The organism is Sphingomonas ginsenosidimutans (assembly GCF_002374835.1).
Taxonomy (GTDB): Bacteria; Pseudomonadota; Alphaproteobacteria; order Sphingomonadales; family Sphingomonadaceae; genus Sphingomonas; species Sphingomonas ginsenosidimutans.
Genome location: NZ_NWVD01000001.1, coordinates 1 through 57,671, shown reverse-complemented (window position 1 = coordinate 57,671; position 57,671 = coordinate 1). Strand labels below are relative to the sequence as shown.

Annotated in this window: 46 protein-coding genes and 1 pseudogene (1 of these 47 running past the window's edge); 19 read left to right on the top strand and 28 right to left on the bottom strand. The window is 69.3% G+C overall.

The window, feature by feature from the left end; genetic code table 11:
- On the bottom strand, positions 1-1,782 hold the 5' portion of the coding sequence (locus COA17_RS00240; RefSeq protein ID WP_096609404.1) for an efflux RND transporter permease subunit. The gene continues 1,428 nt to the left of window position 1, outside the view; only the first 1,782 of its 3,210 coding nucleotides appear in the window; it begins with the start codon at positions 1,780-1,782; its stop codon lies beyond the left edge, outside the window.
- Between the two features lie 12 nt (positions 1,783-1,794).
- Positions 1,795-2,964: an efflux RND transporter periplasmic adaptor subunit gene (locus COA17_RS00235; RefSeq protein ID WP_066488565.1), complete on the bottom strand. Its 1,170-nt coding sequence runs from the start codon at positions 2,962-2,964 to the stop codon at positions 1,795-1,797.
- 141 nt (positions 2,965-3,105) lie between these two features.
- Here COA17_RS00235 and COA17_RS00230 point away from each other — a divergent pair, with 141 nt between their 5' ends.
- A complete protein-coding gene (locus COA17_RS00230; RefSeq protein ID WP_176484740.1) occupies positions 3,106-3,855 on the top strand; it encodes an SIMPL domain-containing protein in 750 nt (249 codons plus the stop codon).
- 118 nt (positions 3,856-3,973) lie between these two features.
- Here COA17_RS00230 and COA17_RS00225 read toward each other — a convergent pair whose 3' ends face one another.
- From COA17_RS00225 to COA17_RS00215, 3 genes are all read right to left on the bottom strand, one after another.
- A complete protein-coding gene (locus COA17_RS00225) occupies positions 3,974-4,231 on the bottom strand; it encodes a GlsB/YeaQ/YmgE family stress response membrane protein (protein WP_066488563.1) in 258 nt (85 codons plus the stop codon).
- A 92-nt stretch (positions 4,232-4,323) separates the two neighbouring features.
- On the bottom strand, positions 4,324-4,623 hold the full coding sequence (sciP, locus tag COA17_RS00220; RefSeq protein WP_066488560.1) for a CtrA inhibitor SciP: 300 nt from the start codon (positions 4,621-4,623) through the stop codon (positions 4,324-4,326).
- Between the two features lie 103 nt (positions 4,624-4,726).
- Positions 4,727-4,906, bottom strand: coding sequence for a hypothetical protein (locus COA17_RS00215; protein WP_066488558.1), 180 nt, complete (start codon positions 4,904-4,906; stop codon positions 4,727-4,729).
- Positions 4,907-5,040: 134 nt separating this feature from the next.
- Here COA17_RS00215 and mnmA point away from each other — a divergent pair, with 134 nt between their 5' ends.
- The gene (gene mnmA / locus COA17_RS00210) at positions 5,041-6,138 is read left to right on the top strand and encodes a tRNA 2-thiouridine(34) synthase MnmA (RefSeq protein WP_096610643.1); all 1,098 of its coding nucleotides are present in this window, start codon (positions 5,041-5,043) and stop codon (positions 6,136-6,138) included.
- Between the two features lie 102 nt (positions 6,139-6,240).
- Here the strand turns inward: mnmA and COA17_RS00205 are convergent, their stop codons facing one another.
- From COA17_RS00205 to ku, 3 genes are all read right to left on the bottom strand, one after another.
- Complete coding sequence (locus COA17_RS00205; protein WP_096609402.1) at positions 6,241-6,456, bottom strand: hypothetical protein; 216 nt, start codon at positions 6,454-6,456, stop codon at positions 6,241-6,243.
- Between the two features lie 81 nt (positions 6,457-6,537).
- A complete protein-coding gene (gene ligD / locus COA17_RS00200) occupies positions 6,538-8,967 on the bottom strand; it encodes a DNA ligase D (RefSeq protein ID WP_096609400.1) in 2,430 nt (809 codons plus the stop codon).
- Between the two features lie 6 nt (positions 8,968-8,973).
- Positions 8,974-9,864: a non-homologous end joining protein Ku gene (gene ku / locus COA17_RS00195; RefSeq protein ID WP_096609398.1), complete on the bottom strand. Its 891-nt coding sequence runs from the start codon at positions 9,862-9,864 to the stop codon at positions 8,974-8,976.
- Positions 9,865-9,983: 119 nt separating this feature from the next.
- Between ku and pdxH the strand changes: the two genes are divergently transcribed.
- The 3 genes from pdxH to COA17_RS00180 are packed head-to-tail and all read left to right on the top strand — an operon-like array spanning position 9,984 to position 12,323.
- Entirely contained in the window at positions 9,984-10,565 is a 582-nt protein-coding gene (gene pdxH / locus COA17_RS00190) for a pyridoxamine 5'-phosphate oxidase (protein WP_245857309.1), read from the top strand.
- Positions 10,562-11,509 (top strand): cation diffusion facilitator family transporter, encoded by a 948-nt coding sequence (locus tag COA17_RS00185; RefSeq protein ID WP_096609394.1) that lies wholly within the window; start codon positions 10,562-10,564, stop codon positions 11,507-11,509. Before pdxH ends, COA17_RS00185 begins: the two co-directional genes overlap by 4 nt.
- A 13-nt stretch (positions 11,510-11,522) precedes the next feature.
- Positions 11,523-12,323: a PhzF family phenazine biosynthesis protein gene (locus tag COA17_RS00180; protein WP_066487263.1), complete on the top strand. Its 801-nt coding sequence runs from the start codon at positions 11,523-11,525 to the stop codon at positions 12,321-12,323.
- Positions 12,324-12,423: 100 nt separating this feature from the next.
- On the opposite strand, the gene COA17_RS00175 is transcribed toward COA17_RS00180, so the two are convergent.
- Entirely contained in the window at positions 12,424-13,128 is a 705-nt protein-coding gene (locus tag COA17_RS00175; protein WP_096609392.1) for a c-type cytochrome, read from the bottom strand.
- A gap of 105 nt (positions 13,129-13,233) precedes the next feature.
- Between COA17_RS00175 and COA17_RS00170 the strand changes: the two genes are divergently transcribed.
- Positions 13,234-14,124, top strand: a complete 891-nt coding sequence (locus COA17_RS00170) for a prephenate dehydratase (protein WP_096609390.1) — start codon at positions 13,234-13,236, stop codon at positions 14,122-14,124.
- A 92-nt stretch (positions 14,125-14,216) separates the two neighbouring features.
- On the top strand, positions 14,217-16,340 hold the full coding sequence (locus COA17_RS00165; protein ID WP_096609388.1) for a S9 family peptidase: 2,124 nt from the start codon (positions 14,217-14,219) through the stop codon (positions 16,338-16,340).
- A gap of 16 nt (positions 16,341-16,356) precedes the next feature.
- Here the strand turns inward: COA17_RS00165 and nudC are convergent, their stop codons facing one another.
- From nudC to mutY, 3 genes are read right to left on the bottom strand one after another with little or no spacing between them, the layout of a single operon-like run.
- Entirely contained in the window at positions 16,357-17,226 is an 870-nt protein-coding gene (nudC, locus tag COA17_RS00160; RefSeq protein ID WP_096610641.1) for an NAD(+) diphosphatase, read from the bottom strand.
- Positions 17,226-18,533, bottom strand: coding sequence for a serine hydrolase domain-containing protein (locus COA17_RS00155; protein WP_096610639.1), 1,308 nt, complete (start codon positions 18,531-18,533; stop codon positions 17,226-17,228). The genes nudC and COA17_RS00155 overlap by 1 nt, the downstream gene beginning before the upstream one ends.
- 17 nt (positions 18,534-18,550) lie before the next feature.
- Positions 18,551-19,588 (bottom strand): A/G-specific adenine glycosylase, encoded by a 1,038-nt coding sequence (gene mutY, locus COA17_RS00150; protein ID WP_096609386.1) that lies wholly within the window; start codon positions 19,586-19,588, stop codon positions 18,551-18,553.
- A gap of 26 nt (positions 19,589-19,614) precedes the next feature.
- Here mutY and COA17_RS00145 point away from each other — a divergent pair, with 26 nt between their 5' ends.
- From COA17_RS00145 to COA17_RS00130, 4 genes are read left to right on the top strand one after another with little or no spacing between them, the layout of a single operon-like run.
- Complete coding sequence (locus COA17_RS00145; RefSeq protein WP_245857308.1) at positions 19,615-20,139, top strand: DUF721 domain-containing protein; 525 nt, start codon at positions 19,615-19,617, stop codon at positions 20,137-20,139.
- A complete protein-coding gene (locus tag COA17_RS00140) occupies positions 20,139-20,804 on the top strand; it encodes a DsbA family protein (protein WP_176484739.1) in 666 nt (221 codons plus the stop codon). Before COA17_RS00145 ends, COA17_RS00140 begins: the two co-directional genes overlap by 1 nt.
- Positions 20,805-20,821: 17 nt before the next feature.
- On the top strand, positions 20,822-21,577 hold the full coding sequence (locus tag COA17_RS00135) for a thioredoxin domain-containing protein (protein ID WP_082740684.1): 756 nt from the start codon (positions 20,822-20,824) through the stop codon (positions 21,575-21,577).
- Between the two features lie 31 nt (positions 21,578-21,608).
- On the top strand, positions 21,609-25,001 hold the full coding sequence (locus COA17_RS00130) for a chromosome segregation SMC family protein (protein ID WP_096609378.1): 3,393 nt from the start codon (positions 21,609-21,611) through the stop codon (positions 24,999-25,001).
- Positions 25,002-25,191: 190 nt separating this feature from the next.
- Here the strand turns inward: COA17_RS00130 and COA17_RS00125 are convergent, their stop codons facing one another.
- The 4 genes from COA17_RS00125 to COA17_RS00110 form a co-directional block, all read right to left on the bottom strand.
- Complete coding sequence (locus COA17_RS00125; RefSeq protein ID WP_096609376.1) at positions 25,192-25,950, bottom strand: class I SAM-dependent methyltransferase; 759 nt, start codon at positions 25,948-25,950, stop codon at positions 25,192-25,194.
- Entirely contained in the window at positions 25,950-27,077 is a 1,128-nt protein-coding gene (prfB, locus tag COA17_RS00120) for a peptide chain release factor 2 (RefSeq protein ID WP_066489824.1), read from the bottom strand. The genes COA17_RS00125 and prfB overlap by 1 nt, the downstream gene beginning before the upstream one ends.
- A 124-nt stretch (positions 27,078-27,201) precedes the next feature.
- A complete protein-coding gene (locus tag COA17_RS00115; RefSeq protein WP_096609374.1) occupies positions 27,202-29,712 on the bottom strand; it encodes a penicillin-binding protein 1A in 2,511 nt (836 codons plus the stop codon).
- 50 nt (positions 29,713-29,762) lie between these two features.
- Positions 29,763-30,977 carry an N-acetylmuramoyl-L-alanine amidase gene (locus COA17_RS00110; RefSeq protein WP_245857307.1) on the bottom strand — a complete coding sequence of 405 codons (1,215 nt, stop codon included), beginning with the start codon at positions 30,975-30,977 and terminating at the stop codon, positions 29,763-29,765.
- A 553-nt stretch (positions 30,978-31,530) separates the two neighbouring features.
- On the opposite strand from COA17_RS00110, the gene COA17_RS00105 reads away from it, so the two are divergent.
- The 3 genes from COA17_RS00105 (at position 31,531) to COA17_RS00095 (ending at position 36,426) form a co-directional block, all read left to right on the top strand.
- Positions 31,531-34,221: an Rne/Rng family ribonuclease gene (locus COA17_RS00105; RefSeq protein WP_096610635.1), complete on the top strand. Its 2,691-nt coding sequence runs from the start codon at positions 31,531-31,533 to the stop codon at positions 34,219-34,221.
- Positions 34,222-34,339: 118 nt separating this feature from the next.
- Positions 34,340-35,719 carry a M48 family metalloprotease gene (locus tag COA17_RS00100; RefSeq protein WP_096609372.1) on the top strand — a complete coding sequence of 460 codons (1,380 nt, stop codon included), beginning with the start codon at positions 34,340-34,342 and terminating at the stop codon, positions 35,717-35,719.
- Positions 35,716-36,426, top strand: a complete 711-nt coding sequence (locus COA17_RS00095; protein ID WP_245857305.1) for a DsbA family protein — start codon at positions 35,716-35,718, stop codon at positions 36,424-36,426. Before COA17_RS00100 ends, COA17_RS00095 begins: the two co-directional genes overlap by 4 nt.
- Positions 36,427-36,612: 186 nt before the next feature.
- Here the strand turns inward: COA17_RS00095 and COA17_RS00090 are convergent, their stop codons facing one another.
- The 5 genes from COA17_RS00090 to COA17_RS00070 form a co-directional block, all read right to left on the bottom strand.
- Complete coding sequence (locus COA17_RS00090) at positions 36,613-37,317, bottom strand: CPBP family intramembrane glutamic endopeptidase (RefSeq protein ID WP_096609368.1); 705 nt, start codon at positions 37,315-37,317, stop codon at positions 36,613-36,615.
- Between the two features lie 9 nt (positions 37,318-37,326).
- The gene (glpX, locus tag COA17_RS00085; RefSeq protein WP_066486034.1) at positions 37,327-38,298 is read right to left on the bottom strand and encodes a class II fructose-bisphosphatase; all 972 of its coding nucleotides are present in this window, start codon (positions 38,296-38,298) and stop codon (positions 37,327-37,329) included.
- Positions 38,299-38,421: 123 nt separating this feature from the next.
- On the bottom strand, positions 38,422-39,243 hold the full coding sequence (dapD, locus tag COA17_RS00080) for a 2,3,4,5-tetrahydropyridine-2,6-dicarboxylate N-succinyltransferase (RefSeq protein WP_096609365.1): 822 nt from the start codon (positions 39,241-39,243) through the stop codon (positions 38,422-38,424).
- Positions 39,240-39,905, bottom strand: a complete 666-nt coding sequence (locus COA17_RS00075; protein ID WP_066486022.1) for a pyrimidine 5'-nucleotidase — start codon at positions 39,903-39,905, stop codon at positions 39,240-39,242. The genes dapD and COA17_RS00075 overlap by 4 nt, the downstream gene beginning before the upstream one ends.
- A 72-nt stretch (positions 39,906-39,977) precedes the next feature.
- Positions 39,978-41,807, bottom strand: a complete 1,830-nt coding sequence (locus tag COA17_RS00070; protein WP_096609363.1) for a methyl-accepting chemotaxis protein — start codon at positions 41,805-41,807, stop codon at positions 39,978-39,980.
- Between the two features lie 183 nt (positions 41,808-41,990).
- On the opposite strand from COA17_RS00070, the gene COA17_RS00065 reads away from it, so the two are divergent.
- The 4 genes from COA17_RS00065 (at position 41,991) to COA17_RS00050 (ending at position 46,171) form a co-directional block, all read left to right on the top strand.
- A complete protein-coding gene (locus COA17_RS00065; protein ID WP_217990980.1) occupies positions 41,991-43,196 on the top strand; it encodes a carbohydrate porin in 1,206 nt (401 codons plus the stop codon).
- A 132-nt stretch (positions 43,197-43,328) separates the two neighbouring features.
- Entirely contained in the window at positions 43,329-44,390 is a 1,062-nt protein-coding gene (locus COA17_RS00060; RefSeq protein WP_066486055.1) for a DUF47 family protein, read from the top strand.
- Positions 44,391-44,411: 21 nt separating this feature from the next.
- Positions 44,412-45,425 carry an inorganic phosphate transporter gene (locus COA17_RS00055; RefSeq protein ID WP_096609360.1) on the top strand — a complete coding sequence of 338 codons (1,014 nt, stop codon included), beginning with the start codon at positions 44,412-44,414 and terminating at the stop codon, positions 45,423-45,425.
- A 107-nt stretch (positions 45,426-45,532) separates the two neighbouring features.
- Positions 45,533-46,171, top strand: coding sequence for a hypothetical protein (locus tag COA17_RS00050; protein WP_176484738.1), 639 nt, complete (start codon positions 45,533-45,535; stop codon positions 46,169-46,171).
- A 197-nt stretch (positions 46,172-46,368) separates the two neighbouring features.
- On the opposite strand, the gene COA17_RS00040 is transcribed toward COA17_RS00050, so the two are convergent.
- From COA17_RS00040 to COA17_RS00010, 7 genes are all read right to left on the bottom strand, one after another.
- Positions 46,369-47,718, bottom strand: a complete 1,350-nt coding sequence (locus tag COA17_RS00040; RefSeq protein WP_096609356.1) for an alpha/beta hydrolase family protein — start codon at positions 47,716-47,718, stop codon at positions 46,369-46,371.
- A gap of 16 nt (positions 47,719-47,734) precedes the next feature.
- Positions 47,735-48,778, bottom strand: a complete 1,044-nt coding sequence (locus COA17_RS00035) for an alpha/beta hydrolase (protein WP_096609353.1) — start codon at positions 48,776-48,778, stop codon at positions 47,735-47,737.
- The gene (locus COA17_RS00030; protein WP_096609351.1) at positions 48,778-50,070 is read right to left on the bottom strand and encodes a glycoside hydrolase family 1 protein; all 1,293 of its coding nucleotides are present in this window, start codon (positions 50,068-50,070) and stop codon (positions 48,778-48,780) included. Before COA17_RS00030 ends, COA17_RS00035 begins: the two co-directional genes overlap by 1 nt.
- Positions 50,067-51,407 carry an alpha/beta fold hydrolase gene (locus tag COA17_RS00025; RefSeq protein WP_141396992.1) on the bottom strand — a complete coding sequence of 447 codons (1,341 nt, stop codon included), beginning with the start codon at positions 51,405-51,407 and terminating at the stop codon, positions 50,067-50,069. The genes COA17_RS00030 and COA17_RS00025 overlap by 4 nt, the downstream gene beginning before the upstream one ends.
- Before the next feature lie 13 nt (positions 51,408-51,420).
- A complete protein-coding gene (locus COA17_RS00020) occupies positions 51,421-54,054 on the bottom strand; it encodes a TonB-dependent receptor (protein ID WP_096609345.1) in 2,634 nt (877 codons plus the stop codon).
- A 212-nt stretch (positions 54,055-54,266) separates the two neighbouring features.
- Positions 54,267-55,235 carry a FecR family protein gene (locus COA17_RS00015; RefSeq protein ID WP_096609343.1) on the bottom strand — a complete coding sequence of 323 codons (969 nt, stop codon included), beginning with the start codon at positions 55,233-55,235 and terminating at the stop codon, positions 54,267-54,269.
- Positions 55,232-55,798: an RNA polymerase sigma factor gene (locus COA17_RS00010; RefSeq protein WP_231738556.1), complete on the bottom strand. Its 567-nt coding sequence runs from the start codon at positions 55,796-55,798 to the stop codon at positions 55,232-55,234. The genes COA17_RS00015 and COA17_RS00010 overlap by 4 nt, the downstream gene beginning before the upstream one ends.
- Before the next feature lie 356 nt (positions 55,799-56,154).
- Here COA17_RS00010 and COA17_RS00005 point away from each other — a divergent pair.
- Positions 56,155-57,451 (top strand): annotated as a pseudogene (locus COA17_RS00005) (IS110 family RNA-guided transposase).
- Positions 57,452-57,671: the final 220 nt, after the last annotated feature.

Below are 57,671 nucleotides of genomic sequence, written 5' to 3'. Positions count from 1 at the left end.
GTCGACGACCGCCTGAGTGGTGTTCAACGTCGCGCCCGGCGGCATGGTGATCGTCACTGCGCTGCGCGGCTGGTCCACCGCAGGCTGGAACGTCATCGGCGTCGTCGCGAACAGGACGATCGTCAGCAGGAACGAAGCAAGACCCATCCCCATCACCCACAGGCGATGATCGCGCAGATAGCCGGTGACGCGGTGGATGCCGCCCTTCGCACGAATCAGCGGCGCCTTGCCTTGGTCCAGCGTCCAGCGCAGCACCCGTTCGTAGAAGTCGACCGCCGGGCCGCCATGGTCGGCAGGGCCCGCCGATTTCAGGAAATAGGCTGCGATCATCGGCGTGATGAGGCGTGCGACCGCCAGGCTCATCAGCACCGCGACCACCACGGTCAGCCCGAAATTCTTGAAAAATTGCCCCGACACGCCCGGCATCAGCCCGACCGGCAGGAACACCGCGACGATCGCCATCGTCGTCGCCAGCACCGCCAGCCCGATCTCGTCCGCAGCGTCGATCGACGCCTGATAGGCGGTCTTTCCCATGCGCATGTGGCGCACGATATTCTCGATCTCCACGATCGCATCGTCGACCAGCACGCCCGCCACCAGGCTCAGCGCCAGCAGCGTCATGTCGTTCAGCGTGAACCCCATCAGGTCCATGAACCAAAAGGCCGGAATCGCCGACAGCGGGATCGCCAGCGCGGAGATGAACGTCGCGCGCCAGTCGCGCAGGAACAGGAACACGACGACGACCGCCAGGATCGCGCCCTCGATCATCGCGTGCAGCGCGCTTTTATACTGTTCCAGCGCATATTTCGCGCCGTCGATGCGCAGCTTGAACTTCACCTGCGGATTGCGCTTCTCCAGCGCCTCCAGCTTGGCCTTGGCCTCGCGGAAGACGGTGACATCGGAGGCGTTCTTGGCGCGCTTGAAATCGAAGCTCAGCGCCGGGCGGCCGTCGACCGCCGCGGCGCTGCGCTGTTCGGCATACAGGTCGCGCACCGTCGCCACGTCGGACAGGCGGATCGTGCGGCCGTTGCCGATCGCGATCTGCGTCTGGCTGAGGTCATAGGCGGTGGCGGCATTGCCCAGCACGCGCACCGACTGCTCGGCCCCCGCGATCTCGGCCCGGCCGCCCGCCGCGTTCAGGTTCACCTGCCGCAGCTGCTGGTTGATCTGGCTGGCGGTCAGGCCATAGGAGGCCAGCTTGGCGGGATCGAGGATCACGCGGATCTCGCGGCTGACTCCGCCGTTGCGCTCGACCGAGCCCATGCCGGGAACCGACAGCAGTTCCTTGGCGACGGTATTGTCGATGTACCAGCTGAGCTGTTCCAGCGTCATGTCGGTGCCGACGGCCGTGAAGCTGCCCAGATCGTTGTCGTTGATCTTCACCCGCTGGACTTGCGGCTCCAGGATGCCGTCGGGCAGCTGCGCGCGGATCTGCGTCACCGCATCGCGCGATTCGTTGACCGCCCGGTCGACGGGGGTGCCGATCGCCAGCTGGACGAAGGTGGTCGACTGCCCCTCGGACACGAACGACTGGATCTCGTCGACGCCCTCGAGCGTGCGCACCGCCGCCTCGACGCGTTGCGTCACCTGGTTTTCCAGCTCGCTGGGCGCCGCGCCCGGCTGGGTGATCGTGACCGTCACCGCCGGAAAGTCGATGTCCGGTTCCTGGTTGATGTCCATCCGGATGAAGCTGACGATCCCCGCGACCGTCAGCATCATGAACAGGACGATCGACGGCACCGGGTTGCGGATCGACCAGGCGGATATGTTGCGGAAGCCCATCGTCGCTTGTCCTCAGCGCCCCTTGGGGATGACCGGCTTCACCAGCTGGCCCGGGTTCAGGAAGGCGCCCGCCGCCTGCACCACCCGCTCGTCACCGGTGAGGCCGCTGGCGATCGCCACCTTGTCGTCGCTCACCGACCCCAGCGTCACGTCGCGACGCCGCACCCGATTCTCGGCATCGACGATATAGACGTAATTGCCGCGGCTGTCGCTGAGCAATGCCGACTGCGGCAATTCGGGCTGGCGCGCGTCGCCGGCGACGATCGTCGCCGACGCGAAGCCGCCGGGACGCAGCGCGGGATCGTAGGACAGCTGAATGCGCGCGATCCCCTGCCGCGACTGCGGGTCGATCACCGGCGACAGCTGCCACACCCGGCCCGCGAAGCTGCGCTTCTCGCCCACCGGGGTCACCTGCGCCGACGAACCGACGTGGATCGTCTGCAGGTCAGCTTCGGACAGCTGCGCGCGCATTTCCATCTCGCCATTGGCCGCCATGCGGAACAGGACGCCGCTGGCGGAGCTGACGATCTGCCCCGGCTCCACGCCGCGCGTCAGAACCAGCCCCGGGGCGGGCGCGCGAATGTCCAACCGGGCGTTGCGCGCGCGCTGTTCGGACAGCGTCGCCTGCGTCACGCGCAGCCGCGCCGCCGCCGAATCGCGGGTGGCGATTCGCCGCTGCACGTCCGCCTTGGAGATGAAGCCGCGATCGACCAGGCTCTGCGCACGCTCCAGTTCGGCCTGCGCCAGCGTCAGGTCGGCCCGCGCGACATTGATCTGGGAGGAGAGCGAATCAGCGGTCTGCGTCTGGACCGACCGGTCGATCGTCGCCAGCACCTGCCCCGCCTTCACCCACTGGCCCGGTTCGACCAGCACGCGCGACACCATGCCGCCCTCGCCCGCGACGCCGACCGGCATCTCGCGCTTGGCGGCCAGCGATCCCGTCGCCGCGACGGTGCGCGCGACCGCCTGCGCCCCGGGGACGACAACCGTCACGGACGGCGCCTGGTCGCCCGCCGGTGCGGGCGTCCCGGCATCCTTGCCGCCCCGCATGGCCAGCCACGCCGCCACCGCGATCACCAGCAGAACGACGCCCGCGACGATCACCCAGCGCCGCCGACCGCGCGCACGCGAATCCTCGATCAACAGCCGCTCGCCTTCCAGGTTGCCGTTTTCGTACGTCATTCCGCCCCTCTCGTCGGGCGTGTATTACGATGATATAGCACCCGGTACAAGCGGGCATCTTTCAACCGGTTCGTCGCGTTCATCCTGCGTTTTGTCGCACGGGTGCAGATGCCGCCAAGACGAGAAACGGGAGATATCACGATGCGAACGACGACGATCACCGGGCTGGGCGGCGCCGCCGCGATGCTGGCCGGCATGACCCTGGCCGCGGCGGCGACGGCGCAGACCCCGCTGCCGATGGCGACGGTCGTGCCCGACGGCACGCTCCTGGACGTGACCGCGACCGGCCGGACGACCCGCGTTCCCGATCTCGCCACCGTCCGGGCGGGCGTCGTTACCCAGAATGCGACCGCCGGGGGCGCGCTGACCGAGAATGCGCAGCGCATGACGCAGGTCGTCCGCGCGCTCAAGTCCGCGGGGATCGCCGAACGCGACATCGCCACCAGCAACGTCAGCCTGTCGCCGCAATATCGCTACGCCGACAATCAGCCGCCGGTCATCACCGGCTATCAGGCGAGCAACACCGTCAGCGTGAAGTTCCGCGACGTCGCCAAGGCCGGGCCGGCGCTCGACGCGCTGGTGCGCTCGGGCGCCAACCAGATCGACGGGCCCAGCATGTCGCTATCGCAGCCCGATGCGGCGCTGGACGAGGCGCGCACCGATGCGCTGAAGGCCGCGCGCGCACGGGCGGCGCTCTATGCGAACGCCGCCGGGTTGACGGTGGCGCGGATCGTCTCGATCGAAGAAGCCGGCGACAATGACGGCGGTCGCCCGCAACCGCCGATGATGCTGCAGCGCGCCGCCATGGCGGAGACGCGCGACTCCACCCCGATGCTGGCGGGGGAAACCGACGTGACCGCAATGGTACGCGTCCGCTTCCTGCTGAAATGACCTTATGCCCCGTCCGCCGCGTGGCGGACGGGGCATAGGCAGACAACGCCGCATACGAAAAAGGCCGCCCGGATCACCGGGCGGCCTGTTTCCTTGTCGTTCGTCGATGTGGAGCGGTTTAGCGCACCCGGCCGCGACGGACGAGGTTCACGATCGCCAGCAGCACGACCGCGCCGACCAGCGACACCAGGAACGAGTAGATCGTCAGCGGCTGGTTGTTGATCGAACCGCCAGTGAACAGCAGACCGCCGATGAAGGCGCCGACGATCCCGACGATGATGTTCAGAAAGATGCCCTGCTGGGCGTCAGTGCGCATGATGATGCTGGCGAGCCAGCCGATGACGCCACCGATGATGAGCCAGATGATAAGTCCCATAGCAATTCTCCCCTGCGATGCGCCCGGACGGTGAAGCGCTGTGGCAGGGAAGACTCACGAAGGGCGGATATTGTTCCGGGCGCGTTTCGGGATCAGAACTTCTGCTGGCGCTCGTACAGCGATTTGTACTGCTGGATACGCGTGACGCGCAAGCCGGGCATGCCCGACCGGTCGATCGCACGCTGCCACCCGGCGAATTCCTCCACCGTCAGCCCGTAACGCTGGCACACTTCGTCCACCGTCAGCAGACCGCCGTTAACCGCGGCGACGACCTCGGCCTTGCGCCGGACCACCCACCGCGTGGTGTTGGCCGGCGGCAGCGTATCCATGGTCAGCGCCTCTCCCAGAGGACCGATGACCTTGGCGGGACGGATTTTTTGGTTCTCGATCATTCCTAACCTCGGTTCGGGGCGGGGGGCCCCCTTCCCTGCGACGAAGCACTGCGTAGGCGCCTCGATTTGAACACGCCCTAAAGCGGCGCGGTAAACGCCGTCTTCACGGCTCTTTCCATTCGCTTAGCGCCGCCGCGGCCGCGGGGTTGAACGCGCCCTCACCCGATCGCGCGGTCGCCGAATCGTTCAGCGCACGCGCCACCTGTGCGGTGCGCGACGTCTCCTGCCGGGCACGCAGCCCGGCGAGCAGCGGGGGGAGATGGGTGTCATCGGGTAACGTCACGGCGAATCCTGGCAACGCGAGATGTGATGGACTCGCTTAGCCCCGGTCTGCTGAAGGTCGCGTAAAGCCGCTGGCAACGCTTCCTTCACCTGCCTTTACGCGGACATACGCGACGGGGTATGGCCGGTCGCATCATGGACACGGTGGATTTCCAGCTTCCGGCGGGCGCGCGGCGCATCGTCGTCGCGATGTCGGGCGGGGTCGACAGCTCGGTCGTGGCGGCGCTTGCGCAGGCGAGTGGGGCGGAGACGATCGGCGTGACGCTCCAGCTTTACGACCATGGCGAGGCGACGAAGCGCGCCGGCGCGTGCTGCGCCGGGCGCGATATTCGCGATGCGCGCGCGGTCTGCGACCGGCTGGGCATCGCGCATTACGTCTTCGATCACGAATCGAGCTTTCGGACGCAGGTGGTCGATCGCTTCGCCGACGAATATCTCGCTGGGCGCACCCCGATTCCCTGCGTCCAGTGCAACATGGGGCCGAAATTCACCGACCTGTTCGCGCTCGCCCGCGATCTGGGCGCCGACTGCCTGGCGACCGGCCATTACGTCCGCCGCATCCTCGGCAGCGATGGCGCGCAGCTACACCGCGCGATCGATCCCGCGCGCGACCAGAGCTATTTCCTGTTCGCGACGACGCGCGCGCAGCTCGATTTCCTGCGCTTTCCGCTCGGCGCGCTGCCCAAGCGCCGGGTGCGCGAACTGGCCGGGGAGATGGGGCTGCTGGTCGCCGACAAACCCGACAGCCAGGACATCTGCTTCGTCCCCGACGGCGATTATGCCTCACTGGTGAAGAAGCTGCGTCCAGAGGCCGCGGCGGGCGGCGACATCGTCGACATGGCGGGGCGCAAGCTGGGCGAGCATCGCGGGCTGGTCCATTATACCGTCGGGCAGCGCCGCGGGCTGGAGATCGGGGGTAGCCCCGAGCCGCTGTATGTCGTGCGATTGGAACCCGACCGGCGCCGCGTCGTCGTCGGCCCGCGCGCCGCGCTGGCGGTGGCGGCGGCGCGACTGGCGGACATGAACGTGCTGGGGCCGCTGGAAGGCGAGCTTACCGCCAAGGTACGCTCGATGGCCAAGCCGGTGCCGGCGCGGATGGTCGACGACCGGCTGGTGTTCGACACGCCCGAATATGGCGTTGCCCCCGGCCAGGCGGCGGTGCTCTACGACGGCGATCGGGTGCTGGGCGGCGGCTGGATCGCCGCGACCGAACCGGCGCTGGCCGCCGCCTGAAAAGAACCCGGCACCGCACGGTACCGGGTCCAGTTTCGTCCAGGGAGCACCAGACGGTAACGGCGACGGCGACCGGGGAGCGGCCGCCGCTAGGTCAGACGGTCAGAGTGCGTTGCCACCCAGCGCATTGTCGGCCGGCAGCGCGTCGGCGCCATTGCCGAACGTGGCGAGATTGCCGTCGGCGGGCACTTCGTCGTTCAGCACGGTCTCGTTCGCCAGCGTATCGTTGGCGGCGACCGGCTCCGCGCCGTTCCCGCCGCACGCGGCCAGCGCCAGGCTCATGCTGATCACGGAAACGGCGGCAGCGATCTTCCTCATCTCTCTCGAACCCCTTGCTGGCGATGGCGCCCGCCATCGTTCGCCCCAAAACTACATCTCCGCGATAGAATATCAAGAGCCTCATGTGTCGGGAAGGTGCTGGTCCGCGACACCCCAGCCGCGCAATGCCCGACTGTCGGCGCGCGCCAGCAATTCCTCGCGGTCGGTGACGCGCCAGCGCGCCGCGGTATCGATATCGCGCAATTCGCTCCACGATACCGGGGCGGCCACCGGCGCGCCGGCGCGTGCCCGCGCGGCATAGGGCATTATCGCGGTCGCGCCGCGCTGGTTGCGCAGCCAGTCGATGAAGATCCGCCCCTTGCGCTTCGCCTTGGCCATCGTCGCGGTGAACCGTTCCGGTTCGGCCTGCGCCAGCGCACGTGCGAAGCGATCGGCGAAATCCTTGACGGCCGGCCATTCGGCCTGCGGCGTCAGCGGCACGACGACATGGACGCCCTTGCCCCCCGACAGCAGCGGAAAGCTCGCCAGCCCCAGCTCGGCCAGCTGGGTCTTGAGATGCTCGGCCGCCTTGCTGGTCGCGGCGAAGTCCAGCCCCTCGTCGGGATCGAGGTCGAACACCATCCGGTCGGGCCGCTCCACGTCCGCGACCTGAGAACCCCAGCCGTGGAATTCGATCGTCCCCATCTGCACGCACGCGACCAGCCCGTCGCCGCTGTCGACGTAGAGATAGTCCTCGGTCGATCCGTCCTTCTCGCGGATCGGCACGCGATGGACCTGATCACCGAACGACCCGGCATCGTGCTTCTGGAAAAAGCATTGCCGCGCCCGCCCCTGCGGACAGCGCACCAGGCTGACCGGGCGATGCGCCACGAACGGCAGCATCGCCGGGGCAATCGCGGCATAATAATCGGCCAGATCGCCCTTGGTCACGTCCGATTCGGGGAAGATCGTGCGGTCGCGATTCGTCACCTTCACCGTCGATACGGACGGCGCGGGCGCCGCGGCGGGGGGTTCGGCGACGACGTCCTCCGCCGGCTTGTCGCCGCGCAGCCCCAGAAAGCTGGAATGGCGCAGCAGCCCGTCCGGCGTGGTTTCGGCAAAGGCGATCTCCGCCACCAGTTTCGGCGTGACCCAATGCGCGCCGCGCACCGCCGCGCGCGGTGCGGCCACGGTCGGGGTCTTGCGCGCCAGCCGGTCGAGCCGCGTGCGCAGGTCGGCCATCGTATCGGCGGTGAAGCCGGTGCCCACCTTCCCGGCATAGCGAACCGCGCCGTCCTCATGGACGCCCAGCAACAGCGAGCGAAGGCCCCGCCCCTTGTCCGACGGCAACCAGCCGACGATCACGAATTCCTGCCGGCGAATGCACTTGGTCTTCAGCCACGCCTGCGTGCGCTTGCCGCGATAGGCCGCGTCGGCGCGTTTCGACACCACACCCTCGAAGCCTTCGCGGCACATCGTCTCGAACAGCGGCTCGCCCGACCCGGCGACATGTTCGGCAAATTGCAGATGCGGATCCGCGCCCGCCATCACCGCGCGCAAGCGCTCCTTTCGCTCGACATTGGTCAGCGCACGCAGATCCTCGCCGTCGTGCCGGAGCAGGTCGAAGGCGAAGAACGTCATGTCATCCCCCGATGCGATCGCGGTCTTCAGCGTCGCGAAATCGGGGCGGCTCTCCTTGAACGCGACGATCTCCCCGTCGATCAGCGCATCGCCGACGTCGAGCTGCGCAGCGGCCGCCGCAATCCCGGCGAACGTCTCGCTCCAGTCCAGCCCGCTGCGGGTATAGACCGTCGCCTTCCCCCCGCCGACCGCGATCAGCGCGCGATAGCCGTCGTACTTCACCTCATGGATCCAGCCTGCACCGGCGGGGACGCTGTCCACCAGCGTGCACAGCTGCGGCGCCTCGAACGGCGGTGGTGCGGCGCTGCCGCGGCGCTTCTTGCGCCCGGCCGGGGCACGCCACTGCGACGGCGCGCCCTCGGCGATCTCCTGCATCGTCCGCCCCGTCGCCACGCTGGTCAGCGCGGTGTCGGTCAGCATATCGGTGGCGCCCGCGGCGGCGTCGTCGATCTTGCGCAGCAGCCAGTTCTCGCGCTTTTCCTTGCCGCGTGGTTTCAGCCGGACCAGCAGCCACTCGCCCTTCATCCGCTCACCGTCCAGGATGAAGTGGAGGTGCCCCGCCTCCAGATCGGCGGCGCTCTTGCCCGCCACCGGCGCCCAAGTGCCTCGGTCCCACAGCATCACCGTGCCGCCGCCATATTCGCCCGCCGGGATCGTCCCCTCGAACGTCGCATAGGACAGCGGATGGTCCTCGGTCCGCACCGCCAGTCGCTTTTCGGCGGGGTCAAGGCTCGGCCCGCGCGTCACCGCCCAGCTTTTCAGGACGCCGTCCACCTCCAGCCGGAAATCCCAATGCAGCCGCGTCGCGTCGTGCTTCTGCACGATGAAGCCGTTGCCGTTGCCAGGCGCCAGCGTCCCCGCCGGTTCGGCGGTGCGCGAAAAGTCGCGCTTCGCATTATAGCGTTCGAGCGGATCGGGACGACGGGCCATCGCCGGTCAGGCGCGCTTGCGTGCCGGCGCCTTGCGCGCCGCCGGCTTTCGTGCCGCCGGCTTCTTCTTTTCCGCCGCCGGTCTGGCGTCCGCCGTGGCCGCGCCGCCCTTGCCCTCCATCGACTTCTTCAGCGCCGCCATCAGATCGACGACATTCGATCCCGAACGCGCCGCCGCGTCACCCTTGTCCTCGATGATCCGCCGCCCCTTGGCCTTGCGCTTGCGGTCGATCAGCCCCCTCAGCGCATCGACATAGCGATCGTGGAAGCCGCGCGGGTCGAACGGCGCGGCCTTCTTCTCGATCAGCGCCTCGGCCAGTTCCAGCAGCTCCGGCTCGGGCTTGGTATCGGGGATGTCGCGGAAATAGCCCTGCGCCTTGTTCACCTCGTCGGCGTAGCGCAGCGTTTCCAGCACCATGCCGCGCCCGCATGGCTTCAGGCTGACGACATATTCGCGCCCGCGCATCGCCAGCTGGCCCAGCCCGACCTTCTTCGTGCGTCGCAACGCCTCGCGCAGCACGATGAACGCCTCCTCCGCCAGATCGTCGGCGGGGACGACGAAATAGGGCTTTTCGTAATAGAGGACGTCGATCTCGTGCGCGTCGACGAACTGGGTCAGTTCCAGCGTCTTCTTCGATTCCAGCTTCACCGCGTCGATCTCGTCCTGGTCGAGCAGGACATATTCGCCCTTCTCGATCTCGAACCCCTTCATGATTTCGTCGGTGTCGACCGCGCCGACGCCGGGGACGGTCTTTTCCAGCTTGATCCGCTTGCCCGACGGTTCGTGGATTTGATGGAAGCTGATCTGCGCGCCGGAGCGCGTCGCCGAGTAGATTTCGACCGGGATCGACACCAGCGCCAGCCGGATCTGTCCCTGCCAATAGGCACGCGCGGCCATCGGAAGCCCTTTCGTTGCGAGGGCGATTCAATGAGTTGGCGCGCCGCAGGTTCCATGCTGCCCCGCACATGCATGGGGCGAGGATGACGTGCGCGCGATTGCGCGGTAGAAGCCGGGCGATGAGCGACGATCCCTTTTCGCTGTTCGACGCCTGGTATGCCGAGGCGCGCACCAGCGAGCCGAACGATTCGAATGCCATGGCGCTGGCCACCGCCGATGCGGATGGGCGCCCGTCCGTGCGGATGGTCCTGTTGAAGGGGCATGGTCGCGACGGCTTCGTCTTCTACACCAACCGCGGCAGCCGCAAGGCGGGGGAACTGGCCGCCAATCCGCATGTCGCGCTGCTGTTCCACTGGAAATCGCTGCGCCGCCAGATCCGTATCGAAGGGCCGGTGGCCCCCGTCAGCGATGCGGAGAGTGACGCCTATTTCGCCAGCCGCTCGCGCGATTCGCAGCTGGGCGCCTGGGCATCGGACCAGTCGCGCCCGCTCGACGCGCGCGCCACGTTCGAGGCGCGGTTCGATGCGGCCCGGGCGCGGTTCGACGGACAGGACGTGACCCGCCCGCCGTTCTGGGGCGGCTATCGCGTGACGCCGCAACGGATCGAGTTCTGGCAGGACCGCGCGCACCGCCTGCACGAACGCCGGCTGTTCACCCCCGCGGTCGATGGCGCATGGCGCGAGGGGCTGCTGTACCCATGACGCGCGACGAACGCCGCCGCATCATCCCGCTGGCGATGCGCGCCGCGCTGGCCAGCGTGGCGATGGCCTGTTCGCTGCTGGTGCTCAAGGGATATGCCGCGTGGCATACCGGATCGGTCGCGATGCTGGGCAGCCTGGCCGATACCGGGCTGGACCTGCTCGCCAGCCTGGTCACGCTGTACGGCGTGAAGCTCGCGGCCGAGCCGGCCGACCACGACCACCGTTTCGGCCATGGCAAGGCGGAGGCGCTGGCGGCGCTGTTCCAGGTCGTGCTCATCACGGCATCCGCGATCGGGATCGCGTGGCGCGCGATCGAGCGGTTCAGCACCCCGGCGGTGAACGAGGATGCCGGGCTGGGCATCGGCGTGTCGATCGTCGCGATCCTCGCGACCTTCGCGCTGCTCGCCTATCAGCGCAGCGTGATCCGGCGCACCGGGTCGGTCGCGATCCTGGCCGACAACGTCCATTACCAGTCGGACGTGCTGCTGAACGTGGCGGTCATCGCCGCGCTGGTGCTCGACCAATATGTCGGGATCGCGGGCGCCGATCCGGTGTTCGGTATCGCGATCGCGCTGTGGCTGGCGTGGGGCGCGTTCCAGGCGTCCAGCCAGGCGATCGACATGCTGATGGACAAGGAATGGTCCGAGGAGCAGCGCGCCGCCTTCATGGAGGTCGCCGCGCGCCAGCCGGGCATCCGCGGCATCCACGATTTCCGCACCCGCCGCGCCGGCAGCCACGATTTCGCGCAATTCCACATGGAAGTGGACCCGGAACTGACCGTGCGCGACGCGCATCGCATCGTCGAGCGGGTCGAATATGCGTTGCGCGACGCCTTCCCGCGCGTCGAAACGCTGATCCATCTCGATCCCGAAGGGCATGTCGATACCGACAACCCGCTGGTCGAGGCGGACGTGACGCCGCACTGGTTCTCCAAGCGCGTCTGAGAGGATCGCCACGATGCGCCTGCCCTTTACCCAGGTCGATGCCTTTGCCGACGCCGCCTTCGCCGGCAATCCGGCGGCGGTGATGCCGTTGCCGCGCTGGCTGGACGATGCCGTGCTGCAGGCGATCGCGCAGGAGAACAATCTGTCCGAAACCGCCTTCCTGGTCGCGGACGACAGCGGTGCGGCGGACTACGAACTGCGCTGGTTCACCCCCGCGGCGGAGGTCGCGCTATGCGGCCATGCGACGCTGGCCAGCGGCCATGTCGTACTGGCGTCGGACAGCACGCGCGATCGTGTCACCTTCCGCACGCGGCAGGCGGGCGTGCTGGCGGTCGCCCGTGCCGGAACCGGCGCCCGCTATGACATGGCGTTGCCGGCCTGGGCGCCCGTGCCGCGGCCGCTGCCGGAGATCGTCGCCGCGCTGGGCGTCACGGCGCGCGAAACGCTGTGGCATGACAAGGGCTATGCGGTGATCGTCGTCGACGACGAAGCCGCGGTGCGCGCCGCGGCCCCGGACGGCCGCGCGCTGAAGGCGCTCGGCCCCTATGTCCATATCGTCACCGCCGCGGGCGATACGGCCGAAGTCGTCAGCCGCGTCTTCACCGATTATTTCGACATTCCCGAAGACCCGGTGACCGGATCAGCACACGCCGTCCTCGCGCCCTATTGGACCGCGCGGCTGGGCCGCGACACGTTCACCGCGTTTCAGGCCAGCGCCCGCGGCGGGCATCTGTCATGCCGGCTGGACGGCGACCGGGTGATCCTGACCGGATCGTGCGTGACGACGATCGAGGGCACGTTCCTGCTGCCCTGACGGTCCGGCGGATCAGCATGCGTAGCTGATCGTTTACGCCGGTCGATATCGCATCACCTGCGGGCGGGCGCGGCGCGAGGGCCGCGAACCGCTTATCCGCTTACTTCTTGGCGGGCGGCTCCACCGCCAGCGCCTTGTCCTTCTGCGCGGCCGGATCGACCGAGGGAGCGCCCGACGCCGGCGTGCCCTGGTTCGCGATGTCGGCGGTGTCGCCCTTCGCGCCCTCGGTCACGTTGGCGACCGCGCCGTCCTTCGCCTCCGGAGCGGCGCCGGCGGCCGGAGCCGCGGGCAGCGGCAGGTTCGATCCCTGCTGGTTCAGGTACGCGATCAGGTCGGCGCGGTCCTGCGCATTGCCCAGGCCCGCGAAGGTCATCTTGGTGCCGTTGGCGAACTTGCGCGGGCTGGTCAGCCACGCATCCATCTTGTCGAAATCCCAGTTGCCGCCGACGCTCTTGAGCGCGTCGGAGAAGGCGAAGCCGCCCTTGCCCTGGCCCACCGGCTCGCCCAGCGTGGCGTACAGGTTCGGGCCAATGCCGTTGGCGCCGCCCTGGTTGATCGTGTGGCACGCCGCGCACTTCTTGAACACGTCGGCGCCCTTGGCCGGATCGGCCTTCGCCAGGCGCACCGCGATCGGCTCCGCCGCCTCGCCGCCGCCCGCGCCGGCTTCCTCGACGCCCTCGATCGCATAGCCCATCTTCTCGGGCCGTTCGCCGTGGAAGATCATCCCGCCTGCGATCGAAAGCCCCAGCGCGACGGCGGCACCACCCAGTACCCAGCCTGCAATCGTGTTGTTCCGATCGTCCATGTCGCGCTATCCGCCCCTCTTGATTAGGGCATCCCATAGAAAAGCGATGGGGGGACCGCAAGCACTTGAGCGCGGCCGGTGCACTCCCTAGTCGCGAACGCCATCATGGATAGCTACGCCGCCCCCGCCCGATCGCTGGTCGCCGACATGGCCGCCGTCGCCGCCGCCCACCCCGAACGCGCCGTCGCGTTCCAGGGCGCGCCCGGCGCCAACAGCCATGTCGCGGTGGCGGAGGCGTTTCCCGGCGCGCTGGCGCTGCCGTGCTTCAGCTTCGAGGACGCGCTGGATGCGGTGAAGGCGGGGCAGGCCGACTGTGCGATCATCCCGATCGAAAATTCGCTCCACGGCCGCGTCGCCGACATCCATTTCCTGCTGCCCGAATCCGGGCTGGTCATCACCGGCGAACATTTCCTGCCGATCCGCCACGCGCTGATCGGGTGCGGCCCGCGCGACGGCGTGAAGCAGGCGATGAGCCATCCGCAGGCGCTGGGCCAGTGCCGCCACTGGCTGAAGGCGCACGGCATCGAGCCGCTGAGCTATCCCGACACCGCGGGCGCGGCGGCGGTGGTGGCGGAACGGCGCGATCCGGCGATCGCGGCGCTGGCCCCGCCGGGCGCCGCCGCGCTCTACGGGCTGGACCTGCTGGCGACCGACATCGCGGATGCCGACCACAATATGACCCGTTTCGTCGTGCTGGCGCGCGGCGCGCGGCCGCTGGCCGGCACGGGGCCGTGGATGACGACCTTCATCTTCGAGGTGAAAAACGTCCCCGCCGCGCTCTACAAGGCGATGGGCGGTTTCGCGACCAACGGCGTCAACATGACCAAGCTGGAAAGCTACCAGCGCGGCGGCAGCTTCGCCGCGACCGAATTCTTCGCCGATGTGGAGGGGCGCCCCGGCGACCCGGCGTTCGATCGCGCGATGGAGGAACTGGGCTTCCATTCCAAATGGGTGCGCGTGCTGGGCACCTATGCGCAGGCACGCCCGCGCGGCTGAGGCGCCCGGCCGCGCCGGCGGGGCTTGCGCCGCCCCGCGCACCCCGTATCGTGGGATACATTGTCTCCCCCCTCGATCGGACGGTCCATCCCATGAAGAAGCTGTTGCTCGCCGGCGTGCTGCTGTCGGTTTCCGGTGTCGCGCTGGCGCAGGCCGGGGCCGGCACGCCCCAGCCGCCGCGCGCCGCGAAGAAGCCGTACAGCGTCGCGTCCCCCAACGGCGCGCGCGAGGATGCCTATTACTGGCTGCGCGACGATACGCGGAAGAACCCGGAAATGCTCGCCTATCTGAAGGCGGAGAATGACTATGCCGACGCGGTCCTCGCCCCGCTCAAGCCGCTGGAGGACCGGCTCTATGCCGAGGCGGTGAGCCACATCAAGCAGGACGACAGCTCGGTCCCCTACCTGCGCAACGGCTATTGGTATCAGAGCCGCTATGCCGCCGGCGCCAATTACCCGATCATGGAACGGCGCAAGGGCAGCGCCGACGCCCCCGCCGAACTGCTGTTCGATCAGCCCGCCATGGCCAAGGGCCACAGCTTCTTCGCGCTCAGCGACATGGAGATCAGCCCCGACAACCGCCTGGCCGCCTATGCCGCCGATACCGTCGGCCGCCGGCAATATGTCGTCCGGATCAAGGATCTGGCGACCGGGCAGCTGCTGCCCGACACGATCACCAATGCCGAGCCGAACCTGGTCTGGGCCGACGACAATCGCACGCTGATGTACATCGCCAAGGATCCGACGACGCTGCGCGGGTACAAGGTAATGGCGCACGTCCTGGGCACTGCGCCCGCCGCCGATCGCGTGCTGTACGAGGAGAAGGACGACACCTTCCAGATGTCGATCAACCGCACCAGCGACGATCGCTTCTGGTGCGTGCGCGTCGAATCGACCGTCAGCGACGAACAGCGGTGCGCGCCGCTCGCCACCCCCGCCGCGCTGACGCTGTTCGCCCCGCGCGCGCGCGATTTCCGCTACCAGGCGGATCACATGGGCACGCGCTGGATCGTCAAGACCAACCGCGATGCGAAGAACTACAAGTTGGTGACCGTTGCCGATGCCGATGCGGCGAAGGGCGTGGCCGCGTGGCATGACCTGACGCCGGCCAGCGACACCGTCTTCATCGAGGATTTCACCCCCTTCGCCACCTTCGTCGCGATCGACCAGCGCGAGGGCGGCAACCGCATGATCCGCCTGCTGGGCGACGACGGGCGCTCCACCCCGGTCAAGGCGGACGAGCCGGCCTACCAGATGTCGCTGTCGACCAACGCCGAACCGGCGAAGACCGACTGGGTCCGCTACAGCTATGCCTCGCTGGTGACGCCCACCACCACCTATGAGGTGAATGCGAAGACCGGCGAGCGCCGCACGCTGAAGGTCGCGCCCGTCCCCGGCTACGATCCTGCCAATTACGTGACCGAGCGCGTCTGGGCGCCGGCGCGCGACGGGACGAAGGTGCCGGTGTCGATCGTCTATCGCAAGGGAACGAAGCGCGACGGCACCGCGCCGCTGTTCCAATACGCCTATGGCAGCTACGGCATCTCGATGGACCCGGCGGTCGACCCGGCGCGGCTGCCCCTGCTCGACCGCGGCGTCGTCTATGCGCTGGCGCATATCCGCGGCGGGCAGGAAATGGGCCGCGGCTGGTATGACGACGGTCATCTGCTCAACAAGAAGAATACGTTCACCGATTTCGTCGACGTCACCCGCTATCTGGTGGCGCAGAAATATGCCGCGCCGGGCCGCGTCGCGGCGATGGGCGGCAGCGCGGGCGGGCTGCTGATGGGTGCAGTCGCGAACATCGCGCCGAAGGATTATGCGGTGATCGTCGCGCAGGTGCCGTTCGTCGACGTGGTGACGACGATGCTCGACGCCTCGATCCCGCTGACCACGTTCGAATATGACGAATGGGGCAACCCCGCGCAAAAGCCCTATTACGATTACATGCTCAGCTATTCGCCCTACGACAATGTGAAGCGGCAGGCGTATCCGGCGATGTACGTGGGCACCGGGCTGTGGGACAGCCAGGTGCAGTATTACGAACCAGCCAAATGGGTCGCCAAACTGCGCGAGCTGAAGACCGACAGCAACCCGCTGGTGTTCCGCGTCAACATGGAGGCCGGGCACGGCGGCAAGTCGGGCCGCTTCGAACGCTATCGCCAGAATGCCGAAGCGCAGGCGTTCGTGCTGCAACAGCTAAGGGTCGCGCAATGACCGGCCGCGGCCGGGGTCACTCCCCGGCCGACCACGTCTCCAGCAGCGTGTGCGCGATCGCGTAGGGCGGCGGGGCCAGGAACGGCCCCTCCCCCGCCAGCGCGGCGCGCACGTCGTCGCGCGTCACCCACATCGCGTCCTCCAACTCGTTGGCGTCCAGCGTGATACGATCATGCGCCGCCTCGGCGACGCACGCGATCATCAGTTGTGCCGGGAACGGCCACGGCTGGCTGGCGACGTAGCGCACCGCGCCGGTCGGCAGCCCGGCTTCCTCGCTGATCTCGCGCCGCACCGCTTCCTCGATCGATTCGCCCGGCTCCAGAAAGCCCGCCAGCGCCGAATAACGTCCCTTGGGAAAGGCCGGCTGCCGCCCGACCAGCGCCCGCCCGTCATGTTCGGCCAGCATGATGACCACCGGGTCGACGCGCGGGAAATGTTCCGCATTGCACGCCCCGCATTTCCGGCCCCAGCCGGCGCGGAACATCGCCGTCGGCGCGCCGCATTGCGCGCAGAAGCGGTGTCGCAGATGCCAGTCGACCAGCGACCGCGCGGTGGCGAAGGTCGCCGCCTCGCCCGGCTGCAGCTGGTCGAGCAGGCGGAACAACGTGGGCGATCGGAACGACGGCGCGGGTCCCCCCGCGAGCGGCACCGCGGCGAAGCGCGGGCGCCCGCCGTCCAGCCCCAGCAGGACGAACTCCGCATCGTCGGGCGCATCGGCCAGCATCGTCCAGCCGAGCCGGCCGTTATCGTCCACCTCCGGCTCGAACCCGTCCAGCTTCAGCAGCCGCGACTGCCAGTTGCCCAGCGCCGCCGTGAACGCATCGGCATCGTGGCGCAGGTGATCGGCGCGGTCGAGCAGGCCGCCGGTGAAGCCGGGAGCGGCGATCACCGGTGCAGCCTCGCGGCATCCTGCATCAGCGCCGCCGGCACCTCGCGGCGCAGCGGCAGCGAGCCGGGCGGGAAGATGTTCACCATCACCACCCCGCGCATCCGGTGCGTGGGGTTGACCCAGGCGACGCTGTTCGCCGCGCCGTCCCAGCCATAGGTGCCCGCCAGCACCCCCGGCCGGTCGGCGAGCGTGACATAGCCGCCCGCGCCATAGCCGGTGTCGGTGACGCTGCCCGGCGTCACGCCCGTGAAGGTGACGCCCGCGGGCAGCAGGTTCGATGTCGCCAGCGCCACCGTCTCGGGCTTCAGCACGCGCACCCCGTCCAGCGTCCCGCGATCCTGGATCATGTGCAGGAACCGGTCGTAATCGCGCGCCGACGACACCAGCCCCGCGCCGCCATAGGGGAAGCTGGGCGGCTGGAGATAGACCGACGTCGCCGCCGGATCGACCGGCAGTCCCTGTTGTCCCATCACTGCATAATTAGTCGCCAGCCGCCCGGCCTCCTTCTGCGGCACCTGCCAGAACGTGGAGGTCATTTTCAACGGATCGAGCAGGCGCGTCTGGACGAAGCGGTCGAACGGCATCCCGCTCGCCTTCTCGATCACCGCGCCCATCACGTCGAGGCCGATCGAATAGCTCCACTTCGTTCCCGGCTCCGCGATCAGGGGCAGTTTCGCGACGCGATCGGCGAATTCCGCCAGCGACGTGGGCCGCGCGGCCTTCGCCTTGCCCTCGGTCGCGACATTGAGCGCGGCGGGAAGGATGCCGCGCGCCTCATATTCCTTCAGCAGCGGCCCCTTGCTGATGATATTGTACCCCAGCCCGGCGGTGTGGGTCAGCAGTTCGCGGATCGTGATCGGCCGGGTCGCGGGGCGGCTGTCGAGCGAGGTGTCGGGCTGGGTCAGCACGCGCATCGTCTTGAACGCCGAGAAATATTTCGACAGCGGGTCGTCCAGACCGATCTTGCCCTCTTCGATCAGGATCATCGCCGCCATCGCGGTGACCGGCTTGGTCATCGAATAGACGCGCCACAGGCTGTCCGGCCCCGCCGCCGGCGCGCCCTCGTCCCAGGCGATCGCGCCGCTCGACACGAAATAGGTCGGGTGATCGTCACGTCCGAATGCGCCGACGATCCCGGGCACGCGGCGCTCGGCGACGTAGCGGTCGAACAAGGCCTGGGTCGCGGGCAGCAGCGAGGGCGCGCGCGCCGCTGCCCCCTCCGCGGCCGGAATCGGTGCCGGCTGTGCCTGCCGCGCCAGCCCCGTACCCCCGGCGGCCAGCGCAAGGGCCAGCGCCGCCGTCATCGTCCACCGCTTGCTCGTCACACCCGTCTCCTCACCACCGCCGCGGCCTTGGCGAACAAGGTGGGCAGCCCCGCCTGGTCCAGCCGGTCGACCGGCCACCATTCGCCGATGTTGACCGCGTGATGCGTCCGCGCGACCGCCAGCGCAAGGTCGAGCGTGAAGTGCGTGAACCCGTGCGAGACACTCTCGTCCAGCATCCGCCAGTCCACCACCGCGGGCGCCCCGGCCAGTCCCGGCGGCGTATCGCCCCACGGCCCGGTCGGCAGCGCGCGCATCCCGCCCAGCAGCCCCTTGTCGGGGCGCCGCACCAGCAGCACCGCGCCGTCGCGTTCCAGCCAGAAGATCGTACCGTGGCGGTGCGGGCGCGCCGCCTTGGGTTTCTTCACCGGGAATGTTTCCGGCGTGCCCAGCGAGCGCGCGGCGCAGCCGTCCGCGATCGGACACAGCAGGCAGCGTGGCCGGCGCGGGGTGCAGATCGCGGACCCCAGGTCCATCATCGCCTGCGCGAAGTCGCCGGCGCGCCGGTCCGGCGTGATCGTATCGGCCGCGGCGCGGATCGCGCGGCGCCCGCCCGGCAACGGATCGGGGATCGCGAACAGCCGCGCGACCACCCGCTCGACATTGGCATCGACCACCACCGCGCGCCGCCCGAACGCGATCGCCGCCACCGCCGCTGCGGTATAGTCGCCGAACCCCGGCAGCGCGCGCAGCGCCGCCTCGGTATCCGGCAGCGCGCCGCCATGATCGGCCGCGATCACCCGCGCCGCCGCGAGCAGATTACGCGCGCGGGCATAATAGCCCAGCCCGGCCCAGGCGGCCATTACGTCCGCCTCGTCCGCCGCCGCCAGCGCCGCGAAGGTCGGCCAGCGCGTGATCCATGCCGAAAAGCGCGGGCGCACCGTCGCCACGGTCGTCTGTTGCAGCATCACCTCGGACAGCCACACGCGATACGGATCGGGCGCCTCGCCCGCCTTCGCCCGCCACGGCAGGTCGCGGCGGTTGCGGTCGTACCAGTCGAGAAGCGGGGCGGCGACATCGCGGCGCTTGGCGTCCATACCCCGGCTATGGCATGGGACGGCAAATGAGCAAGCGCGACCGCGCCCCGACCCCCCCGCCCGAGCGGCAGAACCGATCGCGACAGGTGGCCGAACTGCTGCCCGCGATCGGCGGCGCCGCGTTCCGCCGCTTCGGCTTCGTGCAATCCGCGATCGTCACCCGCTGGCCCGAAATCGTCGGCGAGCGGCTCGCCGCGGTCAGCAGCCCCGATTCGATCCGCTTCCCGATGGGCAAGAAGCAGGACGGCACGCTGACGCTGACGGTGCGCGGCGCCCATGCCCCGATGATGAGCCACCTGACCGTGGAGATCATCGAGCGGGTGAACCGGTTCTTCGGCTATGCCGCGATCAACCGCGTCGCGATCCGCCAGGGCGAGGTGACCAAGCGCGCCGAACGCCGCGCGCCGCCGTCGCTGGCCCCCGCCCCGGAACTGGGCGGAAGCCTGAAGGCGATTGCCGACCCCGAGCTGAAGGCGGTGCTGGAGGCGCTGGCCTCCGGCGTCGCCTCCGCCACCCCCGCCCCGATGCCCAGCCTGCCCAAGGTGCGATGATGCGTGTCCTGCCCCTCCTCGCCGCGCTGCTGCTCGCCGCCCCGATCGCCGCTGCCGCGCCGCGCCCGTGGACCGCGGTGGCCGCGCCGGTCGCGACTGGCAGCTATTTGATCGGCAACCCCAGGGCGCGGGTAAAGCTGGTCGAATATGTCAGCTACACCTGCCCGCATTGCGCGCATTACGCCGCGCAGTCGGAAAAGCCGCTGGACGCGATGGTCCGTTCGGGCCGCGTCAGCGTGGAAGTGCGCAACCAGGTCCACGACGGGCTGGACCTCGTCGCCGCGACGCTGGCGCGCTGCGCCGGGCCGGCGGCCTTCCCGCGCCTCCACCGGGCGCTGTTCGCGCAGCAGCAGCAATGGTTCGAACGCGCCGCCGAATGGCAGCAGGGCAATGCCGAGCGCATGTCCGCCTGGCCGCAGCTGGCGCAGATGAAGGCGATCGCCGAGGGCGGCGGGCTGACCGCGATCGCGCGCGACGCCGGCGCGCCCGCCGGTGCGATCGCCGCCTGTTTCGCCACCGATGCGCAGGTCAAGCGCGTGCTGGCGGTATCGAACGCGACGTCGCAGGTGCCGGGCACCCCCGCGTTCGAGATCAACGGCCGACTGATCCAGAATGTCGACTGGGCGAAGCTGGAACCGCAGCTTCGCGCGGCCGGTGCGAAATGACCCAACGGAGTGAAGTGATGAGATATCTCGCGATCCCCGCGCTCGCCGCGCTGGGGCTGCTCACCGCCTGCGGATCGGGCGGCGGCGGCAATGACAGCGCGCCCACCGCGCCCGCCAATTCCGTCGCCGCGGTGAAGGCGCCGGCCGGGCAGGACTGGACGCAGGTCGTCTCGCGCACGCCGGAGGGCGGGTTCGTGATGGGCAATCCCGACGCGCCGCTCAAGCTCGTCGAATATGGTTCGCGCACCTGCCCGACCTGCGGCGCGTTCGGCCAGACCGGGCAGCGCCCGCTGGAGGAGAATTACGTCCGCTCCGGCAAGGTGTCGTACGAATTCCGCGACTTCATGGTCCACGGCCCGCCCGATTTCGCCGCGTCGCTGCTGGGCCGCTGCGCCGGGCCGGGGCCGTTCTTCCCGATCCTGGAACAGATGTATCTCGACCAGCCCAAGTTCCTCGACACCCAGATGAAGGTCGCGCAGGATCAGGCGTTCCTGCAACGCACCGCCAACATGACCCCGGCGCAGATCGCCAACGCCTGGGGCGATGCGATGGGCTATGTCGATTTCGTCAAGCAGCGCGGCGTGACCGAGGCGCAGGCTCGCGCATGCCTGAACGATACCAAGGAGATCGAGGCGCTGACCAAGATGATGCAGGATGCGTCGGACAAGCAGGGCGTCACCGGCACCCCGACATTCTTCCTCAACGGCCGCAAGCTCGACAATGTCGTGACGTGGCAGGGGATTGAGGGCGCGCTGAAGAACGCCGGCGCATGACGCGGCGATAGCGTCGGGCGGGCGCGGGGCAATGCGCATCAAGCGGCTGCGGCTGACGGGCTTCAAGAGCTTCGTCGATCCGGCCGACCTGCGCATCGAACCGGGCCTGACCGGCGTCGTCGGCCCCAACGGGTGCGGTAAGTCGAACCTCCTGGAGGCGCTGCGCTGGACGATGGGCGAAAACAGCCCGAAGTCGATGCGCGGCGCCGGGATGGAGGACGTGATCTTCGCAGGCACCGCGACCCGCCCGCCGCGCGACTTCGCCGAGGTGTCGCTGCTCGCCGAGGTCGATCGCCCCGACGGCGCGCAGGAAAGCGAAATCGTCCGCCGGATCGAGCGCGGGGCCGGCAGCGCCTATCGCATCGACGGTCGCGACGTGCGCGCCAAGGACGTGCAACTGCTGTTTGCCGATTCGGCGACCGGCGCGCACAGCCCCGCGCTGGTCAGCCAGAACCGCATCGGCGCGATCATCGCGGCGCGCCCGGCCGAGCGGCGCGCGATGCTGGAGGAAGCGGCCGGGATCGCCGGGCTGCACGTCCGGCGCAAGGATGCCGAGACGCGGCTGCGTGCGACCGAGGCGAACCTGGCGCGGCTGGACGAGGTGATGAGCGACCAGGCGACGCGCGTCGCCGCGCTGCGGCGGCAGGCGCGCGCGGCGGAACGCTATCGCCTGTTGTCCGAGCAGATCCGCGTCGCCGAGGCGCGGATGATCTACGCCCGCTGGCGCGATGCGGCGCAGGCGGCGGAGGCGGCCAAGGGCGAAGCGGAGGCCGCGGAAGCGGCGGTCGCGGCGGCGAGCGCGCGCGAGCAGGAGACGATCGCGGCACAGCGCGCGGCGGCGGAGCGGCTGGCGGCGGCACGCGCGGCGGCACTGGCGGCGCGCGATCGCGCCGGCGAGGTGACGCACCAGCTGACGCGCGCGCGCGAACAGCGCCACGGATTGCAGCGCCGTTTGCTGGAAATGGAGACCAATGCGCGGCGGATCGCGGAGGATCGCACGCGTGAGGATGCGCTGTCGCACGATGCCGCCGACGCGCTGGCACGGCTGACCGAGGAGGTTGCGGCGCTGGAGGCGCAGGTGCGCGAGGGCGCGGCGGCGGTGCCGGCGCTCGAGGCGGCGCTGAGCGAGGCCGAGCGGCACGCCCGCGATGTCGAGGTGGCGCTGGCGCAGGCGCTGTCCGAACAGGCGGCGCAGGCCGCCGAACGGCGCGTCGCGGCGGCTGCCAGCGCCGCTGCGACCGCCCGTTTCGAGCGCGCGACCCGCGATGCCGCACAGCTGGAGCAGGCGATCGCGCGCGTCGGCGACGTCGAGACGCTGGAAAACGAGCGCGGTGCCGCACAGGAGAAGCAGGCCGCCGCGCGCGAACAGGCCGCCAAGGCGCGTGCCGCACTGGAATGGGCGGAAACCAGCGAGGACGAGGCCGCCGCCGATCGCGACCCCGCCGAAGCTGCGCGCGCCGCCGCGATCGCCACGCTGGCGGCGCTGGACGGCGAGGCGGCGGCGCTGGCGCGCGGCGCGACCGAGGCGGACGACAAGCTCCTGGGCGCGGTCAGCGCCGAGCCGGGGTTCGAGCGCGCGCTGGCCGCGGCGCTGGGCGACGACATGGAATCCTCGCTGGGAGACTGGCACGGATCGGCGATCACCCCCGCCGACCCGCCCGCCCCGGTCGGCACGCTGCCGCTGGCGGCGCGGGTCGAGGCGCCCGCGGCGCTGGCGCGGCGGCTGGCGCAGATCTTCCTGGTGGAGGGCGATTCGGGCCAGCCGCTCGCCCCCGGCCAGCGGCTGGTCACGCGCGAGGGGCGGCTGCGGCGCTGGGACGGCTATGTCACCGAGAACGGCGGCGCGGCGGCGGCGGAGCGGCTGGAACGCCGCAACCGGCTGGCGACGCTGACCGCCGATCGCCCCGCCGCCGCCGAAGCGGTCGAGCGCGCCACCGCGCGCCGCACCGCGCTGGACGACCGGATCGCGCGCGCCCGCGGCGCGGCGCAATCGGCGCGCGCGCTGCTGACCCAGGCCGAGGCCGAACAGCGCGAGGCGCAGCGCGCCGAGGATCGCGCCGCCGCGCAGATCGAGCGGCTGGCCGGGCAGCGCGCCGACCTGATCGAGCGGCAGGCGCGCGTCGCCGCCGATATCGCCGAGGCCGAGGCTGAGCGCACCCGTTCCGAGGCGGCGCTGGCGGCGCTGCCCGACGGGTCCGCGGCGGCGGCGGCGACCGCGCGGTTGCAGGGCGAGGCGCAGGCGGCGCGCGCGCAGGTGGCGCTGGCGCGTGCCGACCGCACCGCGCACGACCGCAACCTGGCGCAGGCGCGCGACCGCCAGACCGCCGCACGCGCCGAGATGCAGGGCTGGAAAGCCCGCGCAGGCGAGGCCGTGCGCCGCATCGCCGACATGGACCGCCGCGCCGCCGATCTGTCCGCCGAGCTGGAGAAGCTAGCCGACCGGCCGGCGCAGCTGACCGCCGAGATCGCGCAGCTGGAACAGGCGCATGACGCCGCCCGCACTGCCGCCGACAGCACGCAGGCCGAGGAACGCGATGCGGACGCCGCGGTGCGCGCCGCCGACGCCGCGCAGGCGCGCGCCAACGAAACGCTGGCCGCCGCGCGCGAGGCGCGTGCCGGGGCCGCCGCGCGTGCCGAGAACCACGAATTGCGCCGGGTGGAGATGGGACGCGTATCGGGGGAACGGTTCGAATGCCCCGCCCCCGTCCTGCCGACCAAGACGGGGTTCGACAGCGCCACCGTCGTCAGTCCGCAGGACGAATCCGCCGCGCACGAACGGCTGGCGATGGACCGCGAACGGCTCGGCCCGGTCAATCTGGTCGCGGAGCAGGAACTGGCCGAACTGGAGACGAGCGGCGCGGTGACCGCCGCCGAGCGCGAGGAACTGGGCCAGGCGGTCAACCGGCTGCGCGGGTCGATCGGCACGCTCAACCGCGAGGGGCGCCAGCGGCTGCTGGCCGCGTTCGAGGCGGTCGACGGCCATTTCCGCCGGCTGTTCACGACCTTGTTCGACGGCGGTCAGGCGCATCTGGAACTGGTCGATTCGGACGATCCCCTGGAGGCGGGACTGGAGATCATGGCGCAGCCGCCGGGCAAGCGGCTGCAATCGCTGACCCTGCTGTCGGGCGGCGAACAGGCGCTGACCGCGGTCGCGCTGATCTTCGGGCTATTCCTGACCAATCCGGCGCCGATCTGCGTGCTGGACGAAGTCGACGCGCCGCTGGACGACGCCAATATCGAACGCTTCTGCGACCTGCTGGACCGGATGACGCAGGAAACCGACACCCGCTATCTGATCGTCACGCACAATGCGGTGACGATGAGCCGGATGCACCGCCTGTTCGGGGTGACGATGGTGGAAAAGGGCGTCAGCCGGCTGGTGTCAGTGGATTTGCAGGCGGCGGAGCTGCTGGCGGCGGAGTAGCGGCGCGCGGTCCCGATTGTTGTTTCAGGTCAAGGTGTTGCCGTGCGATCCGGGCGACGGATGGCGGATGGGGGTGGTCCGCCCGCCAACGCTCCGGCCTGCGCCGGAGCACCACACTGCGCCACTCCCGTATTCCGGCGAAAGAGCGCGACCGGCGGCGGGCGCCGACGGCACCCGCGCGGCGGGGCGGTCAGCCCGCGGCGCGCGCGCGGTTGCCCATCCGGCAGGCGCGGATCGACGTGGGGGCGGGGCGTGCGCCGGCGGCGCGGAAGGTGGCGAGATAGCCGCCCGCCGAGCGCATCTCCCGGAAATCGACCGGTGCATAGCCGACCGCGGCGAATTCGCAGCGCAGCAGCATCGGCGGTGTGCCATGGTCGCGGGTCGGGCGATCGGCGTCGACCACTACCACCAGCCCCCCCTTGCGCAGCGACGGGCGCATCCGCCACAGGAATTCATACGGCTGCGCGATCTCGTGGTACATGTGCACCATGAAGATCCGGTCGAAGCTGTTGGCGGGCAGCCGCGGATCGGCGGGCAGCCCCAGCCGCACGCTGACATTTTCCAGCCGTTCGCGCGCGACGCGCTCGGCCAGCGCATCGCGCACCGCCGGCACGATATCCTCCGCCAGCACGCGCCCGTCCTTGCCGACGCGCGCCGCCAGCCGGGTGGTATAATAGCCCTCGCCCGCGCCCAGATCGGCGACGGTCATGCCGGGGCGGATATCGGCCAGGTCCATCACCCGCCCGGCCTCGTTCAGGCGATCGCGCGCTTCCTCGTTCGACCAGCGCGGCGACACGATGCGCGCGATCGGTCGGTCGGCGGCGGGGAACGGGCCGGGGGTGGCGCCCGGTTCCGGCTTGAGGAGCGGTTTCGACCCGTCACACGCCGCCAGCGCCAGCGCCAGCAGCGCCGCCCCGCCGACCGACGATGCCGCCCCCCATGCGATCATCAGTCGACGTCCTCCACGACCACCGCTTCGCCGGTCACGCGCTGCGACAGCGCCGCCGCCATGAATTCGTCGAGGTCGCCGTCCAGCACGTCGCCGGGCGCGGTGCTGGTCGTGCCGGTGCGCAGGTCCTTCACCAGTTGATAGGGCTGGAGCACATAGCTGCGGATCTGGTGGCCCCAGCCGATGTCGGTCTTGCTGGCGTTCTCGGCATTCGCCGCCGCCTCGCGCTCGGCCAGTTCGCGCTCGTACAGGCGCGCGCGGAGCTGGTTATAGGCCTCGGCCTTGTTCTTGTGCTGCGACCGCTGGTTCTGACACTGTACGACGATGCCGGTCGGCAGGTGCGTGATGCGGACCGCCGAGTCGGTGGTATTGATGTGCTGACCGCCCGCGCCCGATGCGCGATAGGTGTCGATGCGCAATTCGCTCTCGTTGATCTCGACCTCGATATTGTCGTCGATCACCGGATAGACCCACACGCTCGAAAAGCTGGTGTGGCGGCGCGCGGCGGAATCGTAGGGGCTGATCCGTACCAGCCGGTGGACGCCCGATTCCACCTTCGCATAGCCATAAGCGTTCTCGCCCTTGATCAGCAGCGTCGCGCTCTTGATCCCGGCCTGTTCGCCCGCGTGATAGTCGATCAGCTCCACCTTCATGCCGCGCCGCTCGGCCCAGCGCGTGTACATGCGCTGAAGCATCCCGGCCCAGTCCTGGCTCTCGGTGCCGCCCGCGCCGGCATTGATCTCCAGATAGGTGTCGTTGGCGTCCGCTTCCCCTGCCAGCAGCGCCTTCACCTTGTCGGCCTGCGCACGATCGGCCAGCGCCTTCAGCGCCGCGACCCCCTCGTCCGCCATCTCGGCGTCGCCCTCGGCCTCGGCCATCTCGATCAGCTCGGCGGTGTCGGACAGCTCGCGCTCGATGTCGCGGGTGGCGGTGATCGCCTCGTCCAGCCGGCGACGCTCGCGCATCACCGCCTGCGCCTCCTTGGGATTGTTCCACAGCGCCTGGTCCTCGACGCGCGCGTTCAGCTCGTCGAGCCGTCGCAGCGCGCGGTCCCAGTCGAGGAAGCGGCGCAACAGCGCCAGCGCCTCGTTGATGCTATCGACATGGGCCTGCGCTTCGGCGCGCATAGGAAGTCTCCAAGGTCACGTCATTCCAGCGGAGGCTGGAATCTCGTGCGGCTCAAGCATCGCTTCGCAACCGGGAGATCCCAGCCGATGCCGGGACGACGAAAAAAGAACGATCGGCGCGGGCTTAGTAGATGCCGCCCTGCTTCTGCAAGAAGTCGCTGTCGCTGGCGGCGCGGGTGGCCGCGCCGGCGGTGGGGGCGGCGCTGGGGGCGGCGGCGGGGCCGGCGCGGCGCGCGCGCGGCGCCTCGCTCTGCGGCTTGAACGCTTCCCAGATCACCGCCGGCTTGGGATCGGCGTCGGTCGGGAAGGTGCCGTAGACCGGGCGCCCGCTGGCGCGGTCGATGCGCACCATACGGGTGCCAGGCGGCGCGCGGAACGGCAGCACCGGCAGGCCGGCATAGGCCTTGACCGCCCATTCCTTGAACACCGGCACCGCGACGGTCCCGCCCTGCGCATAGCCGCCCAGGTTGCGCGGGCTGTCATAGCCCAAGTACAGGCCGGCGATCATCTGCGGCGTGCCGCCGATGAACCACACGTCGGTGGGGCCGGTATTGGTGCCGGTCTTGCCGAACATCGGGCGGCCCAGGTCGCGCAGTGCGGTGGCGGTGCCGCGCTGGATGACGCCTTCGGCGATGTGCACCATCTGGTACGCGCTGATCGCGTCGAGCACCTGGCGCCCGCGCATCGCCGGGCGCGGCATCGCCTTGCCGTCCCATTCCCGCATGTTGCACCCATCGCACGCGCGCCAGTTCTCCGGCCAGATCACCTGCCCGTTGCGGTCCTGCACCACGTCGATCAGCGACGGATCGTGCCAGCGGCCCCAGTTGGCGAGCACGCCAAAGGCGTTGACCATCTTCTCCACCGTCGTCTCGCCCGCGCCCAGCGCATAGGAGAGATAGGGCGAATAATCGCCGATCTGCATCGCCTTGATGAGCTTGACGACATTGGCCATGCCGGTCTGCGCGGCGGCGCGCACCGTCATCAGGTTGCGCGACTGTTCGATCCCCCAGCGCATCGTGTGCGGCCCGGCACCGCGCGAATTGCCGAAGTTGCGGAAGCATTTCTGCCCCAGCCGCGCGCCCTGGTAGACGCAGAACGGCCCGTCGACGATGATCGACGCCGGGGTCATGCCGTGTTCCAGCGCGGCGGAATAGACGATCGGCTTGATCGTCGACCCGGGCTGGCGCATCGCCTGGGTCGCGCGGTTGAACGACTGGACGCTGGCGTCGAACCCGCCCTGCATCGCCAGGATGCGCCCGGTCATCGGTTCCTGCACCACCATCCCGCCGGAAATGCGCGGGACCGAACGCAGCGCGAACGCCCCACCCGCAGACGGCGCCACCGCCAGGATGTCGCCCGGCTTGATAGCGCCGAACGCCGGGCTGCCGACGCCGCGCACCGGCATCTGCGCGGCGCCGCGCGGCAGCGTGCCGGTCGAGCCGTCGGCAAAGCCCAGCTGCCACGCATCGCCGTCGCGTGCGATCGCGATCGCGGCGCGCCAGTCGGAGTAATCGAGCGCGATATTGGTGTTGAGCAACGCGCCCAGCCACCCGGCGCCCTCGCCCAGCTCGACATGGCGCAGCGGCCCGGACCAGCCGCGCCCGCTGTCGAACCGCAACAGCCCGTTGCGCAGCGCCTCCGCGGCATATTGCTGCACCTGCCGGTCCATCGACGTGCGCACCCACAGCCCGCCGGCATAGACGCTGTGCGGCCCGTCCTCGGCCGTCTCGCCGAAGCGGTCGATCAGTTCGCGGCGCACCTCCTCGACGAAATAGCCGCCGACGCGCTCGAACTTGGGCGTGCGCCGCACGATCGCGCCGATCGGTTCGGCCGCAGCGGCGCTGGCCTGTGCCTGCGTAACGAAGCCGTTCCTGACCATTTCGCGCAGCACGTAATTGCGCCGTTCCAGCGCGCGATCCGTGCTGCGGAACGGATCGTAATTGGCCGGCCCCTTGGGCAATATCGCCAGATAGGCCATCTGGCCCAGCGTCAGCTCGTCTAGTTCCTTGTCGAAGTACGCGTGCGCCGCGGCCTCCACGCCATAGGCGTTGCGGCCGAGGAAGATCTGGTTGAGGTACAGTTCGATGATCTGCTGTTTCGACAGCGTCTGTTCGATCTTGTACGCCAGCAGCGCCTCACGGATCTTGCGCGTGGGCGAATATTCGTTGCCGATCAGCAGGTTCTTGGCGACCTGCTGCGTGATGGTCGATCCGCCGCGCGCACGCTGCCCGGTGCCGAACTTGCGCGCATAATCGATCACCGCGCCGGCCAGCCCGGGGAAATCGACGCCGTGGTGCTCGAAGAAGGTCTTGTCCTCCGCCGCCAGGAACGCGCGCACCAGCAGCGGGGGATATTCGGCGAAGGCCAGCTGCACGCGCCGTTCGCGCGCATAGGAATAGATCGGCGACCCGTCGCCCGCGCGCACGTTGGTGGGCAGCGGCGGCTGATAGGCCTTGAGCTTGTCGACCGAGGGCAGGTCGCGCGCGAACACCAGCCAGAACACGCCGATGGCGATCGCCAGCAGCCCCGCCAGATAAACGCCCCAGCGCACGAGTCGCCGCCGCCACAGCCCCGCCAGCATATCGCCGGCGCCACGCCGCGCCGTCATCGTCTCGCTGGGGGTATCGGAAGCCATACGACCCGCCGTTTAGCAGGTTCGCGGGCAGGGGAAAGTATCGGGCCGCGTCACTTCATCGCGAGGCGGCGCGCGAAATAGACGTCGACGGCGCGCTGCACGCTCTGCGCGATCTTCGCGCGGCCTTCGCGGCTGTCGAGGAAGGCGGCGTCGGAGGGGGTGGAGAGATAGCCGGTCTCGAACAGGATCGAGGGCATGTCCGGCGCCTTGAGCACCAGCAGCGAGGCGGTGCGGTGGAAATCGGCCTTGGTCGGGATCAGCGGCCGCGCCTCGCGCCCCAGCAGCCGCGCGAACCCGGCCGAGGCGTTCATCGTCTCGCGCTGCGTCAGGTCGATCAGCAGCGAGGAGACGTCGGCGTTGCGATCGAGGTTCACGCCCGCGATCACATCGGCCTTGTTCTCGCGCGCGGCCAGCCGGGCGGCTTCCTTGTCCGATGCGACGTCGGACAGGGTATAGGCGGTGGCGCCGCTGGGCGTCCCTTCGCCGACGCTGTCGCAGTGGATCGAGATGAACAGATCCGCCTTCAGCCGCCGCGCCATGCCGAAGCGTTCGCGGTGCAGGATGTAGCGGTCGTCCTCGCGCGTCAGCGCGACGCGCACGCGCCCGCTCTCCAGCAAGGCGGCGCGGATCGCCTTGGCGATGCGCAGCGTCACGTCCTTTTCGCGCAGGCCGGTATCGGGGTTGATCGCACCGGGATCGACCCCGCCATGGCCGGCGTCGATGACGACCAGCGGACGATCCGCCTCCCCCTCCACCCGCGGCAGCGCGACGCCCGCGGCGGGCGGCGGCACGGGCACCGAGACGCGGACGCGCCCGCGCGGCGGCGCGGCGCCGCTGCCGGCATCGGCGCCCTTCCCCCAGTTCCACGGCAGGAAGCGCAACGGCCCGGCGGCAGCGGCGGCGGCGAACCCGGCCGTATCGACGCGTCGCAGCCGCAGCGCCAGCGCGCGCCCGCCATCGACGAAGCGCCCGCCCGCCACCACCATCGGCTGCGCCAGGTCCAGCACGATGCGCGCGCCGTCCTGCCCGCGCCGCGCCATCCGCACGGTCGCTCCCGCCGCCGACGATGATGCGGCCGGCTGCGCGCCGTCGACGTCGATCGCGATCCGGTCCGGTCCGGGCAGGACGAAGCTGGCCGCGCGCGCCACCGCCGCGTCGAAGCGGATGGTGACGCCGTCCGCGCCGACATCGACACGCTCGACCGTCGCCGCCAGCGCGGGCGCGCCGGGGAACAGGCCCAGCAACAGGACGGCAAGCAACGACACGCCGCCTCCATGCCGCCACCGTCCCCATGCGGTCCAGCGAAAAGCCCGCTGCCTGTCGATCCTCGCCGTGCGCTGCATCATGCCGGCGGTGTAGGCAGCGCGCTTTCAAGCCGCGGTTGCCGTGCGCGGTTAACGCCATGTTCGGAAAGAGATTGCCGCCGCCTTTGCCATGTCGCCGGCCGAAACGTGCCGGTTGATGCGCGCGCGCGGCAATGCTACCCCGTCATTTCGGGGAAAGGAGCGTGCCTGGCGCGCAACTTGCTCCCCGAACTAACTGCCCGCCCGGCATGTCGCCGGCACCGGGCCATCAGGTTGACGCTCGCAATGCCGTATTCCGCCCGACCGCTGTTCCGACCGGCCCCTGCCGGCGGTGACGGTACGGTCGCGGCCTTCGTCGGTCCCCGGCACGTCCGGGACCTGCGGCCAGCGACAGCAGCACCCATCACCATCCGCGCCGCCGCCCCCTTCGGGCGGGCGGCCGCGCCTTATCGTCGCGCCGCGGCGCCCCATGCGGGCAGGCCGGGCGCGTGGAGACCGTTCAATGACCACGCGCATGCTGATCGACGCACGCCACCGGGAAGAGACCCGGGTGGCCGTCGTCAAGAGTAACCGGATCGAGGAATTCGATTTCGAAAGTGCCGAGCGCAAGCAGCTCAAGGGCAATATCTATCTGGCCAAGGTGACGCGCGTCGAGCCGTCGCTGCAGGCCGCTTTTGTCGATTACGGCGGCAACCGCCACGGCTTCCTGGCCTTTTCCGAAATCCACCCGGATTATTACCAGATCCCCAAGGAGGATCGCGACGCGCTGCTGCGTGAGGAAGCCGAGCACGCCGCCGAGGAAGCCGCGCTGCGCGCCGAGCTGGACGCCGCCGAGGATGACGAGGACGGCGACGAGGATCACGACGACGACGTCGATACGCGCGCCGACGATCAGGGCGACGACGACCACGGCGGCGACGAGGATGCGCCGCGGCGCCGGTCGCGCGGCAACGGCGGCGGCAACGACGACCAGGTCGAGGCGCTGCGCCAGCGCCGCATGAACCTGCGCCGCCGCTACAAGATCCAGGACGTCATCCGCCGCCGCCAGGTGCTGCTGGTGCAGGTGGTCAAGGAAGAGCGCGGCAACAAGGGTGCGGCGCTGACCACCTATCTGTCGCTGGCGGGCCGTTACTGCGTGCTGATGCCCAACACCTCGCACGGGGGCGGGATCAGCCGGAAGATCTCGAACGCCGCGGATCGCAAGCGGCTGAAGTCGATCATGGCCGATCTGGCGCTGCCGCCGTCGATGGGCTGCATCGTGCGCACCGCCGGGCTGCAGCGCACCAAGACCGAGATCAAGCGAGACTTCGACTATCTCGCCAGGCTGTGGGACGAAATCCGCGAGAAGACGCTGACCTCGTCCGCGCCCGCGCTCGTCTATGGCGACAGCGACCTGATGAAGCGCGCGATCCGCGACATCTACAACAAGGACATCGACGAGGTGATCGTCGAGGGCGACGAAGGCTATCGCCAGGCGCGCGAGTTCATGAAGCTGCTGATGCCCAGCCATGCCAAGAAGGTGAAGCATTACAGCGACCCGGTGCCGCTGTACCAGCGCGCCGGCGTGGAGGACCAGCTGGCGGCGATGTACCATCCGGTCGTCCAGCTGAAGTCGGGCGGCTATCTGGTCATCAACCCGACCGAGGCGCTGGTGTCGATCGACATCAACTCGGGCCGTTCGACCCGCGAACACAATATCGAGCAGACCGCCACCGCGACCAACCTGGAAGCGGCGCAGGAGATCGCGCGCCAGCTGCGGCTGCGCGACATGGCGGGGCTGGTCGTCATCGACTTCATCGACATGGACAACAATTCCAATGTCCGGAAGGTCGAGAAGGCGATGAAGGAGGCGCTGAAGAACGATCGCGCGCGCATCCAGGTCGGCCGCATCTCCAGCTTCGGGCTGATGGAGATGAGCCGCCAGCGGCTGCGCACCGGCGTGCTGGAGGCATCGACCCGCCCGTGCCCGCATTGCGAGGGCACCGGCTTCGTGCGCACCGCCTCGTCGTCGGGGCTGTCGGCGCTGCGCCTGCTGGAGGATGAGGCCGCGCGCGGGCGCGGATCGCTGCTGACGCTGCGGTGCAGCCAGGAAGCGGCTTTCTACGTCCTCAACCGCAAGCGTGCCGACATCGCCGAGATCGAGGATCGCTACGGCGTGCAGGTCGACATCATCGCCGACGGCGAGCAGGAAGGCGCGCGCATGTCGGTGGAGGCGTCCGGCCCGCCACCCGCGCACGCGCCCAAGTTCGACCGCCCGATCGAGGATCTCGAGGACGATCTCGACATCGAGGAAGAGGATGAGGTCGAGGAGGAGGACGACGCCGTCGAGGACGACGACGCCCCGGCCGAACGCCGCGAGCGCGCCGAGGGTGACGGCGACGGCCGCAACGGCCGCCGCCGCCGCCGCCGCCGCGGGCGCCGCGGGCGCAACCGCCCCGAGGGCGAGGGCGAGGACGACGAGTCCGGCGAGAGCGACGCCGAGGCACCGGCCGCCGAGGCGGACGAGGACGCCGACGGTGATGCGGATGCCGATACCGGCGCCGATGACGCCGTCCCCACCGAGGCCGAGGGCGAGCGCGAGGGCGCCGGCCGTCGCCGTGGCCGCCGCGGCCGTCGCGGTCGCCGTCGTGACGGCGATCGTCCGGCGGAGGGCGATGCCCCCGCTGCCGAGCCGGTGAGCGAGGCCGCCGAGGCCGAAGCCGACGCGGAACCGGTCGTCGCGGCCGAGCCGGAGGAGGCGCCCGCGCCCGAACCGGCGCCGAAGACGCGCCGCCGCCCGCGCGCCCGCGCCGCCGCTCCGGTCGAGCCGGTCGCCGCAGAGGAGGAAGGCGCGCCCGTCCCGGCGGTCGAGGCGCCCGCCGCCGACGCGCCGGCCAAGCCGAAGCGCACTCGTCGCAAGAAGCCGGTCGAGCCGATCGCCGAGGCGGGCGATGCCGGCCCGGTGAACGACGGCCTGGGCGCGCCCGAGCCGGAGGCCGACGAGCCGGAAGCGGCCCCCGCCCCGGCAAAGCCCAAGCGCACCCGCCGCAAGAAGGCCGATGCTCCCGCGGCGGAACCGGTCGCGGCAGCGGCGGAACCGGCAGCGGCACCGGACGCCGATGCCGACGCGGATACCGGCGACGACGACGCCTCGGGCGAGGCGACGGGCGATGGCGCCCCCACCACCCCGCGTCGCGGCTGGTGGCAGCGCACCTTCGGCGCATGACGGACCCGGCCGCCCTCCTCCCCCCGCCGCCGCGCGGCGTGGACGGACGGGGGCGGCCGGCCGCTTCGGCGCAACCGGGTCAGCGCCGGTTCAGCGGCCGGCGCTATCCCGGCGCGCGATGACGCACCGCCCCTCCCGCCGCCGGCCTCCCTTTCGCCGGTTCGTGATCGGTATCGCGATGACGGTGCTGGTCGCCGCGCAGCCGGCGCAGGCGCAGTCGATCCTGCGCGATGCCGAAAGCGAATCGCTGCTGCGCGACATGTCCGCGCCGCTGGTCACCGCCGCAGGCCTGCGCCCCGCCGACGTCCAGTTCGCGCTGGTCAACGACGATTCGATCAACGCCTTCGTCGCGGGGGGGCAGATCGTCTACATCCACACCGGGCTGATCCAGGCCGCCGACAACGCCAATCAGGTGCAGGGCGTGATCGCGCACGAACTGGGCCATATCGCCGACGGCCACATCATCAGCGGCGAACAGGCGCAGAAGCCCGCGATGGGCATCTACCTGCTCTCGATGGTCCTCGGCCTCGCCGCGATGGCGGCGGGCGGGGGAGAGGCTGGCGCGGGGATCCTGGCCGCCGGGCAGCAGGCGGCGCTGGGCAAATACCTGTCCTTCACCCGCGTGCAGGAAGCGACCGCCGATGCCTCCGCGGTCCGCTATCTCAACACCGCCGGCATCACCGGCCAGGGAATGCTCGCCTTCTTCAAGAAGTTGCAGCAGCAGGAATATCGCTACGGGACGAAGAACATCGACCCGTTCATGCAGTCGCACCCGCTGTCGGGCACGCGCATCCAGACGCTGACGGCCGATCTGCAGGCGTCGCCGTCGTGGAACAAGCCGTCCGACCCGGCGATCGAGGAACGCTTCCGCCGCGTGAAGGCGAAGCTCGACGGCTATCTGCTGCCCCCCGCGCAGGCGTTGCAGAAATATCCCGAGAGCGACCAGTCGATCTACGCGCACTACGCGCGCGCCTATGCCTATCACCGCGGCGGCTACCCCGACAAAGCCGATGCCGAGGCGGAGGCGCTGGTCGCGCGGTCGCCCGCCGATCCCTATTTCCAGGAGATCATGGGCCAGATCCTGCTGGAGGCGGGCAAGCCCAAGCTGGCGATCGCGCCGCTCAGGCAGGCGACCGAGGGGTCGCGCAACGATCCGCTGATCGCCACCACCTACGGCCACGCGCTGATCGCGACCGAGGACCCGAAGAATTACGACGAGGCCAAGCGCGTGCTGCGCACCGCGGTGGGCCGCGATACCGACAATCCGTTCGCGTGGCTCCAGCTGGGCACCGTCTATGAACTGACCGGGGACGAGGCGCGCGCCGCGCTGGCCAGTGCCGAGCGCGCCAGCATGATCGGCGACCATCGCACCGCCGTCGACCGCGCTCGCGCGGCGATGGCGGGGCTGACCAAGAACACCCCCGACTGGATCCGCGCGCAGGATATCGCGATGACCTCGCAGACCGCGTTCGACAAGGACAGGAAGAAGAAACGGTGAATCGCGTCTGGTTGCTGGGAATGGTGGTGCTGGGCGCGGTGTTCGGCGCGGGCGGCATGTGGCTGGCCAACCGCGTCGCGCCGGAGGCGGGCGACCGCGCGCGTACCGAACAGGTGGTGCGCGAATATCTGCTCGCCAATCCGGAGATCATCCCGCAGGCGATGCAGAAATTGCAGGAACGCGACGCCGCGCGCGCCGTCTCCGCATCGCGCGGCGCGATCGAGGAGCCCTATGCCGGCGCGTGGATCGGCAACCCGAAGGGCGACGTCACGCTGGTCGAATATTACGACTATAATTGCGGCTTCTGCCGCGCCACCCTGCCGACGATCGACCGGCTGGTGGCCGCCGATCGCAACCTGCGCGTCGTGTTCAAGGAATTGCCGGTCCTGTCCGACGAAAGCCGCACCGCCGCGCGCGCCGCGCTGGCGGCGGCATCACAGGGCAAGTTCAAGCCGTTCCACGACGCGCTCTACGCCGCCGGCCCGGTCAGCGACGCGACGATCGCACAGGCGGCGAAGGCGACCGGCGTCGACGCCGCGCGCATCCCCGCCGACGCCGACGCGACCATCCGCCAGAACATGGAAACCGCCGCCAAACTGGGCATCACCGGCACGCCCAGCTGGGTGGTGGGCGACCAGGTGCTGAGCGGCGCGCTGCCGATCGAACGGCTGCAGGACGCGATCGCCAAGGCGCGCGCGGCGCGCTGAATGCCGCCCCTGTCGCGAAGGAAGATATCGCGATGAAGCGCGCCCCGGGCGAACCCGTCACCCCGGACTGGGTCCGGGGTCCATTGCGCCGCGAGAACACATGCTGGCGAATATGCGGCACGGTGGATGCCGGAACAGGTCCGGCATGACGGCGTCGAACAGAGCTTGCGCGAAGCGTCGCGCCCCTCACCACCGCACCCGCCCCGACAGCAGCGGGCGCAGGACCAGCGCGTTGAGATCGATCGCGATGTGCAATGCGATCGCGACCCAGAGCTGCCCGGTCAGCAGGTAGACGAACGCCAGCAGCGCGCCCGATATCGCGGTCGCCGCGACGCCGCGCCAGCCCTGGTAGCGGTGCGCGGCACCGAACAGCACGGTCGCCACCGCGAAACCCGCCAGCGCCGATCCGGTCACCCACGCTATGGCGAGCGGCAGCAGCAGGCGGAAGAACGCTTCCTCGTTCACCCCCGCGCTGACCGACAGCGGCACGCTCCACGCCAAGTCGCGGAGGGTGCGCGGCATCACCCCCTCGACATCGCCCAGCCCCAAAGGGCGCCCACGCCAGCGTTCAGCGAGCGCCAGCAACGCGCCGCCCAGCACGATACCGCCCAGCACCCACAGCGTCCCCGCGTCCACCCGCAGCGTCCCGCCCGCCAGTCGGATCGTGGCGGCACGCACGGAAACGAACTCGGGCGGCAGCGCGACCAGCGCCGGCCAGCGACCGGTCAGCGCCAGCACGGCCAGCGTCGTCGCGCCGAACCAGCCACACTGGCGCAGGATGCGGCGCGCGGGACCACGGCGTACCGGCGACCAGCGGGCCGGCAGGACCCCGCCGCGCAGATACGCCCAGAGCGCGCCGAGCGCCGCGGCCAGCGCGACGAACGCGATCACGCGAGGCCGTTACTGGTCGAGGCGGTGTTCGCCCTTCACCCAGCGCACCGTGCCGGACGAGGCGCGCATCACGACGCTTTCGGTCGTCATCACCTTGCCCTTGCCCTTGCGCTTGACCCCGGCGAGCAGCGACCCGTCGGTCACGCCGGTCGCGGCGAAGATGCAGTCGCCCTTCGCCAATTCCTTCAGGTCGTACTGGCGGTCGAGATCCTCGATCCCCCATTTGCGCGCGCGGGCGCGTTCGTCGTCGTTGCGGAACAGCAGCCGGCCCTTGAACTGCCCGCCGACGCAGCGCAGCGCGGCGCAGGCCAGCACGCCTTCCGGCGCGCCGCCCGACCCCATGTAGACGTCGATCGTGGTGTCGGGATCGGAGGTGGCGATCACGCCGGCGACGTCGCCGTCGCCGATCAGCACCACGCCGCACCCGATCGCGCGCAGCTCGGCGATCAGCGCCTCGTGCCGCGGGCGGTCGAGGACGCAGGCGATGATCTCGCTGGGCTTCACGCCCTTGGCCGCGGCGATCGCTTCGACATTCTGGGTCGGCGTGCGATCCAGGTCGATGACCCCGGCGGGCAGGCCCGGGCCGACCGCCAGCTTGTCCATATAGACGTCGGGCGCGTTGAGCAGCCCGCCCGCCTCCGCGATCGCCAGCACCGCCAGGCTGTTCGGCCCCGACTTGGCGCAGATCGTGGTGCCTTCCAGCGGATCGAGCGCGATGTCGATCTTCGGGCCGTTGCCGGTGCCCACCTTCTCGCCGATGTACAGCATCGGCGCCTCGTCGCGCTCGCCCTCGCCGATGACGACGGTGCCTTCCATCGGCAGTTCGTTGAGCGCGGCGCGCATCGCCTCCACCGCGGCGGCGTCGGCGGCCTTTTCGTCGCCACGCCCGGTCAGCGTCGAGGCGGCGATCGCCGCGGCTTCGGTCACGCGCACCATTTCCAGCACGAGCACACGGTCGAGAACCTTGCTGGCGGTCGGCATCGCTTTTCCTCTTCATCCACGGGCGGTTGCTGCGCCCGTGGATAGGCGCGCCACATGACGGTGTCGAGGCAGCGCGGCGATTTTGTTTTACATGTTATACAGCGGCGCGTGGGGCCGCCCCGATCAATCGCGCAGCAGTTCGTTGATGCTGGTCTTGCTGCGGGTCTGCGCGTCCACGCGCTTGACGATCACCGCGCAATACAGGGCCAGGTTGCCGCCGCCGGTCGACCCCGGCACCACCACCGCATAGGGCGGCACCTCGCCACGATAGACCTCGCCGGTGGCGCGGTCGACGATCTTGGTCGACGCGCCCAGGTACACGCCCATCGACAGCACCGCGCCCTCACCCACGCGCACGCCCTCGGCCACTTCGCTGCGCGCGCCGATGAACGCGCCGTCGCCGATGATGACCGGATCGGCCTGCAACGGCTCCAGCACGCCGCCGATCCCGGCCCCGCCGCAGATGTGGACGTTCTTGCCGATCTGCGCGCAGCTGCCCACCGTCGCCCAGGTATCGACCATCGTGCCTTCGCCGACATAGGCGCCGATGTTGACGAAGCTGGGCATCAGCACCGCGCCCTTCGCGACATGCGCGCCGCGGCGCACGATGCTGCCGGGCACCGCACGGAAACCGGCGGCGCGGAACTCCGCCTCGCTCCAGCCGGAGAATTTCGACGGCACCTTGTCGAACCAGTGGCCGGCGCCTGGACCGTTGTCGATCATCGCATTGTCGTTGAGCCGGAACGACAGCAGCACCGCCTTCTTCAGCCACTGGTTGACGCGCCAGCCACCCGCCCCGTCCGGCTCGGCGACGCGCGCGGTCCCGGCGTCCAGCATCGCCAGCGCCCGGTCGACCGCGACGCGCACCTCGCCCCCGGTGGTCAGCCCCAGATCAGCGCGGTTGTCCCAGGCGGCATCGATCGTCGCGGAAAGCTCGGCGGTCATTGGTCCTCCAACAGTGACTGGACCCAGGCGGTGACGTCGGTCACGCGCAGGTCGACATAGGATCGGTCGGCGTCGTGGTGCTGCTCCGACCCGTTGTCCACCCAGACGGTCGTCATGCCGATCGCCTTGGCGGGGGCGAGGTTGCGGGCCATGTCCTCGACGAACAGCGCGCGGGTCGGGTCGATGTCGAACGCCGCGCACAGCCCGGCATAGGCGCTCGGCGCGGGCTTGGGCACCAGGTCCATCGCATGGATGTCGTGCACCGCCTCGAAGCTTTGCCCCAGGCCAAGCCGCTCCAGCACCTTCAGCGCATAGGGGCGGTCGCCGTTGGTGAACACCAGCTTGCGCCCCGGCAGCTGCGCCAGCGCGGCGGCGAGCGGGGCGTTCTCCTCCAGCACGTCCATCTCGATATCGTGGACGAAGGTGAGGAAGGCGGCCGGATCGATATCATGCCCGGCCATCAGCCCGGCCAGCGTGGTGCCGTGGCCGAGGAAATATTCCTTCTGGATGCGCCGCGCCTCGACCGGGTCGACCGACAGGAAATCGGCGATGAACGCGGTCATCTTCGCATCGATCAGCGCGAACAGGTTCGCGCTCGCCGGATAGAGCGTGTTGTCCAGATCGAAGATCCACGTGTCGATATGAGCGAAGGCGGGGGGCATCGCGCGCGCTGATGCCCGATGGACGCCGGATAGTCGAGCCGGATCGCGCCCCCCGCCCTCTTCGCCCGGCCGTCAGAACGACGACCAGTCGTCCTCCACCGCCAGCGCGGCATTGCCGGCCTGTCGAACGATCCGCTGCGGCACGATCGGGGCCGGCGACGGTTCGGCACGGGCAGTCGCGATCGGCGTGACGGTGCCGCCGCCGGTGCGGAAACGCGCCACTTGCGAGGCGAGCATGTCGGCTTCCTCCGCCAGGCCGCGCGCCGCGGCGGTCGCCTGTTCGACCATCGCGGCATTCTGCTGCGTCACGCCGTCCATCTCGGACACCGCGGTGCTGACCTGTGCCAGGCTGCTCGACTGCTGTTCGGCGGACGTGGCGATCTCGCGGACCAGCGCGTTGATCTCGGTGATGCGCTCGATGATCCGGTTCAGCGCATCGCCGGTCTGCCCGACCAGCCCGACGCCGTTGCCGACCTGATCGGCGGACGCGGTGATGCGCGCCTTCACGTCCTTGGCCGCATCCGCCGACCGCTGCGCCAGCGCGCGCACTTCGGATGCGACGACGGCGAAACCCTTGCCCGCATCGCCCGCGCGCGCCGCCTCGACCCCGGCGTTCAGCGCGAGCAGGTTGGTCTGGAACGCGATACCGTCGATCACGCTGATGATGTCCGAAATCTCGCCGGAGGTGCGCTCGATCGCGCCCATCGCCGCGACCGCGGCCTGCATCACCTCGCCGGAACGCTGCGCTTCGTCGCGTGCCTGTTCGACGGCGGCGTTGGCGCGCGCCGCGCGGCTGGCGGAATCGCGCACGCCGCTGGTGATCTGCTCCATCGCGGCGGCGGTCTGCTCCAGGCTGGCGGCCTGCTGCTCGGTGCGCTGCGACAGGTCGTCGGACGCCTGGCGGATGTCCGCCGCGCCGTTGTTGATGCCGCTGGTCGAATCGGACACGCGCTTCATCGTCGCCTGCAGCGCCTGCGCGGCATTGTTGAAATCGCTCTTCAGCTTCGCGAACGGGCCGGTCAGGTCGGCGTCCACGCGCACCATCAGGTCGCCGTCGGCCAGCTGCGACAGCGCGTCGCCGACGCTGCCGACGATCAGGTCGGTCTGTTCCTGCTTGGCGCGCTCGGCGCCCGCCAGCTGGTCGCGGAACGCCTGCGTCGCGGCCGCCAGCTGCCCCAGTTCGTCGCGACGCGACGCGGCGGGCACCTCCACCGACAGGTCGCCGTCGCTCATCCGCCGGACCACGCCGACCAGCGCGACCAGCGGGGCCACGACATGGCGGCGCGCGGCGAAGCCGACCAGCAGCACGACCACCACGGTGATCGCGGTGCCCCCGATGATCAGCAGGCTGGCCAGCGACGCCGTGGAATTGGCGGCGGCGGCCTCCGCGTCGACATGCCGGTCGATGGCGTCGGATACCTCTTCCATGCTCTTCTCGAGCGAGGAGAAGGTCTTCAGGAACGTCGGCAGCTGCGCGCTCGCGGCGGCGGGGTCGACCCGCGCCGCCTTCACGATCGCTTCCGCCGCGGCGGCATAGCGATCGGCGTCGGCGGTAATGCGCGTGGCGGCCTGCGCGACGTCGGGCGCGGCGACATAGGCGCGATCGACGGCCAGCGCCTCGCGCAGATGGGCGATGTCCCCGGTCAGCGATTCGGCGGCGTCCGCGGCGTCCAGCCCCGGATCGGTGCGCGCCGCCAGCGCGGTCAGCACGTCGCCGCGAATGGCGTCGTGCATCATGTCCGCCGTCATGTGATTGCGCATCAGGTCGCTGGAATCATTGAGTCGCGCCACGGCGCGCGCCTGAATGCGGCTGGACCAGATGCTCGTCGCGCCAGCCGCCAGCACCAAGGCGGCGAGGGCCAGAATGGCCACCCACGTCATCCGGTTGATCGATCGGGTCATGCCTGCTCCCCATGACGATAAGGAGGCAGGAATAGACGGCAAAAGCCGAAATTTATCTTAATCCTGCCGAAATGGTCCGGATCAACTGTTGTTGAACCGTCAATTCGGAGCATGAAATTCATCTTTACCCTCTCCGGGAAACTCTCCAGCCCCCGGCGACTAGAGCGATCGCCGGAGGTAAGGATGCTCAATTCCGGCAAGATCCTGCGCCCGCTGGTCGCGGCCGCCACGATGACCGCATGGGTCGGCATGACCCCGGCGCAGGCCCGGGCGCAGGACGCGCCCGCGCCGGAACCGGTCGTGAAGCTGTCGGCGAGCTACACCGCCGACGTGATCGGCGTCGTCGATGGCGGCGCGGCGCGCGGTGCGCGCGCGCTCGACAATCTCGACGTCACCCTCGACATCGACCTGACGCGCGCGATCGGGTGGCGCGGCGCGTCCTTCCACGCCGATGTGCTCAACAATTTCGGCGGCAATCCCAACGACCTGGCCGGTACGCTGCAGGGTATCGACAATATCGAGGTCACCAACCAGCGGCTGAAGCTGTACGAGGCGTGGGTGGAACAGGCGCTGGGCGGCGGCGTGACGCTGCGCGCGGGGCTGTACGACCTCAACAGCGAATTCTACGTCAGCGATCCGGCGGGGCTGCTCGTCAACCCGATCTTCGGGATCGGATCGGAACTGTCGTCGACCGGGCCGAACGGGCCGTCGATCTTCCCGTCGACCGCGCTCGCCGCGCGACTGCGGGTGGAGCGCGGGCGCGGCTATGCGCAGGCCGCGGTCATCAACGCGACTGCGGGCACGCTGGGCGACGACGACGGCATCGACGTCAGCGCGCGCAACGGCGTGCTGGTGATCGCGGAGGCCGGGATCACCGCGCCGCTGCGGCTGGGAATCGGCGGGTGGCGCTATACGAAACGGCAGCCGGGCGTCATCCCGCCGGGGGTCACCCCGGTGGAGGAGCGGTTCGCGGCGCAGGGCGCCTATGTGCTCGCCTCGGTCGACGTGGCGGGAAGCGCGGGGGACGTGGCGCACACCGCGGTCTTCGCGCGCGCCGGCGTATCGGACGGCCGCACGACGCCGTTCGCGGGCGGGTGGCAGGCGGGCGTGCTGATCGAGCGGCTGTTCGCCGCGCGCCCGGCCAGCATGCTGTCGCTGGGCGCGGGCAGCGGCGCGCTGTCGCGCCCCTATCGCGACGGCGCGCCCGCCGACGCGCCCCCGCTGGCCCGAGCCGAGACGCTGTTCGAACTGACCTATTCGGACGAGCTGCTCGACGGCCTGTCGATACAGCCCGACGTGCAATATATCCTGCACCCCGGCGCCGACCGGACGGTGAAGGACGCGGTCGTGCTGGCGCTGCGCTTCTCCTATTCCTGGCCCGCCGACTGACGCCCCCCTGTTTTCCGGCGCGGATGGGGGTATGGGGGCCGCATCCCGCCACTCCCGCGCCGGAGCCATTCCATTCGACAGATCGCCGCGCTTCCCTATCGCCTCGACACCCAGGACACGCGCGACGTGCAGGTGCTGCTCGTCACCTCGCGCGGGACGGGGCGGTGGGTCATTCCCAAGGGCAATATCGACCCGCGCCTGTCGCCCCATGCCGCCGCCGCGATGGAGGCGCGCGAGGAAGCGGGCGTGATCGGCGCGCTGTCGCCGGTGCCGCTGGGCAGCTATCGCTATCGCAAGCGGCGCGGCAGCGGCGCGTCGCTGATGGCCGATGTGGAGGTGTTCCCGCTGGCCGTCAGCGAGGAACTGGACAGCTGGAAAGAGCAGGGCGAGCGCGAACGCCGCTGGTTTCCGCTTGCCCGCGCGGCCGATGTGGTGGACGAGCCGGACCTGCGCGACCTGATCCGTTCCTTCGCGCCGGCCGATTTCCGGGCGGCGATTCGGCGCGGCCATCAGGCGGGCATGGTCGCCAAAGACTCTGGATGGGGTTCGATGTTCGGTTGGTTTCAGCGCCTGCTTCCCAGGACGGGCAATTTCTTCGAGCTGTTCGAGGCGCATGCCGCCGCGGTACAGGCCGGCGCGGAAGCGACCGCGCGGCTGTTTGCCGGCGGGCCGGCCGCCGCGGAGCATATCCGCGAGATCAGCGAGCGCGAGCATGACGCCGACGACATCACCCGCGAAGTGCTGGTCACCGTCCGCAAGACGTTCCTGACCCCGTTCGATCGCGGCGCGATCACCGCGCTGATCGGCGCGCTGGACGATACGATCGACGAGATGCAGGCCGCCGCCGCCGCGGTCGACCTGTACGGCCTCGACGACTTCGCGCCGGAGATGCGCGACATGGCGGCGCTGGCGGTCGATGCCGCGCGGCTGGCGGCGGAGGCGATGCCGCTGCTGCGCGACATCACCCGCAACGGCGGGCGGCTGCACGAGTTGACCGAGCGGCTGATCCGCATCGAGGGCCATGCCGACGAGGTCCATGCCGCCGGCCTGAAGCGGGCGCTGCGCGACCATGGCGCCACCGACACGCTGCGTTTCGTCACCGAGCGCGAGATCTACAAGCATCTGGAGCGCATCATCGATGCGTTCGAGGATGTCGCCGACGAGATCGACGGCATCGTCATCGATCACGCCTGATCGGTCCGGGACGAAACCACCATGCACGAACTGGCCTTTCCGCTGCTGGTCGGCCTGATCGCGGTCGCGCTCGCGTTCGATTTCCTCAACGGCCTGCACGATGCGGCCAATTCGATCGCCACGGTGGTCGCCACGCGGCTGCTGTCGCCGGTGCAGGCGGTGCTGTTCGCCGCCGCGTTCAACTTCGCCGCCTATTTCCTGACGATCGCGATCCCCAGCCTGCATGCGGTGGCGGAGACGATCGGCAAGGGGCTGATCGACAAGGATGTGGTGACCCCGGCGGTGATCTTCGGCGCGCTCGGCGGGGCGATGTCCTGGAACGTCATCACCTGGCTGCGCGGCATTCCGTCGTCGAGCAGCCATGCGCTGGTCGGCGGGCTGATCGGCGCAGGCGTCACCCATGCGGGCATCGGGGCGGTGCAATGGGGCGGCCTCAACAAGACGCTGCTGGCGATCGTGCTGTCGCCGACGCTGGGGATGATCCTGGCGATGCTGGTGATGCTCCTGTCCAGCTGGGCGCTGCGCCGCGCCACCGCGAACCGCGCGGAACGCAGCTTCCGCGCGCTGCACCTGCTGTCGTCCGCCGCCTATTCGCTCAGCCACGGGCTGAACGATGCGCAGAAGACGATGGGGATCATCACGGTGCTGCTCTACTCCACCGGCTATCTGACCGGTCCGTTCGAGGTGCCGCACTGGGTGGCGATCAGCTGCTATATCGCGATCGCGGCCGGCACGATGACCGGCGGGTGGAAGATCATCGAGACGATGGGCAGCCGCATCACCAAGCTGTCGCAGCACCAAGGGTTCAGCGCCTCGCTGGCCGGATCGATGGTGCTGTTCACCGCCTCCGCGCTGGGCATTCCGGTGTCGACCACGCACACGATCACCGGCGCGATCATCGGCGCGGGCACCGCGCGGCGCGCCTCCGCGGTGCGCTGGGGCGTGGCGCAGAACGTGGTGATGGCATGGATCATCACCATTCCCGCCTCCGCGACGATCGGCGCGCTGTTCTACGGCCTGACGCTGCTGTTCTGAGCGGCGCAGAGCCTTTGGGTCGCCGGTGATCCGGGAATCGTTGCGCATGCGGCCCGTCTGTGCGAACGCGCCGCCCACCGACGATCGCACAGGGGAACGGGACGACGATGCGACGGATGCCTGTCCTGCTGACGCTGCTGTTCGCCGCCACGCCGCTATGGGCCGGCCAGGATGCCGATATCGACCCTGCGACCGTCGATATCGTCGATGCCATCAACTGCCGCGTCGATGCGCCGACCTATAACGGCTTCGCGATGGCGATCGGGTCGGACGGTCTGGCCGAACACCGCGGCTGGCGGAAGATCGCCGGGAAGAACCCGTTCCTCGCCGAATATGAGCTGCCGCGCCCGGTGACGGTCGCCGGCAACTGGTCGACACGCCGGGTGGCGTTCAGCTCCTCCGGGGTGGTCGCGATCCTCGACCTGGCCGATCCCAAGCAGGTCGCCGCCGGCGAAGGCATCACCAACGAACTGGACACCGATGCCGCGATCGACGCGATCGCCGCCGCCGCCGGGGAAGCGCGCGTCGCGACCGGCGACAAGGTGCGCCGCGACATCCCGTTCCGCAAGTTCATGGGACAGCGCGTGCTGTCCGACGTGACCGAACCGGCGACCGAGAAGGACGGCTTTGGCACGCATACCGTCATCGCGCGCTCGATCTCGAACGCCACCAGTCATCCGGGCAAGACGCTGTACGGTTGCTCCTATCGCATCGAACTGCTCGGCCGCGACGGCAAGCCGCTGTAACCGGCGGGCGAACGTTCACCGTCTGCGCGGCAAGGCGACCGATCCGCCGCGCGAGTTCGGGATAGCCGTGGCGGAGGCCGTCGGTGCCGGCGAGCTTGCCCGGGCTGCGCACGTCGAGCGCGCTTTGTAGCAGGTGGCGGATCAGCAGCGGATAGGCACAGGCTTCCGGCGCCGGGGTGGCGAAACGATAGCCATGGTCAGCGCAGCTCCGCGTCGGGCTTGCGGCCTTGTTCGACCCAGGCACGCAACGCATTCCATGCGGCGAGCGTCTGCCCCCTGTCGAAGCCGCAATGGGTATAGCCCTCGATCCCGCCGATCGGCAGCGGGGCGCGGGTCGGCGGGACGGTGAACTGCGCCAGCTTCGCGGTCCGCCCGGCCTTTGCCACCGCCGCGGCCAGCTGCGCTTCCTGCGCGTAGGGGACGAGGGAATCGATCCGGTTGTGGAGCGTCACCAACGGCGCCTCGATCCGGCCGGTGGCGGTGCGCCATTTGCGGAGATAGGCGACGGCCTGTGGCGCGGCTTCGACCCGTTGGATGTCGCGGTTGAGCGCGGCGTTCTCTTCGGCCGTCAGCGAGGGTGCCGCATAGACCTTGCCGATATTGCCATGGACCCAGCCGCCGGCGGTCGCTGCCATGTCGTCCGCGCCCAGTGCGGCCGTGACGAGCGGATAGGCGAGCGATGCGGCGTCATATTCGAACCCGCCGATCGTGGTGACAGCGCGGACGATCCGGGCCTCGCGGCCGGTCGGATCCTTCTGTGCGGCGGTCCACAAGGCAAGCGGCGGCATGCCGACCTTGGCGATCTGGGCGAAGACATAGGCCTGTGCCGCCGCGTCCGGAGTTCCGGCGGGCGGGCGTGACGACATCGCGTCGCGGCGAACGTCCTGGTTGCCGGGCAGCGCATAGGGCGTGCCCTTGGTCAGGGCATTGTAGGCCAGCCGCATGTCGGTCAGCCGTCCGAGCAGGTCCTGCCAGTTGGCAACGACACCGCAGCGGGCCAGGCCACCGGCAAAGGCCCTGGGATATAGTTCGAGGAGCGTGACGACGATCCCGCCGCCCATCGAATCGCCCATCACATAGATGCGCTTGCCGCCCATCCTTGCCAGCAGGTCGCGCAGGCGGGCGGTGGCGTTCGCGCCGGCCTCCACACCCAGCCCGGCCTTGGCATAGGCGCTATGCCCGACCGCGAAGCCCTGTGCATAGGCCTCGCCGAGCGCGCCGGTGCCCAGCCCCTTGTCGACCGGATCGGGCGATACCGCCACCGGCGTGCCCGGTGGCGAATAGCCATGGGCGTAGAGCAGCCCGTCGCCGGTCCACCCCTTCGGGAATGCGAGCGCGAACTGGTTGCCGTCGAGCCGGCCGTTGATCGTGACGCCCCCGTCCGCGCGGGCGGTCGCCGTGACGTCGGTGGCACCCAGTCGGCTGGCCTGTGCCGCGAGTAGCTGTTGGCTGGACGCCGGAACGTCCCGCGCGCCGGCGGACGTAACGGGCGCAGCCAGCGCTGCGGCACCGGCGAGAAGCAGGGGCATCAGGGAAAAGGCGCGCATCGGGCGTACTCCTTGGCTATCGGGGGCGCCGGCCGAGATGCCGGTCGAAGAAGCCTGCGATCAGGCGAAAGGCTTCCGTTGATTCCGGCATGTCGGGCCACATGAAAAAGGCGTGCGGCAGGCCGTCGAACAGTTGCAGCTCGCTCGGCACCCCGGCTGCGGTCAGGCGACGATGGGCGCGCGTCAGGGCGCTGACCGCGAAATCGCGCCCGCCCGCCAGCAGCAAGGTCGGCGGCATCGCGCGGATCTCGGCATCCGTCTGAAGTGGATAGGCGATCGGGTCACTGCTCTTCACGCCCGCCATGTACGGGGTCGGCAAGCTTTCGGGCAGGACCAGCGTGGACACCACCTCGCCGCCGGTGATCGGCCCGGCAAGGTATGGGCTGTCCCCCGAATAGGGAGCCCCGGTGCCACAGAAGGTTCCGATCGCACCGGGTCGCGGCATTCCGGTCTTGCGGATCCAGGCGGTCGCCTGCGCGGTGATGATGCCGCCGGCCGAGCAGCCATAGATGCCGATATTCTCCGGACGATGCGTCTTGAGCAACGCGCGGTAGACGGCCACCACATCCTGCGACGCGGCCGGATACCGGTGTTCGGGTGCCAGCCGATAGTCCACTGTGACCACCCGCACCCGCATCACGGCGGCGATCGGGATCGCTTCGACCAGCGCGCCGCTGCCCGATCCCCACATGAATGCCCCGCCATGGACGTTGATCAGGACGCGCTCCGTGTTGCCGGGGGCGATGCCGTCCTGGGGCTCGACGATGGCGACGGGTACGCCCGCAATCAGGTCGCGACGCTCATTCGTCGCGAAATGGCGCCGCATCTCGGCCAGCCGCCGATCGTTCCACTGCTGGTAGAAGGCACGCTGCCGCACTAAGTCGCTACCAATGTCCTTCGATGCGGTTTCCGCCTTCATCCGCTCAAGAACCTGACGGGCCTCGGCGCTGAGTTGGCTGGACGGCGGCAGGGTAAAGGCCGGCACGGCTACGCTCTGCGCTGCCACCGGCTGGCCGGTCGCGACCGAAAGGGCCAGCACGGCGATCGCCCGGCGCCGCATCACCGCCGTCCCGCCACGAGGGTGGCATAGGTGCGCGCGCTCGGCTTGATCGTGCGGCGGAAGCTGGTGCGATCGACCGCGACCAGTCCGAACCTGGGGGCGTAGCCCGAAAACCATTCGAAATTGTCGAGCAGCGACCAGTGGATATAGCCCAGCACCGGCACGCCGTCGCGCCGCGCGGTCTCGATCGAAGCGATCGCCGCCGGTATGAAGCGCGCGCGTTCGCGGTCGTCGGCGGCGTCGATCCCGTTCTCGGTCACCAGTACCGGCTTGGCCGTCTCGCGGTGGACATAGCGCACGACGTTGCCGACCGCGGCCGGAAACCATTCGCGTCCATCGGGACGGCGCGCCGCGTCGGCGGGCAGCGCGACCTCGCGCTCCGCGCCGATATAGGCGCGGCCATAGGTCTGGACGCCAACGAAATCGTCCTTGTCCATCACCGCGAAGAAGGGACCATAGACGTCGGCCCGCTTGCGTTCGATCGCGCTGTCCACACCTACCGCCACCTCATCGGGGATCGCGAGGCTGAGGCCGATGGGCAGGTCGCCCCGGACGGCCTTGATCGCTGCACGGGCTTGGACGTGCGCGGCGGTGATGCCGGGAATCATCGGCCGGGGATCCCCGCCATTCAGGACGGAGAAGCGATTCGACCCGCTGGCCTTCGCTGCCGCCGCGACACATGCCGCCATGCGCGCCATGAAGGCGGGCGGCGGCGGACTGACCGCCCAGCGCCCGCCCAGTGCCAGATTGGGCTCGTTGAAGGTCAGCGCATGGCTGATCCCGTCCGCGATCGCACGGGCGACACGCTCGGCATAGCGCGCGAACAGCGCTGGTGCGTCCGCCTGTTCCCAGCCGCCGGCCGCCGCGAACCAGCGCGGGGCAGTGAAATGGTTGAAGGTGACGACGGGGGCGATACCCTGCTCGCGACAATGGTCGACCATGCGCGCATAATGATCGAGCCACGCTTGCGAGAACTGGCCCTTTGCCGGTTCGATACGGGGCCATTCCACCGAGAAGCGATAGCAGTTCAGTCCCAGCATGCGGACGATCGCCACATCCTCGCGCCAGCGGTGCAGGCTGTCGCAGGCATCGCCGGACGGTTCGGCGAAAACGGTCGGCGTGACCTGTTCGAGCAGCCAGATATCGGCGTTGACGTTGTTGCCCTCGACCTGATGCCCCGCCGTCGCCGCGCCCCAGAGAAACGGGGCAGGCCCAGCGGCCCGTGCGGGCAGCGCCGCCGTGGCCGCGACCGCTGCGCCGAGCCCGAGCAGATCGCGTCGATCAATCGTCATCGCACTGCATCCGGTCCTGGCTTGCGCCCGGTCCGGACCCAGGTGCGCATCGCATCGAACGCGGCGATGTTCTGGGCAGGCGTGAAACCGCAATGCGTATACCCGCTTAGGCCGCCGGGCAGCGCGATCTTCGTCGGCGGCACCGCATATTGCGCCAGCCGGGTGCCGTTGCCGGCGGCGGCGGTGATCCGGCCCAGCCCTTCCGACTGCGCATAGGGAACGAGCGAGTCGATCGTTTGATGCACCGTGACCAGCGGGATACGGAATCGTCCTGTCGCCTCGTGCCAGCGCTGCGCATAGGCGACCGCCCGAGGATCGGCATCGTAGCGTTGCATCTTGCGGTTGAACGCCGCCGCTTCCGCCGCGTTCATCTCGGGCGGTGCGTAGACGGTGTCGCGATTGCCGATCGGCAGGCCGCCCATCGTGGCCTTGATGTCGTCCATGCCAAGGGCCGCCGAAGAGATCGGTGCGCCAAGCGCTGCCGGATCAGGCGCGAATCCGCCGACTGCCGCGACCTGCCGGATGATCCGCGCCTCCGGTCCCTGCGGGTTCGCCTCGGCAGCGAGGAAAAGCGCGAGGATCGGCGACAGCAGCTTGGTCTTCTGCGCCTCGCGGAACGCATCACCCGACGTCGTACCATCGGCCGGCGGCACGATCGGCAGTGCCGAGCGGGTCAGGTCCTTGCCGCCGGGCAGTGCATAGGGCGTTCCCTCGGTCAGCACGTCATAGGCGCCGCGCATGTCGGCAAGTTGCCGTACCATCGCCAGCCAGCCCTGCGTCACCCCGCACATCGCCAGCGCGCCGGAAAAGGCCCTGGGATAGTTCTCGATGAGTGACAGGACGATGTTGCCACCCATCGATCCGCCGACCGCATAGAAGCGCTTAGCCCCCAGTTTAACCGCCAGCGCACGCAACCGCATGGTGTTGCGCGTCGCAGTCTCGGTCGCGATGCCGTTCTTGTCGACCGCAGCGATGCCGCTGGCGATCCCTTGCGCATACAGGTGATGGAACAGCCCCCCGCCCGGGTCCTTTGCCAGCGGGTCGGCCGGGACCGTCGGTGGCGTGCCGGGCAGCGCATAGCCCTGCCCGAACAGCACCGTCTCCCCGGTCCAGTTGGGCGGAAGGGTCAGAACGAACCGGCGTCCTTCGACGGTGCCGTTCAGGATCATGCCGCCGCCGGGTGCAGCCGTTGCGGCCAGCCCGGTAGCGCCGGCTGCTCGTGCTTTGGACTGTAATGCGGCTTGGGCAGCGGTTGGCTGGAACGCGGTCGGAGATTGCTGGGCGATGGCGGCGCTGGCCAGCAGGATGACGGGGAGAATCGCGGTATGGCGCGTCATGTCCGATCGCCCCTCAAAAGCGATAGCGGAGCTGGACGCCATATTGCGCCGGCTCGCCATAGATCGAGCCGATGAAGCCCGAATTGTTGTAGCTGGGGTTGGCGGTCACGCGATACTCCCGGTTCAGGATGTTGGTGCCGTAGAAGGCGAGGTCGAGCGGGAAGCCGCGCACATCGCGCCAGTCGAGTCGAAGGTTCAGAAGGCCGTATCCCGCGATCGTGTCGAACGGCTGTGCCTCGGGCGTGACGCGCTGACTGGTCTGATACGACCAGTTGCCGGTCAGCTGGAGCGTCCCCTCGCGTTCAGGGAGGGGTAGGTCGACGCTCGCGGTGAGGTTGTATTTATGCTTCGGCACGAAGGAAAAGGGTGTGCCGGCAAGGTCGCGGCTCGGCTGCGCGGCGGTCAGCGCCTGCGGGATCGCGGGGATCGCAATCGTGTCATACTGCAGATACTTGGCCGAGTTGTACGAATAGGTTGCGCCGAGAGTCAGGCCCTTGACCGGGACCAACATGCCTTCAAACTCCAGCCCCATCACCCGCGCGCGCTGCGCGTTGGTCAGGATGTCCGATCCGGCGATCGCGGCGCGCTGGATGACCTGGATATCGTTGTACCAAGTATAGAAGGCGGCGATGTTCGTCCGTGCCTTGACCTCGCCGAAGATCCAGTCGCGCTTCAGCCCCAATTCGGCATCGGTCACCTGTTCGGGCTTCACCGCGAACAGCGGATGCTCCTCACCAAGGAACAGTGACACGATCGGGTTGCTCGCTCCTGATTTATAGCCCCGTCGCGATACGGCGTAGAGCAGGGTCTGCGGATCCGCCTGCCAGTCGAGCCCCAGCTGCCAGGTCGGGCCGTTGCTCTTACCCCTGAAGGTCGGCGAAGTGCAGTTCGGATATTTGAGCGTGGGCAAGCGACCGGCGGCGACCGCCTGGTACGCGTCGTAGACGCACAGCCCGGCGTTCAAATCCGCCACCTGCGCCGCCTGGGCGGGGCTGATGATCCCGAGTGCCGCCAGCCGGTTGAAGATCTGGTAACTGGCGGGGTCCTGATAGCTCTGGATATCGCCGCCGAACTCGTCCCAGGTCCAGCGGAAGCCGGCGGTGGCGGTCAGCGTCGGAACGATCTTATACTGTACCTGCGCATAGGCCGCCTTGCTCCGTCCGTCGACATGAGCGCTCGGTTGCAGGGTGAGTGCGGGGACCAGCGGGCTGGTCAGGCCGAGCGCCGCCTGCAACGGCTGTGGGATCATCAACGGACCGCCACCCAGGATACCGCCGACCTGCATCGGGTTTACGGTGGCGAAGGTGAGCGGCGCCGGCGTCTTCTGGTCGAGGAAGAAGCCGCCGGCCTGCACCCTGAGCGTGCCGTCGTCGTAGCGCGCCTGCATTTCCTCGGTGATGGTGCGCAGGTTGTTGTTCCAGCTGCCAGGATAGGCGCCGAGCAGGTCGGCGATCGGCAGCGTCGTCGAATCGCGGTCGGTGGCGCTGGTCGAGCGGGTGCGCGCGTAGCTGAAGATGTTCTTGAGTGTGAACGTATCGCTGACGCGCCATTCGGTGTTGTTGAGGACAAGGAAGTTCTTCGCCTTCTCGAACGTCGGCACGCTCAGCGCGGTCCGGCGCACGCCGCGCGCCTGCTGGGCCGCGAGATAGGGCTGCAACAGCGCGGCATAGGGGCGCGCGGGATTGACCGCGAGCAGGATGCTGCCGCCGCCATGTTCGTCGACCTCCTGATAGCTGACAGCGGTATAGTTGCTGATCGTGGCGGTCGGATCGAACTGGATGCCGAGGCGCAGGCTGAAATTGTTGCGGTTCAGATAGTCGCGCCCGGTGATGACGTCGCGGACATAGCCTTCGCGCTTGTCCAGCTGCCCGGCGAAGCGGATCGCCAGCACGTCGTCGACGATCGGGACGTTCAGCGCGCCTTGAACGCTCTTGCGCTGAAGGTTGCCGATCGTCCCGTCGACATAACCTTCGACCTTGTTCATCTGCGGCCGTTGCGGCTCCAGCAGAACCGCACCGCCGGTCGTATTGCGCCCGAACAGCGTTCCCTGCGGGCCTTTCAGGACCTGCAAGGATGCAAGGTCGTAGAAATTGCCCGGGCCGCTGACGCTGGTGGGGACTTCGGCGAAATAGCCGACCACACCGGGACCGCTCCCTGCACCCGGACCGCCGGTCCCGCCCATGCCGCGGATGGTGTAGGTTTCCTGATTGCGCGCGACGTCGCCGACCACCGACAGGGACGGCGTGAAATTCTGGAGGTCGGTTCCGTTGTTGATGCCCTTTTCGCGGATCGCATCCTGCGAGAAGGCGGTGATCGCCACCGGAACCCGCTGGCCACGTTCCGCCGTACGACGCGCGGTCACGACGATGTCGCCGATGGAATCGTCTTCCTGGGCGGGCGCCGCAGCCGGTTGCGCGGCAAGCGCGATCGCCGCCGTGCGGTCCGGGGCCGGCATCCGCGTCACGGCGATCGCGCCGCTGCGATCGCGATGCAGGATCAGGCCGGAGCCACCCACCACCGCCCGCAATGCGGCGACCGCGTCCAGCTTTCCACGCACGCCGCGCGACCGCAACGCGTCGACTTCCTCGCTGCGATACAGCACCGGCGTGCCAGACTGTCGTGCCCAGGCGTCGAGCGCCGCGCGCATCGATCCGGGCGCAATGCTGTACGTGCGGACCCGGTTCGCCGTTTCGGCTCGCGACTGCGACCACGAAGGCGTTGCCGTCCAGCTACTTGCGAATGCCGCCGCGATCAGGAACTTATACTTCCCGGGCATATTCCCCCTCCGATATTGCACGGCCTCTTCGGGCCTTCTGCAACGCTAGACGGGCGGGGCGCGGAAAGTCGTAACGCAATCGATCAGGAATTTATCGTGATCGTATCCGCCTCTTCGCGCACCGCCAGTCCGAACCCAGCGCGCATCAGCCGCGCGAACGCATCGATGTCAGTCGCATCGAACGTGCCGCCGATCCGGATCTGCGCCGCCTGCGGGTCGGCGATCCGGATTTGACGGCGGTTGTAGCGGTTGAACTCGGCTGCAGCCTCTTCCAGCGTCGTCCGGTCGAAGGTGAGCATGCCCCGTCGCCACGACAGCGCCGCTTGCGCCCGCGCGGATGAGCGGTCGGTCAGCAGCATCGACGTTCCTCGCGAAATGGCGACGTTGCCGGCGGTGAGGACGGCCGCCCGTCCGCGCTCGCCCTTGGCAGCATCCTCCACCCGGACGCGACCTTCGATGACAGCGACGGTGACCATCCCGCCGTCGCGTCGTACCGAGAAGCGGGTGCCGAGGACCGTCACCACCCGGTCCCCGGCATGAATCACGAACGGATGGCGCGCGTCATGGGCCACGTCGAAATAGGCTTCGCCGCGATCAAGCCAGACGGCGCGCCGACCGCTGTCGACCGCGGCCCGCATCGTACTGGCCGTGTTGAGCGTCACCGCGCTGCCATCGGGCAGGCGCACCGCGCGATGTTCGCCAACGGCAGTGGCGAACCGGCGGGGCGGCGGCGGCTGGTCGCGTCGCACCCATTCCGGAACGACCGCCGCGGCGAACAGGCATATCAGGACAAGGCTGGCTGCCAGCGCCTGAAGCGCGCGGCTTTCCAGCAGCCGGTTCAGCGAAGGTTTTTCCACGGCCACGCTCCGCGCCGCGGCGAGCCGCGCGGTGGCCTCCCAGCCTGCCTCCAGCCGCCATAGCGCAACCTTGTGCGCATCGCTCTCCGACAGCCAGACCCTGAGCGCCTCGTCGTCCGTCGCGCTCCATTCGGGCTGGTCGCGACGTACCAACCAGGCGGCGGCGCGCGCCTCGATGTCGTTACGGCCGGTCATTGCGTTCGCTTCCGTCGCGGGGCCAGCCCCGGCTTGCGTTCGATCCGCGCATTCCCGCCGAGCATGAAATTGGCCAATGCCCGGAGGCCGAGCGTCAACTGCCGCTCGACCGTATGGTGACCGACGCCGAGCCGGTCGGCGGTTTCCCGGATGTTCAGCCCCTCCACGCGCCGCAGCCGCACGACCTCACGACAACGCGGGGGCAACTGGTCCAGCCCGACCATCGCCCGCCGGAGTTCGTCGCGCGCCGTCAGTGCGCGGTCCGCCTCGTCAAGATCGGGCATGTTCAGTTCGTCGAGGTCCGCCATCTGTTCGAATGAAATCACCTTCGCCCGCCGGGCACGATCGATCAGCAGATTGCGCGCGACCGTCAGCACGAAGGGACGGGTATTGAGCGGAAGGCTTTTGCGCGCGGCGGCCACGGCATGTTCATACACTTCCTGCCGCAGATCGATGACATCCTCCCGCGCCCGACAATGCCGTGCGAGATAGCGCTCGAGGTCGCGTTCCAGCGGAAGCACGTTGGCCACGAACCAGCGCTTCAGGGCATCATCGTCGGTCATCAAAACGTCGTGACGAATGACATGCCACAACCCGTAACGTCTTTCTGTTGCCAGATCAGCTTGTCACGCCGTCAGCGAGCCCTGTTTTACCCCGGCAGGACGTGCGGTAAAGGTCAAGCGGTACCAAGGCCGTCTGCGCTATCCGAAGCGCCGTCTCATGATGCCCCCGGCACTCGACGGCATTGGCGATAAACTCGGCGCCATAGCACATTGGGAAGCGCTGGTTCGGGGGCCGCTATGGCCCTGATGAAGGCAAGGCCGCGAAGCGGCCGCAGGCTTCATCAGGGCAAGCCATGGTCGGTCAGCAGGTATCTAAAGTGAGGTTGTCGAGACAACACTTTGGAGGCCGACCGACCATGACCAAGCTCACCTCTACGCCTGCCGGCGCCGTGCTGGTAGCCATCGATATGTCCAAGAACCGGCAGGAGGTCCTTATCGAGCGACCGGAAGGCGGCCGGCGCCGGCGGATGACCGTCATGGCGACCAAGGAGGACTATGGCGGCTTCGTCGAGCAGCTCGCTGCCATCGGTCGTCCCATCATCGTCGGGTTCGAGGCGACGGGTAATTACCATCGCACGCTGGCGCACCGGCTGCTGACGGCGGGGTTTGAGCTGCGCCTCATCTCGTCGGTCGCGCTCGCCCGAACACGCGAGGCGTTGCACAATGGCTGGGACAAGAACGACCCCAAGGACGCGCAGGTCATCCTCCACATGCTGCGGATCGGTGCGACGCAGCGCTATGTGGACCCGCTCGCCGCGGGCATCAATGACCTGCAGGAACTCTCGAAGACCCACGAGACGATCTCCAGGATGAAGACGCAGACCTGGCACCGGATCCTGACCCACTATCTGCCGCTGTACTTCCCCGAGATCGCCCGCTTCGCAGGTAACAGCCGGTCCGACTGGTTTCTCGCGCTCATCGAGCGGTTTCCGACGCCGGCCACCATCACGGCACTGGACCGCGAGGCGTTCTCGGCCGCGGCGTGGCCGCTCATCGGCCGCAAGGTCTCCAAGGCACGCCTCATCAACGACATCTACGAGACGGCGTTCGCCTCGACGGCACTGCCGGTGCCGGAGGACTCCGCCGCCGTCACCATGTTCCGCATGGTCATTGCACAGGGCCGCAGCCTCATCCACCAGCGCGACGAGATCGAGCGGCTGGCTCATGCGCGGCTCGCCGATGACGTCGACTACCAGCTGCTGCGCAACATTCCGGGCATCGGTCCGATCAATGCGCTGACCATCCTGGCCGAGGCCGGTGATCTGCGCCGCTTCAACCATCATCGCCAGTTCCTGAAGTTTTGCGGCCTCGATCTCGCGACCTGCCAGTCGGGCACGTTCCGCGGCCGCACCAGGCTGTCCAAATACGGCAACGCGCGCCTGCGCCGCACCTTCTGGATGGCTGCCCAGGTCGCCGCGCGTCAGCGCGACAACAGCTTCCGCGACAAGCTCGGACGATACATTGCCGGGCACGCGGACGATGCCGACCGTCGCCGCAAGGCGATGACGGCGCTCACCGCCAAGATGGCGCGCGTGGCTCACGCCGTCATCAAGACGGGAACAGAGTACCGGCCGTTCCTCGAACGGTCGGATGCCAGGTGGAAGGACCCCTCTCTGCAAGTGCCGTGAGGGCGCTCCTCGAGCGACCCTGTAGATAATGTTCGGGCCTTCCACCTGGGTGCGTATCTCGTTTTAAGGATGGTGAGGACCACGGTCGCCCCGGCGCCGCTGGATCCTGCGTTTGCTATGGCAGGGAGCGATCCCGTTGACGGTGGGAGCCATCTGGCTCAGATTGCATGCCGCGCCGATGGTTGTCGGCGCATCGATATCTGCTGGCCAAAACCCGCCGCTGCTTCCCGACATAGGACGTTGTC

Coding starts and splice junctions, on each gene's coding strand:
- ku (WP_096609398.1), bottom strand. CDS start 9,864: ATGGCCGCGCGTGCCTATTGGCAGGGACAGATCCGGCTGGCGCTGGTG.
- COA17_RS00155 (WP_096610639.1), bottom strand. CDS start 18,533: ATGACGGCGGCGCTGGCCCTTGCGCTGGCCGCCGGGGGTACGGGGCTG.
- mutY (WP_096609386.1), bottom strand. CDS start 19,588: ATGGACGCCAAGCGCCGCGATGTCGCCGCCCCGCTTCTCGACTGGTAC.
- pdxH (WP_245857309.1), top strand. CDS start 9,984: ATGAGCGACGATCCCTTTTCGCTGTTCGACGCCTGGTATGCCGAGGCG.
- COA17_RS00175 (WP_096609392.1), bottom strand. CDS start 13,128: ATGGACGATCGGAACAACACGATTGCAGGCTGGGTACTGGGTGGTGCC.
- COA17_RS00125 (WP_096609376.1), bottom strand. CDS start 25,950: ATGATCGCATGGGGGGCGGCATCGTCGGTCGGCGGGGCGGCGCTGCTG.
- COA17_RS00105 (WP_096610635.1), top strand. CDS start 31,531: ATGCTGATCGACGCACGCCACCGGGAAGAGACCCGGGTGGCCGTCGTC.
- COA17_RS00230 (WP_176484740.1), top strand. CDS start 3,106: ATGCGAACGACGACGATCACCGGGCTGGGCGGCGCCGCCGCGATGCTG.
- COA17_RS00035 (WP_096609353.1), bottom strand. CDS start 48,778: ATGCGGCGCCGGGCGATCGCCGTGCTGGCCCTTTCGGTCGCGACCGGC.
- COA17_RS00055 (WP_096609360.1), top strand. CDS start 44,412: ATGCACGAACTGGCCTTTCCGCTGCTGGTCGGCCTGATCGCGGTCGCG.
- COA17_RS00100 (WP_096609372.1), top strand. CDS start 34,340: ATGACGCACCGCCCCTCCCGCCGCCGGCCTCCCTTTCGCCGGTTCGTG.
- COA17_RS00115 (WP_096609374.1), bottom strand. CDS start 29,712: ATGGCTTCCGATACCCCCAGCGAGACGATGACGGCGCGGCGTGGCGCC.
- glpX (WP_066486034.1), bottom strand. CDS start 38,298: ATGCCGACCGCCAGCAAGGTTCTCGACCGTGTGCTCGTGCTGGAAATG.
- COA17_RS00015 (WP_096609343.1), bottom strand. CDS start 55,235: ATGACCGGCCGTAACGACATCGAGGCGCGCGCCGCCGCCTGGTTGGTA.
- COA17_RS00050 (WP_176484738.1), top strand. CDS start 45,533: ATGCGACGGATGCCTGTCCTGCTGACGCTGCTGTTCGCCGCCACGCCG.
- COA17_RS00040 (WP_096609356.1), bottom strand. CDS start 47,718: ATGCGCGCCTTTTCCCTGATGCCCCTGCTTCTCGCCGGTGCCGCAGCG.
- COA17_RS00010 (WP_231738556.1), bottom strand. CDS start 55,798: ATGACCGACGATGATGCCCTGAAGCGCTGGTTCGTGGCCAACGTGCTT.
- mnmA (WP_096610643.1), top strand. CDS start 5,041: ATGGACACGGTGGATTTCCAGCTTCCGGCGGGCGCGCGGCGCATCGTC.
- COA17_RS00185 (WP_096609394.1), top strand. CDS start 10,562: ATGACGCGCGACGAACGCCGCCGCATCATCCCGCTGGCGATGCGCGCC.
- dapD (WP_096609365.1), bottom strand. CDS start 39,243: ATGACCGCCGAGCTTTCCGCGACGATCGATGCCGCCTGGGACAACCGC.
- COA17_RS00145 (WP_245857308.1), top strand. CDS start 19,615: ATGAGCAAGCGCGACCGCGCCCCGACCCCCCCGCCCGAGCGGCAGAAC.
- COA17_RS00170 (WP_096609390.1), top strand. CDS start 13,234: ATGGATAGCTACGCCGCCCCCGCCCGATCGCTGGTCGCCGACATGGCC.
- COA17_RS00140 (WP_176484739.1), top strand. CDS start 20,139: ATGCGTGTCCTGCCCCTCCTCGCCGCGCTGCTGCTCGCCGCCCCGATC.
- COA17_RS00075 (WP_066486022.1), bottom strand. CDS start 39,905: ATGCCCCCCGCCTTCGCTCATATCGACACGTGGATCTTCGATCTGGAC.
- COA17_RS00025 (WP_141396992.1), bottom strand. CDS start 51,407: ATGACGCGCCATACCGCGATTCTCCCCGTCATCCTGCTGGCCAGCGCC.
- prfB (WP_066489824.1), bottom strand. CDS start 27,077: ATGCGCGCCGAAGCGCAGGCCCATGTCGATAGCATCAACGAGGCGCTG.
- COA17_RS00225 (WP_066488563.1), bottom strand. CDS start 4,231: ATGGGACTTATCATCTGGCTCATCATCGGTGGCGTCATCGGCTGGCTC.
- ligD (WP_096609400.1), bottom strand. CDS start 8,967: ATGGCCCGTCGTCCCGATCCGCTCGAACGCTATAATGCGAAGCGCGAC.
- COA17_RS00130 (WP_096609378.1), top strand. CDS start 21,609: ATGCGCATCAAGCGGCTGCGGCTGACGGGCTTCAAGAGCTTCGTCGAT.
- COA17_RS00135 (WP_082740684.1), top strand. CDS start 20,822: ATGAGATATCTCGCGATCCCCGCGCTCGCCGCGCTGGGGCTGCTCACC.
- COA17_RS00205 (WP_096609402.1), bottom strand. CDS start 6,456: ATGAGGAAGATCGCTGCCGCCGTTTCCGTGATCAGCATGAGCCTGGCG.
- COA17_RS00180 (WP_066487263.1), top strand. CDS start 11,523: ATGCGCCTGCCCTTTACCCAGGTCGATGCCTTTGCCGACGCCGCCTTC.
- sciP (WP_066488560.1), bottom strand. CDS start 4,623: ATGATCGAGAACCAAAAAATCCGTCCCGCCAAGGTCATCGGTCCTCTG.
- COA17_RS00165 (WP_096609388.1), top strand. CDS start 14,217: ATGAAGAAGCTGTTGCTCGCCGGCGTGCTGCTGTCGGTTTCCGGTGTC.
- COA17_RS00235 (WP_066488565.1), bottom strand. CDS start 2,964: ATGACGTACGAAAACGGCAACCTGGAAGGCGAGCGGCTGTTGATCGAG.
- COA17_RS00030 (WP_096609351.1), bottom strand. CDS start 50,070: ATGACGATTGATCGACGCGATCTGCTCGGGCTCGGCGCAGCGGTCGCG.
- COA17_RS00020 (WP_096609345.1), bottom strand. CDS start 54,054: ATGCGCGCGGCGCTCGACGCCTGGGCACGACAGTCTGGCACGCCGGTG.
- COA17_RS00065 (WP_217990980.1), top strand. CDS start 41,991: ATGCTCAATTCCGGCAAGATCCTGCGCCCGCTGGTCGCGGCCGCCACG.
- COA17_RS00070 (WP_096609363.1), bottom strand. CDS start 41,807: ATGACCCGATCGATCAACCGGATGACGTGGGTGGCCATTCTGGCCCTC.